This window comes from Macrococcus sp. CoH-51_TC_04 (assembly GCF_058188655.1).
Genome location: NZ_JBVGOY010000003.1, coordinates 57672 through 114824 on the forward strand (window position 1 = coordinate 57672; position 57153 = coordinate 114824).

Consider the following 57153-nt stretch of genomic DNA (forward strand, 5'->3'; position numbering starts at 1 on the left):
CTATTATATGATGAAAAAAGTACCGAATCAATAAAGACCCAGTACCTGTAAATATTAATTGTCTACGTTATTCTTCTTCATCCAATCGATTTAAGACGAGCGTATATGCATCGTTCCCCCATTGAAGTGAACGTTTCACACGTGAAATAGTAGCGGTAGATGCACCTGATTCCTTTTCAATAGAAGCATACGTATGTCCTTGCTTAATCATTTTCGCAACAAGCAGACGTTGGGATAACGACTGTAATTCATTCACTGTACATAAATCATCAAAGAACAAATAACATTCTTCGCGTGTCTTAAGTGTCAGTATAGCATCAAATAAGTCATCCAGTTGCTTCCCTCTAAGTTTGTCAATTTGCAAAATACTCAGCTCCCTTCAAACTCTTTCATAGTATAATTTTATATCAGCAATATATAGAAGTACAGATAAAACATTTAGCTTTCCGAAACTGATCATTGATTTTGATTCCTTTTATACGATTATCCAATCTTTAATATAATCAAGTTCCTTTTACATTGCCGTACATCCTATTGTATTTCAATATACCTTTATTAAACCACGAAACTTTAATTCTTTAAAGTAAAAAACCGCCTACAATCGTAAGCGGTTTAATAAAGTGTGATTTATTCTAATCCAGCGCGGCGGAACAATGTATCGATTTGATTTAAATGGTGATTCTCGTTGAAACACTCATCAAGTTCTTCTTTCGATAATAAGTCAGTAATCTTGCTATCTTGCTCAACTAGCTCACGGAATGGCGTCTTCGTTGCCCATGATTCCATCGCTTTCGGTTGAACAGTATCGTACGCTTCTTCACGAACCATACCTTTATCGATTAACGTAAGCATGACGCGTTGTGAATAGATTAAGCCGAATGTCTTCTCCATATTTGCTTTCATGTTATCTTCGTAAACTGTTAAGTTATCGATGATGTTCGTGAAACGATTTAACATGTAGTCTAACGCAATCGTTACGTCCGGTAACATAATACGTTCAGCAGATGAATGTGAAATATCACGTTCATGCCATAATGGTACATTTTCGTAAGCTGTTGTTAAGTAGCCACGAATAACACGTGCGATACCTGTAACATTCTCTGAACCGATTGGATTACGCTTATGCGGCATTGCAGAAGATCCTTTTTGACCTTTAGCAAATGCTTCTTCAACTTCACGTGTTTCAGTCTTTTGGAGACCACGTACTTCTACTGCAAACTTCTCAATTGATGTAGCAATTAAGCTTAATGTAGCAATGTAGTAAGCATGACGGTCACGTTGCAGCGTTTGTGTTGAAATTTCAGCATATCCTAATCCTAATTTCTCACAAACATAGCTTTCAATTTCAGGTGGAATGTTTGCAAACGTACCTACTGCGCCACTCATCTTACCAACTTCGATCTCTTTACGCACTTCTTTAAAACGCTTTAAGTTACGCTGCATTTCCATGTACCATAACGCCATCTTTAAACCGAATGTTGTCGGTTCAGCATGTACACCGTGCGTTCTACCCATCATGAGTGTTGTTTTATGCTTTAATGCTTTTTGTTTTAATACTTCGATGAACCTTTCAAGATCTTTCTCGATAATGTCATTCGCTTGTTTAATCACATAGCTTAACGCTGTATCCACTACATCTGTACTCGTTAAACCGTAGTGCACCCATTTCTTCTCTTCTCCTAATGTTTCAGATACTTGACGTGTAAAAGCAACAACGTCATGACGTGTTTCCATCTCAATTTCTTTTGCGCGTTCAACATCAACACGAGCATTCTGACGGATTAACTTCACATCTTCTTTAGGGATATATCCTAATTCTGCCCAAGCTTCACTTGCAAGTATCTCAACTTCTAACCAAGCCTCAAATCTGTTTTGTTCCGTCCAGATGTTTGACATCTCTTCTCTTGAATAACGTTCAATCATGAATAGATTCCTCCGTAAATGTTTTATCTTAATCAGTATAACAAACTTTTAAAATTCCGTACATTTTTTATTTATTCATTTATAAAGTTCGTGTATTTTATGCTACACCTTCTATTTTAACAGATATTTCGATGAGATAAAATTCTCATTAAAAAAACGGCCCTGAACGGACCGATTTTCATTATTGAATCTTTTTACCAGTAAAAATAATCTGTTCTTTATACACTTCTATTTCACCTTTTTCATTTTCACGAAAAATTGGCTTTTGAAATCTTTTTACTGGTGCATAACCTGATTGCTTCATGCGTTCTAAACATTGTGTAATTGTTTCATCGTCTTTAACTTCAAACTTCATCTGTATCATACGCCTTTAACTTTTTACTGCGCACACCTTTAACCCAGAATCCACCATGAATATTCTTAGGCTCATATGCAATGATAAATGCTTTCGGATCAAGCTGCTTCACTGTGTCCATTAATTTAAGTTCAAAACGACGTGGGGTTAAAATTTGCATTACAAGACGATCACCATCACGGCCATGTGCTGCATAGTGCGTTACACCGTAACCTAGGTCACGCAAAGTTTTCGGAATTTCCTTATCATATTCCGCAGTCGTCACATTGATAACGATATAGCCTAATGCAATCATTTCTTCAATCTTCATCCCTACAATAATCCCTGCACCAAATCCTAATGCATAAGCGATGATGTTTTCTATCTTATCTAGACCATTCATTACCATACCTAATCCTACGATATAGACAAGTACTTCTAATACTGAAACAAAGGCTGCGAGATATCTATAACCTTTAAGTGTCAGAATCATACGCATCGTTAAGAACGATACATAAAAAATATTGATAACAAATATTAATAGCACGGTAATCCATGGGTTATCTATTGCCGGCACTGTAATCCCCCCTATAAAAAATCATTCTTAAATTCTACTACTGAAGATAAGGGTTTGCAATGGTAATTTATTTTATGAGTTCCTCGATTGAATAACGTGTGATCGGAAGCATACGCTTATGCTGAGTTTTTATATAATGACTTTCTATCTTTTCTCGAGACTCAGCATCTACTGTCTTACCTTCAAGGTAGTCATCGATTGCTTCATAAGTCACACCGAGTGCGACTTCGTCAGGCAATTGTGGTTTATCTTCTTCCAGGTCAGCTGTCGGAACTTTTTCATATAGATGAACCGGACAACCTAGATACTTCAGGATAGATTTACCTTGACGCTTATTTAAGCCGGCAAGGGGGAATATGTCGGCTCCGCCATCTCCAAATTTCGTGTAGAACCCTGTAATACTTTCTGCCGCATGATCTGTTCCGATAACTATGCCTTCCGTTGCAGCGGCGATCGAGTACTGTGCCTTCATACGTTCACGTGCTTTTTCATTACCTTTTTGGAAATCTGTTAACGTAATTTCTGCTCTTTTCAATGTTTCAATACTAGCATCTACAGCTTTTTTAATATTAATCGTAATTACTTTGTCAGGTTGAATAAAAGCTATTGCATCTTCGCAATCCTGTTCGTCTTTTTGAACACCGTATGGTAATCGCACTGCAATAAATTCGATATCGCGCTCTGACTTGAGTTCATCCACCGCCATCTGGCAAAGCTTACCGCAAAGTGTTGAATCCTGTCCTCCTGAAATTCCAAGCACTAGTGATTTTATAAAAGGATAGCGCTGAACATATGTCTTGATAAAGTTAATGATTTCACGCGTTTCTTCTCCGGCATCAATGGATGGCTTTGTCTTTAATATTTCAATAATTTGTTGTTGGAGCATCTATTTCACTTCTTTCACCTTATTGGAAACTTCATAAATTTCCTGATTTTTATTTTCCCAGCATAATAAGCTCAGATCTACTGGATACTCTTCGGGATTCAAATAACGAATCGCCTCTTCCCACAGAAGATTCAAATTATCCTGTAAGTACTTACGTGACACTTCCAGTGATGGCACTTCATATACAAGTTTTCCACCTACAAAGATGTCCTGATGCAAGTCTCTCGCAGTAAAATCATTGATCCACTTTTGCTTATACGTATGAATCGGATGGAACATCTTTAATGGTTTCTCTTTAGAGGGATCTTCAAAGTCCAGTGTAATATAATCTCCTTCAGACTTATTTGTCTGATTGTTGATAATACGATATACCTTCTTCTTACCAGGAGTCGTCACCTTTTCTGCATTATTTGAAATTTTGATACGATCTTCTAGTTGCCCTGCTTTATTCTCTATTGCAACAAGTTTGTATACTGCACCAAGTGCCGGCTGATCGAATGCTGTAATGAGTTTCGTACCGATACCCCACGCTGTAATCTTAGCCCCTTGCTGTTTGAGTGCAATAATCGTTTCTTCGTCTAGATCATTAGATGCAAATATTTTAGCATCAGGAAAACCTGCTTCATCGAGCATGCGACGTGCTTCCTTTGAAAGATATGCTAAGTCACCTGAGTCAAGGCGAATTCCGACGAAATTAATCTTATCGCCTAACTCTTTAGCAACACGAATAGCATTCGGCATACCTGATTTCAGTGTATGGAAAGTATCCACCAGGAACACACAGTTTTTATGACGTTCTGCATATTTCTTAAACGCCACATACTCATCATCATAGGCTTGAACCATCGCATGTGCGTGTGTTCCGGCAACCGGAATATCGAACAATTTGCCCGCACGCACATTACTTGTTGAGTCAAACCCCGCGATATACGCTGCACGTGTTCCCCAGATTGCTGCATCTAATTCCTGAGCACGGCGTGTTCCGAACTCCATGACGATTTCATCGCCAACAACCTGTTTAATACGGCTTGCCTTCGTTGCAATCAATACTTGGAAGTTGACGATGTTCAATATCGCTGTCTCAAGTAGCTGCGCCTGAATTAAAGGTGCTTCTATTCGTAATAACGGCTCATTGTTGAAACATACTTCCCCTTCCTGCATCGAACGGATATTACCTGTAAACTTCAAATCCTTCAAATAAGACAAATAGTCCTCTTTGTAGCCGAGAGTCTTCAAATATGCGATATCTGTTTCTGAGAACTTGAAACCTTTCACATACTCTATCACGCGTTCAAGACCTGCAAACACTGCATATCCATTATCAAACGGCATGCTACGAAAATAGACATCAAATACTGCAGTCTGCTCATGAATACCATCATTCCAGTATGTTTCTCCCATATTAATCTGGTATAGATCTGTGTGTAACATCAAGCTATCATCTTGGTAGTTGTACATCCTCTTCTCCCCTATTCAATAAGCTCATATTAATTTCATATTACCATAGTGAATTCATTTAGGCATCGCTTTAACATTCTGTTACAATTAATGCAAGGAGGCATCATATGTTCAAGAAAAATTTCATCATTTTATCTATCATCGTATCAATTTCCGGCATGACTCAAGGGATGCTGTTGCCACTCATCGCGATTATCTTCGAGCACGATAATGTATCGACATTCGTCAACGGACTTCATGCCTCATCCATATACATCGGCGTCTTTTTAGCCTCATTATTCTTAGAAGGATTACTCAGAAAGTTCGGTTATAAGAACCTTATTATTATAGGAGGAGCCATCATATTCTTGTCGCTCGGACTCTTTCCGATACTTAAGAATATGACGATCTGGTTCATATTAAGATTGCTTGTCGGGGTGGGGGATAATATGCTGCACTTCTCAACGCAATCATGGCTTACAGAATCAACACCGAGACATAAACTCGGACGTATCATTTCAATTTATGGTCTTAGTTTTTCAGCAGGTTTTATGGTCGGACCGTTATTATCTAAACTGTATGACATACATGAAGCACTGCCTTTTGTAGCAAGCAGTTTACTCACGTTATGTGCCTGCAGTTTAATACTATTACTGAAAAACCAGTATCCTGAAGTTCAGACCTCGAACATTTCACTAAAGAACACAACTGCAAACTTCGGCAAGGTGATGAAGACGAGCTGGGTCGCATTCTTATTTCCTATGATGTATGGTGTGCTGGAAGCATGTTTAAACAGCAATTTCCCGGTGTTCGCCATGAAAAATGGCGTCGATGTAAACTTAATCATCTTAATCATTCCTGCGTATAGTTTAGGTGCAATTCTGTTTCAAATACCCTTAGGTATGATTTCAGATAAAGTAAATCGTAATGTGCTGTTATCCATCGTGACATTTATCGGTGCGTGTATCTTTATATTATGTCAATTCTTTACAAGTAATGGTTATGTATTACTCGCTCTTTTCTTTATCGCCGGAATTTTTATCGGGTCACTTTATTCACTAGGCGTGACATTGATGACAGAAATCACACCGAAAGTACTCTTGCCAGCAGGAAATTTAATGTGCGGGCTCATATTCAGTGTCGGTAGTATTACAGGACCGATTATCGGCGGGATGACGATTCAGTTCTCGCACAACACACAATTTTTCAGCTTTATTGCTGTCATACTCCTACTCATCAGTATGGCTACAATTTATGATTACAGAAAACGACTGACAATTAGAAATGAGGGATGACATGGTCATCAATGAAGCAAAAGCTTTCATTACACAATTCTATAAAGAACAGTGCTTCAGCGAACAATTAATGAAAGCACGTATTAAAGAAGTAGAAAGAGAAATAGAAGAAACAGGTACATATACACATACATTTGAAGAACTGGAATACGGCGCACGCGTTGCATGGCGTAACAGCAATCGCTGTATCGGCAGACTATTCTGGGATAAGTTGAAAGTTATAGATAACAGACATATTGAAAGTGAAGCAGCATTTATCGAAGCAATCGAACATCATATTGATAGCGCAACGAACGATGGAATGATCATACCGACAATTACAATATTTGCTGATGCAAATAAACAGCGAATAAACCTCTATAACGACCAGCTCATCCGTTATAGTGATGACCCGATTGTGCGTGAGACGAAAGCACTCATCGAACATACAGGGTATACAAATTTCGGTAAGTTCTTACCTCTTCTGTATTCGATTGATGGCACATTTAAGACATATGAAATCAACCCGGACATCATTAAAGAAGTTACTATCACACACCCGGAACACGAAGCATTCAATCAATTAAATCTCGCATGGTATGCGGTACCGATTATTTCAAGTATGGACTTAAAAATTGGCGGAATCACATACCCGCTAGTTCCATTTAATGGTTGGTATATGGAAAGCGAAATCGCAAGCAGGAACTTCCTCGATGACTACCGTTATGACAAGATGAAAGAAATCGCAGAAGCATTCGGATTCGATACGACGACAACAACAAGTTACTGGAGAGACAGAACCGTTGTAGAGATGAACTATGCGGTATATCACTCATTCAAACAGCACGGTGTCTCAATTGTGGATCACTATACCGCAAGTAGACAATTCGCACGCTTCGAACAAAATGAAGCGGACGAAGGCAGAAGTGTAACGGGGGACTGGACTTGGCTCATACCACCGATCTCTCCATCAATCGTGCACAACTTCCATAAAGGTTATAAGAATATATACAACACCCCGAATTTCTATTACAAGAAAAAGGTTGGCAAATGCCCTTTCAGTACGTAGAGAACAATAAAAGATAGCGAGAAACAATCGTTTCTCACTATCTTTTTACTTTTTTCCTCGTGTCTAAACGCTCGTGTCACGACCTACTTCTCCCCTACATTCTCTGATGCGACTTCAATCACATCAAAGAAGTCATCCACTTCTTCTTTTTTAATATTTTTCAAGTTTTTATTCTGTGCACAGACAACGTGGGTTGCGTGTCCTATTTTCACAGAGCATGCGTCGTTTTCAAAGTCATTGTCGACGATATAGATATCTTTATTTTTAGTTCCTTCATAGCTTTGGAAGAGTATTGCATGTTTTTCTTTAATGCCTTTAAATGTGTTTCGTCTAATAACTGTAAGCTCTCCCGCTGCTCCTTTATGCACATGACCGGTTAAGTCTGTCGTATACTTACCACTTTTTGTTGAACGGTATCGAATACCGCCTGCACAGTCGATAAATTCATTGTCGTGAATATGCAGTACTTTTGATTTTAGGAATGTCAGTGCATAGTCGCCCATGCCTTCGAATATATTATTTCGCACTGTTATGTTTTCATAGTAAACTTCGTGATGACTCGCATGTGAGCCGATCGCACGGTTCCATGGTTTCATTAAGGGATCTCCAGAGTTTCCGAAATAGCAATTTTCGATAATAACATTTTTCGTCGGCGTTGCATCGTATGCACCAAACTTTGGAAACGAATCTTTCAGCTGCAGGTCAATCTGAATCGCTTCACTGAATGCACGCGCTCCACTGTCATCGCGAAATCCGAGAAACTTACATCCTGTTACTTTAAATCCATCTAAGCCGCACGCATCGATGGCATGTCCTTGTACAACGTTTTTGAATGTAACGTCTTTAATCGTTATTTCTCGCGCATGCCCAAGCGACATAATCGTGTTGTTAAAGTTCAGCACGTGGCCGTTCTGGTTGAATGTGCCTCCTTCAATTGTAATGAAACTGTTGCCATCATATCCTTTAAACTGATCGCCTTTATTCCCATTCTTAAGCAGTGCAAACGGACTCATCCTGATAATTTCTGCATCTTTATGCAGATGTAAGTGCGTATGTTTGTAAATAACAAGTTCCTTTGATATGTAATACTTACCTTCTGGAACATATATTTTTACGGGATGTTGCTTTGCTATATTAAGTGCGCGCTGAAATCCTATCGTATCAAAGATAATATTTTTACCTTTTGCGCCATAATTTAACACGTTTACTTTTTTCAATAATTCCACCTACATCTCTTTTATATTATAATGTTGAGTATACCCGTTTTACGTAAATTATGTTAAGGAGTGATTGTTTTGAAGGATGCTTTAATTATTGTAGATTATTCGTATGACTTCGTTGCGCTTAATGGTAAATTGACTTGTGGTGAGCCCGCAATCACTTTAGAATCATCACTTGCTTCTAAGTGGGAACACTATGTGAATGCCGGAAAACCGGTATATGTGCTGATGGATTTACATTTTGAAAATGATATACATCACCCCGAATCGAAACTCTTCCCGCCACATAACATTGAAGGTACGGATGGCAGAAAGCTATATGGAAAGCTTGATGCGTTATATCAAAGAGATGAAGAGAAGGACAATGTCTACTGGTTAGACAAACGTCGTTATAGCGCATTCAGTGGTACACCATTACATCAGCTGCTTACAGAACGTCATATTAACAATATTGAGCTCGCTGGCGTATGTACAGATATTTGTGTATTACATACTGCAATGGACGGTTATAACTTAGGTTATGAAATGTACGTTGACGAACGTGCAGTTGCGTCGTTTAACCCCATCGGTCATACGTATGCGCTGGAACATTTCAAAAATGTACTGGGCATGACTGTAGATAGCGAATAACAATCGTGATAAACTAATAACAAACATGATTAAAGGAGAAGAACTATGACAATTTTAACATTCGGACATCAAAATCCAGATACAGATACTATTACTTCAGCTTTAGTAATGGCTGATTTGCAAAAAGCTTTAGGTAAAGATATCGAAGCTGTACGTTTAGGTGATATTAACGGTGAAACTGAATATGCATTAAACAAATTCGGCGTAGAAGCACCAAGATTAATCGAGAGTCTAGACAAAGAAGAAGTTATTTTAGTTGACCATAACGAATTCCAGCAATCAGCACCGGGAATTGAAGAAGCAACAATCTTAATGGTAGTAGACCACCACCGTATTGCGAACTTTGAAACTGCTGGTCCACTTCACTACCGTGCTGAGCCCGTAGGATGCACTGCAACGATCTTACGTAAGATGTATAAAGAAAGCGATGTAGAAATCAAACCTGAAATCGCTGGTTTAATGCTTTCTGCAATCATCTCAGATACTTTATTATTCAAGTCTCCAACTTGTACAGATGAAGATGTAAAAGCAGCTGAAGCGTTAGCAGAGATCGCGAATATCGACCTCCAGTCATACGGCCTTGAAATGTTAAAAGCAGGTGCATCTACGAAAGACAAAACTGCTGAGGAATTATTAAACATCGATGCGAAGTCATTTGCGATGGGAAATCACGAAGTACGCGTAGCACAAGTTAACACTGTTGATATCGACGAAGTACTCGCACGTCAGGATGAATTAGAACAAGCAATCAACGCTGAAACTGCACAAGAAGGCTATGCATTATTCGTTCTTGTAGTCACTGATATCTTAAACTCAAACTCTAAGGTTTTAGCACTAGGACAACAACAGCCTGCAGTAGAGAAAGCGTTTAACGTAGCACTTGATCAAAACACAGCATTATTAGAAGGCGTTGTGTCTCGTAAGAAACAAGTTGTACCACAATTAACTGCAGCACTTACTGAATAAGGAGTGATAATGATGGAAATATTACAAGGAAATAATAAGTTCTATGTTGGTAATGAAGCATCACCTGACGCTGAAATTACGTTCCAGCCCTCAGGCGATGCGATTGTAATTGATCACACATATACAGACCCTAAGTTGCGTGGACAAGGTATCGCGAAACAGCTTGTTGAACGTGCAGTAGATTACGCGCGCGAGCATAACTTGAAGATTGTACCACTCTGCCCTTATGCACGTGTTGTAATGGAAAGAGACCCTGAGATGCAGTCACTCATTAAATAACACAAAAGCGCGATTCGTAAATACGAATCGCGCTTTCGATTTGAAAGAATGAAAAAATGGTATGCATTTATTATAAACTGAATTATCTGAATAATCAATATTATTTTTGTATCTTTATTAAAATAATAAATCCATCTGTGCTTTTAGTTCATCAATTAACTGCATCGTCATACGTGATGTCTTATTGTTCATATCATCCTGCTGCGCAGTGACACATTTAATAAAATGCTCAATCTCATATTGCATCGGCTGACCATCACAGCTAAATGTCTCTATGACTTCGCCACTGCGCTTCATTTTTACGATTTGAGAGGGTGCGGAGATTTTATCTATAGTAATAATACCTTCTTCTCCTATGATTTCTGAAGGCTGGTGGCTGTCGATAATTTTTGAGAAGCTTAATAACGCTGTCATATCATGATAGTTACAAATTACGGTTCCTTGACAATCTGCACCAGTCGATAAAATTTTCCCAGTTGACTGCACGCTTTTAGGATAGCCAAATAAATCAACGAGCGGGCTGATTGTGTACACACCAAGGTCCATCAATGCACCATTTCCAAGTTCGGGTTTAAAAGCATTTTCGATGATTCCTTCCTTGTACTTATCATATCGTGATGAATATTGGTTATAATGAAAGTTAACACGTCTAATCGTGCCAATCTCTTCAATCCATGATTTTAGTTTTAAATAGGCAGGAGAATAGATACTTTTCATGGCTTCCATAAAGTATACGCCATTATTCTCTTGTGCCTGCACCATTAGATTGAAGTTCTTTAAAGAAGTTGTTATTGGCTTTTCGCATAGCACATGCTTTTTATGATTCATTGCTTGAATCGCCTGTTGATGATGGAGTATATTGGGGGTAGCGATATATACGGCATCGAGTGCTTCATCTTCTAGAAATGCATCAAAGTTATCAGTAAAGTTCGGAATATGGTGGCGCTCGCTAAACATCTCTGCTTTATCCAGTGTTCTAGAATACACGCTATGGAGTTCGAATTCATCCGTTACTTTGCCCGCTTCGATAAAACGATCCGTTATCCAGTTCGTTCCGATAATTCCAAATTTCATAGTAACACCTCGTAATTAAGTTTTTTTATAGTATACCCTATTTCTAAATAGATGGAGGCTAAATTTATGTTAAATTCAGAAATTCAAAATGTACGCGATTTCTTTCAAACACAATCGACAAAAGATATAAAATTCAGAAAGAAATATTTGAAAGCTTTGAAGAAATCTATAAAGAAACATGAACCTGATATTCTAGACGCACTGAAAAGTGACCTTGGAAAGAATATGGTGGAGGCATATGCAACAGAAGTTGGATTCGTTATGAAAGAGTTATCATATATTATTAAAGAACTTAAAAACTGGGCAAAGACAAAGTCTGTTACAACCCCGATGATGCAGTTTCCAGCAAAGAGCTTTATCAAATATGAACCATACGGCACCGTGCTTATTATCGGTCCATTTAACTATCCATTTCAGCTCGTGATGTCACCGCTTATCGGTGCACTTGCTGCGGGGAACTGTGCAGTCGTGAAACCTTCAGAAATGACACCGCAGACAAGCATGGTCGTTCAGGAAATATTAGAAGAAGTATTCCCTGAAGATTACGTAAAAGTTGTCCAAGGCGAGAAAGAAGTAACGTCACAGTTACTCGATGAGCGCTTCGACTATATTTTCTTTACAGGCAGCACCAAAGTCGGACAAATCGTCTATGAGAAAGCGAGTAAACATTTAACACCAGTAACACTAGAACTTGGTGGCAAGAGCCCCGTCATTATCGATGATACTGCTAATCTTAAAGTGGCTGCTGAACGCATCGCATTCGGTAAGTTTATGAATGCGGGTCAGACGTGCGTCGCTCCAGACTACGTTATAATAGATAACACAGTGAAGATGAAGTTCGTGAAGGCATTACAGACAACAATCCAGGAGTTTTATGGTGCTCAAATAGAACAGAGTGAAGACTTCGGTCGCATCGTTAATGATAATCACTTCAACCGCTTAGTCAATATAATAGAAGACAGTCGTCAACAAGTCATTTATGGCGGAGAGAGCAATGCTGATGAACTGTTTGTTGCGCCTACCATTATTCTTGATCCTGAGCTCAGCAACAACGTGATGCAGCAGGAAATCTTCGGTCCAATATTACCGATTATCGGCTATGATACGTTCAATGAAGTGTATGATATCGTTGAGCAGTATGAGAAGCCGCTTGCACTTTATCTCTTCACTGAAGACAGTGATCAAATAACAGCAGTATTTAATCGTCTGTCATTTGGCGGAGGATGCGTTAATGACACAATCTTGCATCTTGCAAATCCAAACCTTCCTTTTGGTGGTGTTGGGCACTCAGGTATCGGAAGCTATCACGGGAAATATTCATTTGAATTATTCAGCCATGAAAAGAGCTATATTACAAAGAGTACAAAGCTTGAATCTGGTTTACTCTTCCCACCCTACAAAGGAAAATTCAAATATGTAAAACAATTGTTTAAATAAAAAGCAGTCGGGACATCAATTCCCGACTGCTTTTAATATAGTTCCGGACGTCTTGAGTTCATCACTGGTATAGACGACTTCACTTCTTTACTATAATCCAGGTCAACAGATACCTTTAACGTTGCCTCTGCTGTTTCAAGTGTTTCTACTAACGTGCCAAGTGGATTGATTACTTTCGACTGTCCACCAAACTTTTCTTCCCTACAGTAACCGACATTATTACACGCGATAACATAGACCTGATTCTCAATCGCACGTGCATAGAGCAGCTTATTGAAAGCATCAATGCGTGAAGCTGGCCACTCCGCAACGACAAAGAGCACTTCTATACCTTCTAAAGCAAGCTTCCTTGAAATCTCAGGGAAACGCAGGTCATAACAGATGATAACACCCATCTTTATCTCGTCTAATGTGAAAGTTTGAATATGATTCCCCGCTGTTAAATATTTCGGTTCATCCAGCATCGGTACGAGATGCACTTTATCATATTGGTGCACAATTTCGCCATCGTGATCAATAACAACACTCCTATTGAAGATACGGCCGTGAGACTTTACAGCTATTGAACCCCCGACAATATGCACATGATGCACCTTCGCCATCTCTTGTAACACACGAATCTCGCGAGTTCCATCTTCATCCGCAAGCTCATTTAATTCATCCAGCACATAAGAAGTATTCCACATCTCAGGAAGAACGACAATCTCTATAATTTCATCCAGTGCGCTGATCCATTTTCTTATCTTTGCAATGTTTTCATCAGGATTTCCAGGAATAATCTCCATTTGATAGATTGCACACTTCATTTTAAAACTCCTCTCGTTTTTTATGTACTTACATGTATAAAAAATAATTAATACTAATTTTTACAGTTTTAAATTTACCTTTTACACCACATTTACACTTAGCAATTATAATATAAATATCACAATACAAGGAGCAGACAATGATATTACAACATCGCAAAATGGATAACAAACTTGTCTACAAATTACAGATTGCTCGTCGAACTCAAGTTAGCAACAATAAACTTAAAGAATTAGAATATAGCCTTAGAGGTTATTTTGGTGAAGTGGCGTTTGATAAATTATCGGATAAATCCTTGAATAAGGGCATCACATTAAGGAACTTGAATTACATTGTCAACAATAAAACATTTCAGATAGACAGCTTAATTTTAATGAATGGTGATTTATATATATTTGAAGTTAAAGATTTTACATCAGATTTATACTATGTTGATGGACAATATTATTATGCAGATCAATCACCTTGTGAGCGAATCAATAACCAGATGGAACGAACACCTAAATTATTTACTCTCCTTTTAAAAAATTCTCAACTGCATTATAACTTCCACTATTATCACGCTTTCATCAATCCCACACATAAAGTATATGGCTATCACGCAACAGATAAGATTTTAGAACAAGCTAGAATATGTAAATTTATTAGCGAGAACAGTCAAATGCCTGTTGGTGCATACGATATAGAGTGTTGTGAAAAACTACTAAGTTTACAAGATACTTCAGATCCCTTTAATTTCAGAACTCCTCACAACTTTCACAATTTTAAAAAAGGAGTCTTGTGCGAATGTATGAAATCATTTTACACAAAACATTCTAACAGAAAATATAAATGCTCATCGTGTAATAAAATCATTGATTGTGATCACTTATTGGATAGTGCGATTCAAGAGATTAAATTAATATTTCCTGACGAACGTATCACGACACATATATTAAAAGCGTGGACTAAAGGTTTAGTGAGTCGTGAGAAGATTCGCTTATTCTTAAACAAGCGATATAGACGTCATCAGCTAGGAAGCATCATTTATTATGAGTGAAATTGGCGCCATGCCAATTTCATCTGCTTTTTCCCTCGCGAATTTGGCGCCATGCCAATTTCATCTGCTTTTTCCCTCGCGAATTTGGCGCCATGCCAATTTCATCTGCTTTTTCTCTCGCGAATTTGGCGCCGTGCCAATTTCATCTGCTTTTTCTCTCGCGAATTTGGCGCCGTGCCAATTTCATCTGCTTTTTCTCTCACGAATTTGGCGCCGTGCCAATTTCATCTGCTTTTTCCCTCACGAAGTTGGCGCCATGCCAATTTCATCTGCTTTTTCCCTCACGAAGTTGGCGCCATGCCAATTTCATCTGCAAAAAATACCGGACATTCTCATCCGGTATCATCTTCCTTATAAAAATTGCACGCATACTGCTTCTGGTGCACGTGCACTATCATCCAATAATGTTAAGCGTCCTGTCTGCTCGTCACGCTCGAACAAACTTAACACACCGTCTCTTTCATGTGCACATACTAAATATTTATCGCTGTTATCAATATTGAAGTCACGTGGCCAATCGCCTTGTGTAGATATAATTTCAACCAGTTCTAGCGCTTCACCTTCACCTTGTACTTTATACACTGCAATAGACTGATGTCCGCGGTTTGATGCGTAAACAAATTGCTGATCGTGGCTCATTCTTATTGCTGCACCTTGTGAGTGGCCTGTAAAGTCTTCAGGTAACGCCGAATATTTCTCTTTCATTTCAAACTTGCCGTCATTATAAGACAACACCACAACTTCATTGCTTAACTCAGTGAATAAGTACGCATACTTCCCGTTCTCATGGAAGATTAAATGTCTTGGCCCCATGCCCGGTTCTACATCTAATACGCCGACTTGCTTAAATCCTTCATCACCGAACGTAAATGTAATCACTTCGTCTGTTCCTAAATCTACAGCAACTGCATATCCATCCGGTGTTTCCTGAATATAGTGCGTATGTGCATTATCTTGACGTTCTTCGTTCGGTCCACTACCTTGCTGCTGATGTGTATCGATAAGTTGTACTACTGCTCCATTGTCATCTAATGCATAAAGTCTCACTATTCCTGATCCATACACCGCTTCTAATAGATACTTCCCATCACGGCTGATCCATAAGTGACAACCACTGTCTGTAGATTCCAGTAAATCATTGATTACTGTAAGTTCTTCACCGATCTGATAGCTTTGAATCCCTGCACCTTGCTCGTCTTTTTTAATGCCATATAACTTATCACCATGCTTTTGGATGTAAGTCGATGCCCCTACTTCATAGCCTGTTTCTACTGATGTAATCTTTTTCAGGTCAGTATCTATTTCAAAGGTATAAATCCCTTTGCCATCATTTTTTGTATAAGAACCTAATAACCCTTTAATTTTAGTCATGTTAACGCCTCCTCATAGTCATATTAACAAATCCTATATAACATTGCTCATGAGAACACACAAAAAACTTTCAAAAATCTAAAAATTTTTGTTGCGTTAAGTTTAGTAATACATTACAATTTGTTTGGTATTAATAAATGACAGTCTTACATAACTATTTGTTAAGTAAAACTAATATTTAAATCTTTCCCAATTTTAAGGAGTGTCCAATGATTCATACACATTCCCAAAAGGTTTTACACAGTATCGACAAAGGCAAACATAACGTTACGCCTTTATTTACTGCCTTAAAAGAATATGAAGCACAAAACGTCACAAGCTTTGATGTACCTGGTCATAAGCGTGGCATCGATTCTGATTATGCACTCAACTATTATGGCACGCGCACATTACGTCATGACGTGAATTCTATGCCGACTTTAGATAACTTTGATCATCCGACAAGCGTGATACATGATGCGCAAGCCTTAATGGCTGATCTGTTTCTAGCAGATGAAGCACACTTTTTATTAAATGGTACAACGTCTGGCATTCAGGCGATGATTCTGTCAGCACTCAAACCCAAAGATAAATTGCTACTTCCTAGAAACGTTCATAAATCTGTGCTGAATGCGATGGCACTTGCTGATGTCACACCTGTATATATGGTGCCTGAGTTCGATACAGAATACGGGATTGCACACAACATCAGTGTTGATACAGTACGCAAAACGATTGCTGCGCATCCTGATGCAAAGGCACTATTCATTATGAATCCGACTTATTTCGGTGCAGTAAGCGACTTGAAGGAGATTGTCTTTATTGCGCATAGCGCTGGGATACCTGTTCTTGTGGATGAGGCACATGGCGCACATTACCGCTTCTCAGAACACTTACCACTGTCCAGTATGGAAGCTGGTGCAGATATGGCAGCAACGAGCTTACATAAGACAGGCGGTTCGTTCACTCAGACGAGCGCATTATTATTTAACAGCCAGCTGATTGATAAGCATAAAGTAAAGAGCATCATCAATATGCTGACGTCAACATCGGCGTCATTCCTGCTCATGTCATCACTTGATATTGCACGTCAGCATTTAGCGCTGCACGGTGCAGAGAAGATCAACAATGTATTGTCACTTGTTCAGTCATTCAGAGAAAGAATCAATAAAATTCCCGGATTCTACATGTTAGAACCAGAGAAATTTAGCAACAAATATCAGCAGCAGTTAGACGAAACTAAACTCACAATCTATATTGATCATCGTCTTGATTTATCAGGTTTTGAAGTGTATCACACGCTGCGTAGCGTTTACGATATTCAGATGGAACTTGCAGAACCTAATATCGTGATGGGGATTGTTTCATTTATGGATAATGAAGCTGAACTCAATAAGCTCTATGATGCACTCGCACACATCAGCATTAAACACTTTAATCCTGACAAACCTTTCGTTCCACCGATTCTGAAGCAGATGTCGATTCCGATGCAGAAGATGGGTTTAAGAGATGTCTTCTATTCAGAGACTAGAGTTGTCCAGATTGAAGATGCCCTTAATGAAATATGTGCAGAAAGTTTAATGATCTATCCACCAGGTATTCCAATCCTGATGGCCGGTGAAATGATTACCCAGGAAGTCATCGACTACTGGAAATTTATTAACGATCAGCCCATCATCAAGATTGGCGCAGAAAACAAAAATGAAGTATTTATAATTGATCATAAGGGAGATACTTAATAATGAAGTTAACAACACTTGGAAGACACGTTTTAATCGAATACTATAACTGTGACAAAGATATTTTAAAAGACCATGATAAGGTAGAAGCAATCATGAATGAAGCTGCCCGCGTAAGTGGTGCGACAATCGTTGAGAGCTGTTTCCATACATTCAATCCGTACGGTGTAAGTGGTGCTGTTATCATCTCAGAGTCACATTTAACAATTCATACATGGCCTGAATATGGCTATGCATCAGTTGATGTATTCACTTGCGGAGATACAGTTGACCCTTGGCGTGCTGAAGATTATCTCCAAAAAGCATTGAAAGCTGAACTTTCAGATTCATATGAAATCGGTCGTGGTATGGCTGATAAGATCCACAAATATTCTAATGGTGAAATCGTCGTAGAATCATTCAAACCTGTTGAAGTAGCAGCTAAATAAGGAGGAATTGTACATGTTAGACTTATGGTATACAGAGAATCACACGGATAACGTAAAATTCTCTATTAAAACAACGGAACATATCTTAACCGAAAAAACACCATTCCAGCAAATTGATTTCTTCAAGTCTGAAGAATTTGGTACGTTCTTTACTTTAGATGGTTTAATGATGGTTAACGAAAAAGATGAATTCGTGTATCACGATATGATTACGCATGTTGCTATGGCAACAAACCCTAATATTAAGAAAGTACTCGTTATCGGTGGTGGTGATGGGGGTACTGTACGTGAGTTAACACGCTATGCATCAATCGAACAAATTGATATGGTAGAAATTGATGAGCGCGTTGTACGTTTATCTCAAGAATATCTTCCGATTACAGCAGGAAAGCTCTCAGATCCACGTGTTACTTTATTATTCGAAGACGGTTTGGCATACGTGAAGAACAAAGAAGATGGTTACTATGACCTTATCTTAGTAGACTCTACTGACCCAATCGGTCCTGGTGAAGGGTTATTCTCACATGATTTCTATAACAACTGTTTCCGTGTGTTAACAGATGACGGTATATTAATCAATCAGCATGAATCTCCTTATTATCCAAGCTACGCACATGAAATGAAGCGTGCACACTCTAAGATCAAAGGATTATTCCCGATTACGCGTGTGTATCAGTTCCATATGCCGACTTATCCATCAGGACACTGGTTATTTGGATTTGCTTCTAAGAAATTCGACCCATTAAAGGATGCTGACTTAGATGCATGGAACAAACTTGGCTTAAAAACTAAATACTATAACACAGATATTCATACAGGTGCATTCGCCCTTCCAACATTCGTTAAGGAGATGCTCGATGATGCAACCGAATAAACATGTGTATATGAGCTGCGAATCTTCATTTGAAGAAGCCACGACAGTGATATACGGTGCGCCATTTGACGGTACGGTTTCAAATCGTCCTGGTACACGCTTTGCAGCTGATGCTATTCGTTCTGAATCATATGGCCTTGAAACGTATAGCCCATTCTTAAACAAAGACTTAGAAGACGTCCGCATTATGGATTCAGGCGACGTCGATATTACAATCGGTAATAAGGTGAAAGTACTAGAAGAACTTGAAGAGACTGCGCGTACAATCTTAAATGCAGGCAAACTGCCGTTTATGATCGGTGGCGAACATTTAGTGACGCTCGGCCCTATGCGTGCCGTCCTAGAAAAGTATCCGGATGCGATGCTTGTGCAGCTTGATGCACATACAGACTTACGTGATGACTATATGGGAGAACCATTGTCTCACGCAACAGTCGTACGCCGCATACATGACCTTATTGGTGATAACAGAATCTATCAATACGGTATTCGTTCAGGTACGAAAGAAGAGTTTGACTGGAGCGATACACATACAATTCTTGAGAAGTTTTCAATTGATACATTAAAGAATTTACCCGGTATTATCGGTAATACGCCCGTATATGTCACAATTGACCTGGATTGCCTAGATCCATCTATCTTCCCTGGTACAGGAACACCTGAACCCGGCGGATTAACTTATAGAGAACTTGAACCCGCATTTAGAGTATTCGAACAACTGAACGTTGTTGCAGCAGATATTGTAGAATTGTCACCACCATACGACCATAGTGGCGTTTCTAATGCAGTTGCAGCGAAAGTTGCACGTGAACTGATGCTTGCGATTACGAAGTAAAATATTTTATAATCTGAAGGTTTCACAACTTCAGATTATTTTTTTGTTGAAAAACAGAACGTATGTTCGTATAATGAAAGAAAAGCTTGAAAGTAGGGATAAAAATGATTCATCCGATCTATGGTGAAACAGATTACCGTAAAATCGATCCTGCACAATTGAACAGAAATATTCCAAGAGGACGTGGCATGATTAAGTGGGCACCCTTTGCGACGATGCCCGAACAATTTCTAGATGTTAAGCGCCAGATTGATGCACAAACGAAGATTGAACGTCCAGAACTATCAGAAGACCGCTTACAGGAAATTAATGAGATACTACATAGCGCACTCAGTAAGCAGCAGCCAGTTTACATTGATTATTACATCGACGGCACAATTCAGCATACAATGATGTATATCGAGAAGGTTGATCAGTGGGCTGCCATTATTATCGGCACGACGGTAAACGAAGGGCACACGTATTTTGTGTCATTTTTAGATATTGTAAATCTTAAGATTATTACAGAAACCATTTAACGATTAATATCCAGAATTTGCATAATAATATTGATAAAGTAACGGATTTATTACAATTTATTAAAGTTCAAACAAGCATTGTGAACTGAAGCTAAATGAATGATAAGATTCGGTAATTCATCACAGCAAACGCGTAGCACATGGCATAATATAAGCAAATCAACTAAAGGAGTCTATAATGCGAACAATTATAATACTATTATTGTTGCTGATCATTCCATTGCCACTATATGCTAACGAGTTACCCCCTACAATCTTGTACTTTGAAAATGAACATGCCCAGCCGCTGAAATATCACTTTACAGTAAATGATGACCTCTACTACGAAACAGACGACGATGGTTACTATATTTTCAATAATACTGTCAATGAAATTGAAGTGGATGGGCAGATTATCCCTATTAAAGTAGGTCATAAGCATATCATTCATGTAGATGAACCGGTAGTAGATGGCATCCTTGAAGAAGTCCCTCGTCCACATGATGATGAGACCGAACAACCGTCAAATAACGACACAACCGTTAGAGTATTCACACCTGCATTTACTCCATCTGAAGCTGTCCATGTATATCTTAACGAAGGACATAAACGTATCGCGACAAGTGAAGCAAAAGACGGGACCGCTCATTTCGATAACTTAAAGCGTGACACGGTATATACGGCGACTACTGACGAAGCAGTAGAACCCATTCGTATCAAGCAAGGAGAAACACGTCGTATTACAGTGCAGACAGACGACCCGCCTCCGAAAGTAAGAGCAGCACGTGTAATGCCACAAAACGCACCTGAGAAACAGAAGCTCAATATTAAGCTGAACGACGAGGCAGATGAGGAACAATCAAACAAAGAGCAGCAGGTGCAAAAGAAATATACGTATACGAAACGCTCAGTCACCTCACAAGAAAACAACAATAAAGCGTATAAGGGCGTAATGCCACAGATTCCGGTGTCACCTGTAAAAGATGACGAAAGTTCTTCCTATAATGTTGCAGAACAATATGAATCACCTATTCAAAAAGAAAGCGGTACGAAAGAAATAACGACTCAAGAAACAACCTCTATGCACCCTGAAGACCATATTGACTCCGAATATAAAGTAAAACAGACCGTAGATAAAACACTGCCCGATACAGGAGATGCATATACTAATCCACTATTATTATCTGTATTATTTACCGCGTATGGCGGCTGTATTCTTTATATCAGCCGATTAATTTGAATCACAGCGTCTATACGGCACGACTATGACCATTTACCTGCAGCATGCCACTTTCTACAACAAAGTCATGACCAAAAGGTGTTATGCCACGCATCCCTTCAAATATAAACATACCACCACTACTAATCATGCTTTGGGAAGCAAGTGTCGACATGACGTATGTGCGGTGCGCCTTTATATCCGTCAGACGATGTAATCTGCGCATCACCTGTTCAAAGCCTTCTGTTGCACCTAGCGCTACAAAGGCATCAGGGTTATGTCTATTTATCCTTCTTATGTATTTATTAAATGACTTAGCGCGTTCATTCCAGTCCACAACAGCGAGTACTTGTCCTCCATCACCAAATGGTCCGCCGTATGCTTCCCATAATGTTTTAAACTGATATGCTGTACGGATATGAGAGTCATGCCTGCTACACCCGATTACAATATCGCGGATAGCAGGTTTATTCTGTTTCATCAAAGCAATCAATGTAAGCATCTCGGATTCTAATCTCGGATTAATGTCTAAAACATGCTGAACTGTATTCAAATAAGCACCTCGTCTATTAATTTATTCAAAAAGAAAAGAACTCAAAAAATTGAGTTCTACGCGTGTTCTGATTCAATTTGTGAAACGATTTCTTTCGTACGACGTTCGATATCTTCAAAATCTTTCTTAAAGCTGATGAAAAATAATGCAGCGCCTGCTGTCAAAATAACGCTTAATACTAAGGCAAAGATAAATACTGCTTTAAATAATCCTTTGATCAATTCCATCCATATCCACTCCTAAGTTTACTTTTGTCCTTAGTTTATCATAAATAATTTCATCATAAAAATATTTGACATTAACTATTTCAAATTAAAACGATTATATATATAATAAAACAAATACATTTAAAGGATGAACAGGATGGCTCATGTACATTTACTTGCTGCCTGGCAGCATAACGACATCGATAAAATAAAACAGCTTATATCTAAACGTGTGCACGTTTTCTTAACTAAAGAAAATGGTGTAACAATTGAAATGAATTATGAGACACTGATCGCCTTAATGCAACAAGCAATTGAAGTCGCTAAAAAAAACGACTGGGACTGGCAGTTTGACGTAATGCATAAAACGGAACGTGGATCTGAGAATATTGTTGTGATAAAAATTTCTATGAGTAGCGGTAACTTCGAATCATCAGAAAAAGCCAGGTTATGTATATTAACATTTGATGATGATGGTGAAGCAAGAAGGCTTATTCATGCATATATTGAAGATAATGTAACAAACAATTAGGAAAGCTGGGAAATCATGCAACAAGTTAAAAGTATGATCACGGAGTTTAGAGGTAACCATTATGACTTCGGGCGGCATCAGGCTGAATGGCTGAAGACGACACTCATGATGGAAAACAGAGCGAGAGAGTGGCGTCTTCGTCGTCCCCGATTTGATATTAATATCGAGGAATCAATGGATGCATTCATGAAGTATGCACCCGGTATATGGGAGGAACTCATCGGATTACAGGATGGACTCCACATGGATATGACACAGGTGCTGCTTAATTTCGGCCACTATAGAGTGTATGCGAAGCCAAGTGGATGCAGCGTGTTTACAACAGAAGATTATATGGTAAGGAACTATGATTATCATCCTGCAACATATGATGGTAGATTTACGTTCTATCAGCCGAGTGATATCGGCTATGCAACGATGGCACCTGTTTCACGTATTACAGGTCGTATGGATGGAATGAATGAGCATGGTCTTGTAATGGGCTATAACTTTATGCATCGTAAGGCACCTGGAGATGGCTTCGTCTGCTATATGATCGGACGTATGATTTTAGAATATTGTAAAGATATTGAAGAAGCAGTCGCCTTCTTGAAAGAAATTCCACATCGTTCCAGCTTCAGCTACATATTGCTGGATAAATCAGGTATCACTAAGATTGTCGAAGCAACACCGAGAGAAAAAACGGTGCGTAATCATCATTACTGCACAAATCATTTCGAAGTACTCACCCACGAGAATAGACGAGTGCTTGATGATTCACATATGCGTATGAAGCACTTGAAGCAGCTCACTTCTCACATTGATGCGCACACTGCCTTTCGCTTAATGAATGATCCCAGCCAAGGTGTCTTCAGCAACCTCTATTCTAGCTGGAGTGGTACGATTCATACGAGCTGTTATCACCCGAAAGATATGGCATGCGACATCACGCTTGGCAGTAACGGAACCCCCGTGACCCTTAACTTGCAAGATTGGCTAGATGGCAAACCGTTACCTCACTACGAGATAACTGGACAAATCGATACGCATTTAACATTCGCAAGTGAATAATAGGTCGTGACACGAGTGCTTAGACACGAATAAAATCATGAAAAGACACTAGGAAACGGGGTTTGTTTCCGGGTGTCTTTTTGATTTTTAGAAGTGTCTGCTCGTGGAACGCCGTCAACAGGTCGTGACACGAGCGCTCAGACACAAATAAAATCATGAAAAGACACTAGGAAATGGTTTTTGTTTCCGGGTGTCTTTTTGATTTTATTGAAAGGCTGTAAGCACCTTAAATGGTCTATTCTCAAATAGATCAAATTGCTGCTGGCGTAAGTCCATCGCCTTCAGCAGACGCTGCTTCTGAAATGGAAGTGTGACATACTGATCGATATTGGCTGCTGTCACAGGATAAAACGCGACGTCTACCGTCTCTTCTGGTGCGTCTTTTAGTACGCCTCCTGTCACTCGCCCTTGAAATGTAAAATTGATTACACCTGTTGTTTTGTTATGTGATGTGTAAAGCAACGCTGTAATCTCTACATCGAGTCCCGTTTCTTCTTTGACTTCCCGTATTGCACCTTGGATTACATCTTCACCCTTATCCAGACGTCCCCCTGGTAATTCTAATGTATCACTACGATGTAAGCTTCTTACAAGGAGTACTTCATTCTTATCATTTGTTACATAAACATTGGTTGATACGAGATGTAAATCTTGTTTGTAATCTCCTGTAGGATGGATGATCATTTCCTTCTTAGAGATGATCCACTTATCGTTTGCAAGCTTTTCTGGAAGACTGTTTTTGTAGTGCACTGTTTTCTTGCGCATTTCAAAGAATTCACGGTAGTGCTGCTCATCAATATAACCCCATATTTCGGTGATTACAGTATAATCATCATTCACCCATCTACCGATCAGTTTGACACCGAGTTCTAGATAATTGTTAAGTACGTGGTTATGAAAATAAGCATTCGTAGATTCATAACCATCAGGAATAATTCTAATTTCAGTCTTTACTTCAAACATCGCTACACTTCCTAACCTGCTTCTTCGTTTACCATTATCATACATTAATCCATATAAAATTTCATTTCACAAGTGAAATTTTTACGGCATCAAATATATATTTAACAGTTCAAATATTCGAATTCTATATTTATTCAGTATAAAATACACATATAAGGAGTGATTCAAATGAACACAAAATTAAATACAAATATAAAAATAAAAGATCTGACACTTAAAAATCGTATCGTTATGCCTCCGATGTGCCAATATTCTGTTGAAAAGAAAGATGGCACACCGACAGATTGGCACCATATACATTATGCTTCTCGTGCTGTTGGAGGCACAGGACTGATTATTGTGGAAATGACAAATGTTGAACCCGACGGCAGAATTACCGATCACTGTCTTGGATTATGGGATGATGCTCAAATTCCAGCTTATCAACGTATCGTCCAGGGAATTCATGATAATGGTGCTAAGGCCGCAATTCAAATCGCACATGCAGGACGTAAAGCGACACATATAGAGACACCTGTCTCAAGCTCAGAAACACCGCTCGATGAACCGACAAAGTTCGGTCCAATACGTTACCCTCGCGCGCTTTCAACGGAAGAAGTAAAGGTTATGGTGGATAAGTATAAAGAAAGTGCGAGACGTGCGGTTGAAGCGGGATTTGATGCGATTGAGGTTCACGGTGCACACGGATACCTCATTCACCAGTTTCACTCACCTTCAATTAACAAGCGAACGGATGAATACGGTAAAGACTTATCTCTATTCGGATGCGAAGTAATACAAGCGGTTAAGTCTGTTATGCCTGAAGGAATGCCGCTCATCTTCAGAATTTCTGCTCGTGAATATATGGATGGCGGTTATGACTTAGAACATGCACTGCACATTTCTGAAGCTTATCAAGCAGCAGGTGTCGATGTTTTCCATATTTCAACAGGTGGAGAGGCACCCGCTGGCAAAGAAAAGCCAGGCAACTATCCAGGATATCAAGTGCCATTCGCACGTGCATTTAAAGAAAGATTCAACATACCTGTCATCGCAGTAGGCATGCTGGATAATGCAGAAACTGCTGAAATGGTGCTGAACAATGATGATATCGATATGGTTGCCATCGGACGTGGCATGCTAAATGATCCTTATTGGGCAATTCATGCGGTGAAATCTTTAAGAGATGATGTCGAAATTCCAAAACAATACGAACGAGGGATTCATTAATGTACGATTATGTACTCTTTGATCTGGATGGTACATTAACCGATCCTTATATCGGAATTACGAACAGCATCATCTATTCTTTACAACAGATGAATATTGAAGCGCCAGATAACAGTGCGCTTATCCCATTCATCGGACCACCTCTACATGAAAGCTATAGAACGGTCTATAACCTGCAAGATGAAGATAACGCTACTGCAATTAAGCATTATAGAACTTATTTCAGCGATAAAGGCATGTACGAAAATGAAGTATATGCAGGAATTGAAATTGTGCTGCAGGCACTTAAAGCACAAGGGAAGCAACTCTTCATCGCGACAAGTAAACCGACTGATTTCGCAATTCCGATATTACAGCACTTCAAACTTGATGGTTACTTTAATGAAATTGTCGGCAGCAATATGGATGGCACACGCACGAATAAAGCAGAAGTGATTGCGACAGTTATGAATACCCATCAGTTAAATCCAGATAAGACGGTGATGATTGGTGACCGTATGTATGATATCAATGGTGCTCATCAAAATAATATCGATAGTATCGGTGTCCTCTATGGTTATGGGAGTGCAGAAGAAATAAAGGCGGCAAAGTCAACACACACAATTGCAACGGTGGATTACTTGCTGGATGTGCTTCTCTAAACTAAATAATGTTATTCCAAAAAGAACCCGAACACTGCATAATGCAATGTTCGGGTTCTTCGTATTAGATAACCCAGTTCCCATCTTTAAAGACAGGAATTGTTGATCCATCTTCATAGACACCATCGATATTCAGATCACTGCTGCCCATCATAAAGTCTACATGTACGAGTGAGTGATTCAATCCTTTATCAAATAACTCATCTTTTGATAAATCTTTTCCGCCTTCTATCGCATTCGGAAATGATCGTCCTAATGCAACATGGCACGATGCATTTTCATCATATAACGTATTATAATACAAAATTCCAGAATTTGAGATTGGAGAATCATCTGGCACAAGCGCAATTTCTCCTAATCGTCTGGCACCTTCATCGTTATTCAATAAGTTCTTCAGCACTTCATAACCTTGTCCAGCTTCGAAGTCTGTCACGACACCGTCTTTAAACGTTAATTTAAAATCATCAATAATTGCACCTTGATATGCAAGAGGTCTAGTATTTCCGATAACCCCGTTAACACGGCGATAATCCGGCGATGTAAATACTTCTTCTGTCGGCATATTCACTTGAATTTCAACACCATCTGCATTTTTCGTGCTCGCACCTAACCATCGATGTCCTTTCGTCAAACCAATTTCAACATCCGTACGTTCAGAATAATAATGAAGCTTATCGAAGTTCAGTTCATTTAACCTTTCTGCACGTGCATTCAAATTATCATTATGTTCTTTCCATGCCTGAACAGGGTCTTCTTTGTCCACACGTACCGCTTTAATCATCGCATCAAGCAGCTTAAGTTTTGCTGCCTCTCCTTTTTCTTTTGGAAATACAAGTTCTCCCCACTTGTCATTCGGGAATGCCACGATACACCATGAGAAATCATAACGCCCTACTGCACGTGCGAAGTCTTTGTTCATCTCACCACTCGCTTTAGCAAGTGCTGCAATCTTATCAGGTGCTGCATCTTTCAATAACTCAGGGGTCTGTGAATAAATACGTAAATGTGCGACCTTCTGCTCGATAAAGTCGTTTACTTCGTCTATCTTATACTGCTTCACCGTTTCGAATACTTCTACAGGTGCATATTCAAAGTCTAGCTGACGTGATGGTCCATCTGTCAGCTTTTGAATAACATTATGCGCCCCACGTTCATATGCCGCTTTCGTTACTGCTCTGACAAAGTCGATCGCATCGATATCTGAATTGATGACCAATGTCTGCCCTGGTTGTACATTCAGACCTACTGTCACAACGGTCTGTGCATATTTCTCTACTGTTTCAATATAATTCATAACCTGTCTCCTCCATTCTATTATTTCCATTATATCGGTTTCCGAATGAAAGATAAACAAAAAAGAAAAGTATCGATCATTAACAAAAATACCGGAACAACTATGAGTTTTTTCACCAACAGCTGTTCCGGTATACTTATATTAAGCATCAAATAATTCGATACGTTTCACCTTATTATCTTTAAAGATAAACTTCATACCTATGTGATTTTCTTTATCCATATAATGATACTGTGTCTGACGGTTATTCAGTATTGATTTCTTATATGTCGTACCGTAAGCCTCAATCACTTGTGCTTTCGAGTCACCGATGCCAATATTACGTTCCGTGTACAATTTATCATTGCGATATAAGATAAGCGCACTTATCTGCTGCTTCTTATTCGATACGCTAATAATCAGACCAGGCAATGCATCTGATCGATAAAATGACTTACCTTCCACTTTCGCATTATCATCTTCTTTAAAACTTTCTAGTAGTACATTACGATGCTGATGTAACATATAGTTTCCGATGCGTTCCTGACTTAGATCATTATCTGGAGTCGTGCAATAATTATAAACGAGCATGCCGGAAACGAAGATAATAAACAGTCCAATAATTGTAAATATATATTTCTTCATGAGCGCCCACTTTCCTCATTTATTTTCTTTATAATAACATAAAATATTAGTTTATTCTTTCGACTTCTAGAGCGTTAGTTTTGTCTGACAATTCTTATATTGTTATAATACAATTATAATAACTAAAGGGGATGAACGTCATGACAACACTTAAAACGCATTACGATAATAGTTTAACACTTGAACAATACTTAGCGCATATGCAGGTCAATAAAGATGAAATGCTTGAGATATATAATGCTTTTCAAGTACCAGATGATGCACGTCTACAAGAAATTAAAGATAAAGATTTAAAGGCAATCGTCATTACAGAAGACTGGTGCGGGGATGCAATGGTCAATATTCCAGTACTCATGCGCATCGCTGAAGCAGCAAGTATTGATCTGCGTTTCTCATTACGAGATGATAATCTTGAGCTCATGGATCAATACTTAACAAATGGCACTGCACGTTCGATTCCAATCTTCGTATTCCTTGACGCTACAGACCATCAATATGCTGTGTGGGGTCCACGAGCACAAGTTGTCCAGGACTATGTCACAGAAGTACGCCAGGACCTACCTAGTAAAGATGCACCAGACTTTGAAGAGAAACAAACAGCAGTGCACCACACAATCCACGAAAAATATAAAAACACACCAGAATTCTGGGAGGAAATCTACAACTCTATCGTAGAACGCCTCATTCATCTATAATCACGACAACAGTTTGAGAAAATAATACTCAAACTGTTTTTTTGTGTAATAAATATTGAATTCGAGGGTATATAGGAATATAGATATATATTAAAAGAGGTGAAGCTATGAATAATTTATATGATGAAGTAAAGAACTCACGAAACGAACTATTAGAACAAGTTAAACAGCTTAGTACATCTGAACTTAACTATAACTTCGGCAGCAAATTCAAGAGCATTAAATATAACTTACTGCAAATCGCATATGCATATCACGAAGGACTGGATCAATATAAGGACCAGATTGGTGATTATGACTTATTTAAAGAGAACGGACCCAAACTGAACATTATCGATATCGAGAACTATTTCGATAATATTGATTATGCAATCGAACAAAACCCAGTGCCTCCAGAAACAGTGATGCCTTATATCTTTAACGACTATGAGTATCGCGGTAAGATTAAGTTTCTGATGACATTCTTTGAAGTGTTGAAATAATGAAAATAATAATCCCCCAAATAAAATTTGGGGGATTATTAAATTTTGTACGTAAAGTGATTTTTGTATAATTTTCAATACTATGAATCGTCTGTCTTGAGCGTTTCAATCTATTTGCGATTTCTTTTGCCGAAAGATTTTGATGATAATATGATTCTATGAATGTGAATTCATCCGTGTTAAGATGGTTAGAGGTCATTCTGTACTCACTCCTTATGTTTTCTTTGGTCGGAAATACACAATGAGTTTAGCACAGAGGACTTTTTTAGTTATCTAGCTTAGTTTACAATCAACGTTTAGAAAAATTAAACTAAAAAAAACACTTTATTTAAAAAAATGAAGTGTTTTTCTACTCGATAAAATACTGTTATCCTACTGTACTCCAGCTTTACTCCACTCATTCCAAACGATATCAGCATCATTCTGACCATAAAGATCATATGCAGACTGTGCAAGTGCATTTTTAGCATCAGAGAAATTAGAATTAGATGTTAGGTATTGTGTGAGTGCACGATAATATATTTGTTCAGATTTTTGATTCCCTAGTTGTCGGATGGTGTTATATGCAATTTTATTTGGAATTCCTGAATTGATATGGACACCACCATTATCTGACTGCGTATTGACATATTGACTCATATTTTCAGGTTGTCCAAAGGCACCTGGATTTGACAGACTTCTCAATGCATCTCCTGATTGTCCTGGAGTATATACGTCTTCTCCCATCAACCAGTCGTTAGGATCTACAAAATAACCAAAGATATCAGAGAAACTTTCATTCAATGCACCTGACTGACCATAATATTCAAGGTTCGCAGTTTGTTGAGTAACACCATGCGTAATCTCATGTGCAACAACATCGTTTGCTCCTGATAAGGCTGTGAAAGTTCTACCATCCCCATCACCGTAAATCATCTTATCGCCAATCCAAGCGGCATTATTTGTATTATCTCGACCACCATAATTATTCACATGGACAATAGAATTAATTGGACTACCATTATTATCATAAGATTCACGATTAAATCTATTTTTGTAGAATTTATAGGTCTGAGCAGCATAATAGTTAGCATCTACTCCCGCACGCTGATTATTGCTATCGAAAACCTTGTCATAGTCTGTAATAAGATTGGCACTACCATTATACTGATTCAGACTATAAGCAGATATTTGTCCTTTATTTGTCACATCCTGTAAAGCATAACCCTTACTGATACTATTGATATTGATACTTTTAGTATCTCCTAGTACGCCACGACCAGTTCCTACAGCAGCAGCTTCTTGAATTAGATTCAGCTTCTCTAATACTTGTCCGTTATCTGCATCGATTTTCACTTTCCAATGTCCAACTTTAGGAGATACAGTAGTAATTTCTATATCATATACTAGTTTATTTTTATCTCCATCAATAACAACATTGGAGCTTTTAATGACTTTATCTCCAAGGTTATCTGCTTTATCTTCATTGATAGAAAGTGATTTAAATGCTTCAGAGATAGCAGTCTTACTGTCGATATTAACATTATTTGTAGGTGCAATAGTCTTAGCGTCTATAGCACCATTGACAAGTACAACCTCACCTTTGTCATTTGTATGTACTTTAATCTCTTGGTCTGTAGCAAATCTTCCTTTTGATTTGGGATGTAAAGTGTAATGTACATAACCTAAATTATCTTTTTCTACATTTGTTACTTCATATTGTTTATAATTCTTCTTCAAATTTTTATAACCCGGAAGATCTTTGAGAATTGTTTTTACTTCTTTCTTTGATTGAATATTTCCATTTACGTCAAGTTGCTTAAAACTTTGATTCTTAGCTTGAGCCTCATGTGTATCAGCGATGCCTAGAGCAGATGAAATTATTGCTGTTGAAAGAACAATAGTACCTAGTTTACTCTTTTTCATTAAAAACACCTCTTCTTTAAATTATAAAATTTATTACTAACTTTATTATATATTCAAACTTGAATATTTCAATATATTTTTTGAATATAAAAAATAATCTATTAATTCTATAATAGAACTAATAGATTATTAGAGAGTTTTTCCAAAGGGTTCCTACCAAAGATGCCACTCAGGAAGGTTATCAAAGTTTAAAATTATTACGCTGCTTGCAAATATAAGTAAAGAACTTGTATTTTTAAAGACTTTTTTCATTTTTATTCTCCTTTCTAATATTTTAAAGTAAAATTCTAAATAATATTGTATATATTCATATAATATATAATATAATGTATATCTATATAATAAGAAAGGGTTAATTTATGAAAATAGGAAAAAGAATTAAAAATCGCCGTCAACAACTTAATATGACTCAACATGAGCTATCAGATGGGATATGCACTCAAAGTCAAATCAGCAAGATAGAGAAAGACGAGATTATACCTTTAGCAAGTCTTCTAGTGAAGATTGCTGAGAAATTGGAAGTTTCTTTAGATGATCTAGTCTATGAAAATAGAACAAAAAGAATAGAAAATGAATTTTTAATAGATAAGGAACGTATAGACTATTTATTGAAAATTAGAGAATATGGTAAAATACAAAATCTTATTAGCGTGATAGATAAAGAAAAATTAAGCTTTAATGACTCTATATATATTATGTATATATCATTAGTAACAGAAAACTATACACGAAATAGTAATTCATTAGAAAAATTAAATATTTTTTACTCTGAACACAGTGACACTATGGAGGATAATCTTAAGATAAGAACTCTAAATAGCTTGGGTATTATGTCAATGGAAAATAATCAACCAGAGAAAGCTAAAGAGTATTTCTTGAAAGGTTATAGAATTGCGATAACAAGTAATGTATATGAGGATTTGTTATTCAAGGTTGCATATAATTACCTAAGGCTTCTCTTTCAGCTTGAAGAATACAAAGAGATGTATGATATTTCATGCACAGCTATAGAATTTGTCTTCGTGAATAATAATACCTATTGTTATCCTCAACTAGTTTTCTATAAATATTTTGCTTTAATGAAACTTAATTTGTTATCACTCGTAGATATGAAAGAGATAGAGACGGCCTTATTTTTCAGCATAAAAAAAGGTGAAAATAAAACTACAGAAAATCTTGAAAAAATTATATGTAATTTGAAAAGATTATAATTTGCACCTTCAATATAATTGAAATGAAAATAATAAACGCTACCAACCATGTCATGGAATTCAATACTATTTGCTCAGTCAAAATAGATAGAGGATATACTGTCCTTACATCAGATATATTTTCAAACATATAATATTTCAAAATATCTTCTAAATTATTAACTGTTATCATTTTTTAGATTTCAATCGGTAATCGTTTAATTAGCCTTATTTATTATACAAATAACGTGTGATTACAAACAAAACACTCCAGAGTTAAGATTTTCAAATCTAACTTCTGGAGTGTTGCTCACATCTTTGTAACACGACGTTCTTATTTCAATTTAATGGTCTTCTATTCAGAAATTCTGTCTGCTTATTCAAGACATATTCAGGAATATTTTTTACGACTTTATTACGTAATTGAATAAACAGCTGCGATTCACTTTGAGCAGCTTTCCCTATCTTACGGGACTTCAGTATGACTTTCTTCGTATGCGGAACACTTAATCGGTCATAATTTGCAAGTGCTTCTTTCAATGGGTATTGTTCTAACTGGTTGACGAGACATACTGCATCTTCAATGGCCTGCGATGCACCTTGTCCCATATTAGGTGTCGCTGCATGTGCTGCATCCCCTAGTAATACGACACGTCCTTTTACAAATGTCTTAAGCGGTTCAATATCATATATATCATGATGTAATGGATCTCCGACTGTGTTGTCTAAAACATTAGTCACTGCATGAGGAAATTCTTTAAAGTATCGCTTTAACTTCTTCAGATTATAGTTTCTGAATTCTGTATCCCGTTCAAGGGCATTAATGCATAAAAACCAGTAGACTTCATTATCTCCCAGAGGAACAATCCCGAATCTGCCACGCGCATCCCAGTATTCTAACGCTGTCTTGTCGTTCAGCCCTGGATTCACGCTCGTTCCTCTAAAGCATGTATATCCTTGATACTTCGCCTCACTACCTGGAAACATCTGTCTGCGCACTTGAGAGTGCAGCCCGTCCGCTGCAATAATGAGATCATACTGGTTGCTAGTACCATCATTCATTTTAATTGTTCCTGCATCAAAGTCTGTAATCTTGACGACCTCTTTAATCAATCTTACATTCCCTTTATAATGATAACGTAGTATATTATGCAGTGAACTGCGCTGTATCGTAATATTATCTTCTCCAGCTTTATTAAAGATCACACGATTTAAATATGTATCGTTCGCATCTCTTAGCTGAGCTTCAATCAAAATATTGCCGTCTCTTTTTATATCTTCAGCAATATCATAACGTTCAAGTGCACGTATCGCGTTTTCACCGATACCAAGACCTACACCTTCTTGTTTTAATACGTGTCTCTTTTCTAGTACTTCTACGCTATGTCCAAGACGTTCTAGTAATATCGCTGCGGTTAAACCACCGATACCCGCACCAATGATTCCTATACGCATGTCATCACTCCATTAAATTCATATTCATAATAATAATAGCTATCATCTATACTCGTACATATAAAGTCTAACGTCTCAAGTAAACGCTGAGATGCTGTATTATCGATTAGTGCCGATGCTTTAATCGTCAGTTTGTCATGATGTTGTGTTAAATGCGCTATAAGACAGCTTATCGCTTCATAAGCATAGCCGTTACGTCTATAGTTACAGCGTATGTGGTAGCCGATTTCTATCTCATGATGCCAGCTCGGTGGTCCACTGAGGGAGATTTCACCAATGAAAGTATCCTCCAGCTTCAATAACCACGTCCCATAACCGATACGTCCTGGCATCATATGCTGTTTGTAAACTTCTTGAATATATTTGCTGTCGTACTTATATTTCGACAGCACCTCTTCTAAATTTTGTGCACATAAAGCATCAATTATCAACCGCTCAGTCTGTAATCGATAACTGATTGTCATAGCACTGTTCATACGCTCACCTGATTCTCATAATATAATTTCATTATACATCATCCATTATATAAATGCTTTTTTGAGCAAAGAGACACGTCGCCAGAAATGGAATCTGACGACGTTTAAGTTACTGCACTTACTTTAAAATGTGCAATCGTGTGAATCAGTAAGAATAAAAAGGCAGTGAAGTATGGAATTAAATAGAGTAATTTAAAGAAAATATACTTCCACAGTAAATCTTCAGTTAATAAGTTGATCAATAACTCCATCACTTCACCCCTTCTTTATATTAGTATAGATAGAATATCATAATTTGGTTGAAAGGTGATAGTTATGTTATCGGCGAGTGGCCGATAATAGGACAATCAGACTCACTTTTGTACGCGAGTGGCCGATAATGGGACATTCGAGTTCTCCTCAAACACTCACTCAATATAAAAAACGTGCGATCACCTAAGATCGCACGTTCTTCTTATTTTCTTTTTAACAATCTCAAACTATTCAGGGTCACTAATATCGTTGCACCCATATCCGCGAATATTGCGATCCATAATGTGAGCCATCCTGGAATCACGAGTAGTATCGCAAGTAGCTTTAAGCCAAGTGCGAACGTGATATTCTGCTTAATAATCTTCAATGTACGTTTGCTCAGTTGAATCACACGGGGTAAATCGTCAAGATTATCTTTCATAAATGCAATGTCCGCTGTTTCTAATGCGGTATCTGTTGCGGCCCCGCCCATCGAGAAACCGACGTCAGCTTGAGCGAGTGCGGGCGCATCGTTAACACCATCTCCAACCATCGCAACACGTCCATGTTGCTGATAATCTTTAATGATATCCAATTTATCTTCAGGCAATAATCCCGCATGTACTTGTGTTAATCCGATTTCTTTGCCGATTGTTTCAGCAACTGACTTATGATCCCCTGTTAACATGACAGTATCAATGTTCATTTGTTCAAGGGTACGAATGACTGATTCTGCTTCTTCTCTCAGTGTATCTTTAATAAAGAACACACTGTAAATTCGATTGACTGTTCCAAAGAGCACCATCGTTGCACCTGTTTCATGCATGTTTTCTATTTCTTTTTGTGCATCATCAGATAAATCAAAGAAAGAACGTTGCCCAATTCGGTATTCAACACCATCGAATACGCCTTTTACACCTTTAGCAGTAACCACTTCATAATCGGTTACAGGAACGAGCGTGCGCACTTCAAGCGAGTCGACGACGGCACGACTGAGTGGATGTCCAGCCTCTTTTTCAAGTGTATAGATAATGTCATCCTTCTGATCTGCTTCAAAATCTCTTCTTGACACAACAGCAGGTGTTCCTTTCGTCAAAGTTCCTGTCTTATCGAAAGCAACGGTGCTAATATGTCCAGCGTTCTCGAGATGCACGCCCCCTTTAATGAGCATCCCTTCTTTTGCTGCGCGTCCAATCGCTGTTACGATTGCTACTGGCGTGGATATTACAAGTGCACAAGGACATCCAACAACAAGCACTGACAACCCTTGATATAAGTAGTGATTAAAATCGCCTCCAAAGAGCGGTGGTACCACAATAACCATTAATGCAATCAGCATAATAATAGGAGTGTAATATTTCGCAAATCTATCGACGAACTTCTGGGTCGGCGCTTTCTCGCTCTGCGCTTCTTCTACAAGATGAATCATCTGTGCAAGTTTCGTCTCATCATTTCGTTTAGTTACGCGGACTGTCAACTGACCGGATTCATTCAGCGTACCTGAATACACAGTGTCTCCCTCCTGCTTATGTACAGGAATACTTTCTCCAGTGATGCTCGCCTGATTAATATTACTTTGTCCATCGGTTACAACACCGTCTACTGGTATTTTCTTACCAGGCAGTACTTTGACGATATCACCAGGCATAATGCTGTCTACATCCACTTCAATAAACTTACCTTCACGTGCTATAAGCGCAACGTCTGGCGAGATATCAATAAGCGAAGCGATACCTGCACGGGATTTCTCCATCGCGTACCCTTCTAACGCTTCACTTATCGCAAAGAGTACAACGACCATCGCGCCTTCTTGTAATTCACCAATTAGCGCTGCACCAATGATAGCAACCGTCATCAGTACATTCATATCAAAGTTCAATTTAAACAGACCTTTTACTCCTTCGATAAATAGATGGTAACCCCCAACCAATATCGCAATGATGAACACAACACGCGTTACTGTATGATCCTCACCAAAGTTCAGACTACATAGCATCCCAATCAAAAATATAATTGCCGATAATATAAACGGTATATTCTCTCTCTTCTTATAGAAAGGAACTTTGTTAACACGTTTAATATGAGCCGGTCTCACTTTGATGTTATCGAATTTACCTGCCGCTTCTAACGCCTCAATGGATGCATCTCCAGTAACTTCAAGCTTGGCCGCACCAAAGTTTAAAGTGACATCCTCTACACCTGGAATTGCCTTCACGTTATCCTGAAATTTCGCTGCACAATTTGTACATGACAAACCTTCTAAGCGATACACTTCTTTATTCTTCATCGTCCTCATCTCCATGTGCTAACGCTGTTCTTATCAACGTCTTAATATGATCATCTTTCAGTTCATAAAATGCATTCTTACCCTTTTTTTCGACGCTTACAATATGTGATTTAAGCAAATATCTGAGATGATGACTCGTCGTAGCGACAGTCGCGCCGATAATATTTGCCAGATCACACACGCATAACTTCTCTTCAAGCAGCAAACTATAGCAGATTGACAAACGATTCTTATCAGCTAATGCCTTATAAATCGAAAGCATTGGCACTAAGTCAACAACCTCCATATTCGCTTTTACACGTGATACTTTATGTTCATCAAATAAGTAAACATCACACATATCATTACTCACACATCCACCTCATTCAAATATATATTTGAATATATTATATAACAAACATAACATTCAAACAATGATTTGAATGTTATGTTTATATCTTTTTACTACGGGAATCTTATTGATGAACAAATAATAAATAAGGGAGTTTTATCCATAATGGAATCAAGTAGTAATTATTTAAAGATTGAGATTAAGCTGGACAACAATGAAACGGTTTATCATTACGAATTCTTCTCAACAGATGAGAAGATTGCGTACAATAACTTCATCACAAAATGTGACCGTAACGAAACAGGTTTCCTTCCAATCAATGACGGGGAACATAATAGTGCAATCAATCTAAATAAAATCGTCAAAATTACTCCGCTTGAAAGAACGAATATTTAAATAGTAAAAAGCACCTGACACGTCAGGTGCTTTTTACTATTTAATATTTATCTTCATCCATAATTTTCTCCAAATAACTATCTACCAGTTTGCCGTGTTTATTAATACGCACTGCACATAGGTGCTCATAGTTCCCCGCACCTGTATCGATGTTGAGTATATTACGTTTCTTATCATACTCCGGCTTACCACTTTCTGTCGGCGTATGTCCTATCACCTGCAGCTTATGCATATGCTTCAACTTTCCACGGTAGCGCAGTACACACCAGCTGCTCTCTGTGCTAAACTTTCTAAAGTTCAGCCAGTTTACGCCGGCATGTGATACATACAGTACCTCATTTTCATAATAAAGCGGTAAACGATGCATCCACTCAATATCCCTGTCGAATTTTTTCAATGGATAATGTGTGAGCGTCCTTCTGTAGTTTTCTTTCATCTCTGACTTTGGTGTATGCTGCATCATATACTGTACCATCTTATATTCATGGTTCCCTTTAATACACACCGTATCCGGATACATATTGCACAGCTTTCTAATATAATAGACTACATCTCTCGAATTGCAGCCTTTGTTAATATAGTCTCCGACAAAGATAAGCTGTTCTTCTCCTTTTTTCCAGTGCTTCATGATTTTCTTCAAGGTAAAGAAACAACCGTGTACATCTCCAACAATAAAATAATTCATCTTTGCCATCCCCATAATAAAAAGATTAGTAGTTACTGATTATAATTCAATCGCCGAAAAATCTAAAGAAAATATTGAAAAAAATAGAAATAAATTATGAAACCCCTTACAATTTTCTTTCCGATTTTGATACAATTGGAATTGAATAAACAAAGAAGGATGTGAATGATTATGAGAAAAAGTATCGTATCTGCAAGCTATCTGCAATTCTTTTCTAAGAAAAATCAAACACCAGGGTATACGAAAGTTCAACTGATTGGTTTAATGCTCGGTCCATTGTTATTCCTCTTATTTAATTTTCTTATCCAGTTAGAAGGTTTAACACCTGCTGCACGCTTTGTCCTTGCCTCAACACTGTGGATTGCAACGTGGTGGATTACTGAACCGATTCCAATTCCAATAACCTCACTTTTACCACTTGTCTTGTTTCCGATGGGTCAGATTATGGACGGTAACAAAGTCGCGGCAAACTATGGTAATGATATTATCTTCTTATTCCTGGGAGGTTTTATTTTAGCGATTGCTATGGAGAAATGGAATCTGCATACGAGGCTCGCGCTGAATATTATCAATAAAATCGGGACAACAACTTCTAAAATCATACTTGGATTTATGATGGCAACGGGCGTAATGAGTATGTTCGTCTCTAACACCGCAGCGGTTATGATCATGATACCGATTGGACTGGCATTGATCAAAGAAGCCGAAGTGCTCAGTCAGAATAATGCATCAGAATCATTACAGAAGTTTGAGAAGACACTTGTGCTCGCAATCGGCTATGCAGGTACGATAGGTGGACTGGGGACATTGATTGGAACACCGCCACTTATTTTGCTTACGGGTCAGATGAAAGCAATATTCGGATATGAAGTCAGCTTCGGACAATGGATGCTCGTTGGTGTCCCTTCAGTTATCATCCTCTTATTACTTACGTGGGCATATTTAAACTATGTAGCGTTTAAGACAGATATGACAGAATTACCAGGAGGTCAAGCGGTCATTGAACGTGAACTGAACAAGTTAGGAAAGATTACACGAGAAGAAATTATCATCTTATGTATCTTCTTGTTTGCAGCATTCTTATGGATTATTAGAGGGTTCGTATTCGTGAATATCCCTGCCCTCAAAATGATTCAGGATGGTTCAATTGCAATGTTCATATCGATATTATTATTCTTAATTCCGACAAAACGCCAGCAAGGCCGCATCGTTGACTGGTCGATTGCAAAGGAAATCCCATGGGGTGTGCTGCTATTGTTTGGTGGAGGATTAGCGCTAGCAAATGCAATTACCACAAGTAAACTCGATGCGTGGCTGAGCAATCAGCTGATTTTGCTAAAAGGATTACCGATTATCCTGATCATCACGATCACTGTCTTATTCGTACTGTTCTTAACCGAAATCACATCAAATACAGCAACTGCAACAATGATTTTGCCATTACTTGCTGCACTTGCAATATCAATAGATGTACATCCACTCGCATTAATGGTCCCAGCTGCGATGGGTGCGAACTGTGCATTTATGTTACCAGTAGGTACACCTCCAAATGCTATCGTGTTTGGAACAGGTAAAGTGACGATTCGAGAGATGGCAACTACCGGTTTCTGGTTAAACCTAATCAGCTGTGTCATTATCGTTATTGCTGTGATGGTATTGCTGCCAATCGTCTTCGGCTTCGATATTACACCATTTCCAGCTTCATTAAAATAAGGAACGGAAGCAATTCCGTTCCTTATTTTTTATTCTTCTATTGAATAGACTTACTTGAGAAACTATCAGGATATTCTGTAATTCTATGAAGTAACGGAAAGAAGATGATCAATAAAACAAGAGAAACGATATATAACGTAAGTAATACATACGAATGCAGATGAAATAGATTAACTGCCATCATTATTATTAAATTTACTACAAAAAGATGCAGATAAATCTTAGCAATCTGTTTCTCAGATATATAATGAGTATGCGCACATTTTGGACACGGCACTTTAACATTGGTAAAGAGCTGCCATGATGCTTTAAACATATCCTCATACCGATAAGGATAATTGCACTTCTTACATCGATTCAAATCAATCTCCCTCTCTACTTACTAGCTGTTGTATTATATCTAATTTTTTACAATAAATAAAGATAGATGTATATTGTAATTTATATCTTTATCATGTACTCTATTGCTATCAAATATTAAAGAAGGTTTCTAAGTGAAAAAGAAAAAAAGTAATCCATATCTCGTGATTATCAGTTCGTTCATCATCTTCTTAGCTATCGGGACATTGCTGCTGGCACTTCCGATAGCACAAAGACAGCCAACATCATTTATTGACTGTCTGTTTATTGCAACCAGTGCATTTACGGTGACAGGACTTGCAACGATAGATATTACAGCAAATTTCAATACATTTGGTCATATTATCATTATGATCCTTGTACAGGCTGGCGGACTCGGGATCATCACATTAGCGATGATCGTCTTTATCATGCTTGGTCGTAAGGTAGGACTGAAAAGCCGTTCATTGGCTACGGAAGCTTTGAACCAGCAAAACTTAGGCGGCATATTACGTCTTGTTCTTACACTGTTACTGATCAGTCTTCTATTCGAGTCAATCGGCGCTGTACTGCTGGCACTTGAATGGGTCCCTTTGCTCGGGATTAGACGTGGATTATTCAATAGTTTCTTTACTGCGGTAAGCGCATTTAACAATGCCGGATTTGCACTTCACAGTGATAATCTCGTGCAATATCAGACAAATCCTTTAACTAACTTTATTATCACTACATTGATCATTCTTGGAGGATTAGGATTTACTGTTATTCTTGATCTCTACCAGAAAAAAAAGTTTAGTCATCTTAGGCTGCATACGAAAATCATGATATTCGGCACAATCATTATTAATGCGTTCGCGACACTGTCCATCTATTTACTTGAAATGAATAACCTTAAGACGCTCGGTGGCCATAATACGTTCGATCAGTTTCAGATGGCTTACTTCCAGGCTATTACGACAAGAACAGCAGGATTTAATACTATAGATATTGGTGCACTACAAACACCGACCATCTTACTGATGATGCTATTCATGTTTATCGGAGGCGGATCGACATCAACTGCCGGCGGGATTAAGTTGACGACAGCTGTCGTTATCTTCTTCGGGACAATCAGTTATATTAAACAACGTGAACAAATCAATTTATTCAAAAGAGCCATCGATACTAAAAATCTTTTTAAAAGCTTCGCAATTGTCGTATTGAGCTCTACCTTTATATTTATCATCACTTTGGCGCTTGTTATCGCAGAGCCTGATCTGCCATTCCTTGCAGTAATGTTCGAAGTCATATCAGCATTCGGCACAGTCGGATTGACGATGGGCATCACAGCGAAACTCTCTGTTATCGGAAAGCTGCTCATTATTCTGATGATGATGATTGGTAAGATCGGTGTATTAACCATCGTGCTGACATTCTCTAAACCACAGAAAGCGCTCTATACGTATCCGAAAGAAGATGTACTGACGGGGTAGATAATATTATAAATTTGCATCAAAAAAGAGAAGAACTTCAAAATTCTTCTCTTTTTTAACATTAAAAATTAATCTTCAATATTTTTCTTAATTCTTATTAAATCTTCTTCTGACACTTTAAACGTTACCTCTCCAGTTTCAAGATCAACTTCTGCCAGTACTTCGGCTGTTCGAGGAAACAACCCCTTCGTTAGTTTTAACTTCAGTGGAATTGAGGCATTATTGGTCATCGTCTTAAATATCTTTTTCATAAGAATGTCCTCTCCTAACAATGATTTTTCTGATTAGTAGTATTGGCGCAATGATAAAAGCACCCACCTGCACTAAAGAACGAATCGGTTTTATCTTGAGTGCAAATGCACTGGCATCAAGAGCGATAAAAGGATAGCTAAAGAACGCAACGATAAAGTAGAGTGTTAAGATTATCAACGGAAATCGCCATACATCGGCAGAATATAGTGTACCCATAACATAAAAGTATAGCGCCAAGAAGGCAATGCTTAAAATAATAGCAAGAATATGATATACAATATTCTCTTTCAATATCAATCATCCCTTTCTCATTTATTTTAACAGATGTATAATTATAGTAAAATATAGGGAAAGGAGAGATATTATGAAAAAATCTCAAAAATCATTTATCATGCTTGTCATCATTCTGGCTATCGTGAATATCATCTTAATCCTTATGGACTATGAGATACGTGGTATCATCAGCTGGGCTTCTATGGCAATCATTCTACTTGTAGCTTTCACCTTAAATATGCGAAGATTTATGCGCAATGAACCTGACCAAGATAAAGTGGCCCGTAAATAATAAACACGGGCCACCTTGCACACCAAACAGCCGCTTTATCTCTCAAAGTGGCTCATAAATAATAAATACGGGCCATCTTGCACACCAAACAACCGCTTTATCTCTCAAAATGGCTCATAAATAATAAACACGGGCCATCTTGCACACCAAACAACCGCTTTATCTCTCAAAGTGGTCCTTAAAAAACCTCACTCAAAATTGAGTGAGGTTCACTTCTTATAAATCGATATCAACGCCCATCATATGCATACCTAGTAGTTGGATAACACCACTTGATGCACTCGGGAATGCAACAATCAGCTTATTTACTTCTCGACCACTCATCTTCTTCTCGATAATCAGTGTGAGCATATTAATAAGATCGTCTGCGGCACTGCCATAGATAACCGCACCTTTTAATCTATTTCTTCCATCAAGGATAACCTTCATTTCCGCATCACGTTCGTGTTTATACTGAAATTCCAGCTGTTCCCCAAATTTAATAGTTTTCACTTTATACCCTGATTTACGTTCCGCTTCCTCGACGGTCATCCCCACATGCGCGATTCTTGGCAACGAATACACCACATTCGGGATTGCAGGATATTTAATCGGTAAGAGTTTCAATGCTTTTAACGGGAACTTCTTCTTATCCGCATCGTTACCTAGTATATTGAGCGCAATATAGTTAGATTCGAATGTTGCCGTCGGTGTTAATTTAGGTGTTTTCTTACTAACGACATCTCCACTTGCATAGATATTTGGCACAGATGTCTGCATGAACTTGTTGACTTTAATACCGTGCTTATCGTAATCCACACCCACTTGCTCTAATCCGATACCTTCCACATTCGGTACACGTCCTGTTGCATCTACAACGTAATCTGTATACAGTTCAAAGCCTTTGTCGTCAGTGAACTTCAAACCATCCTCTGTCTGTTCAAGCTTATTGACATCAATATTCAGATGGAATGTCACACCTTCATCTTCAAGCTTATTGACCAGTTTCTGTACATATGGCTGATGATACTGCTTCAGCACAGTATCAGAATGACCAATCACCGATACTTCACTGCCCATCTTCGCAGCAATTGAAGCGAACTCGATGCTGATATAACCACCGCCCAGGAAGGTGATGCGTTCAGGGAACGTATCCAGCTCCATAAAGTCGGTACTGTTGTGCATGAGTTCCTTACCTTCAATATCTAGTACATGACTGCGCTGTCCCGTTGCAAGCACGATGAATTTCGCGTGGTATTCTGTTCCATCAACGCTCACCGTGTGTGCATCTTTCAGCAGCCCTTCACCTTTGATAATATCAATGCCCTGATCTTTGAAGATTTGTTCCAATCCTTCATGCATCGGATTAATCGTCTCGCGTTTATAATCCATTAACTTCGACCAGTTCACTTGAGGGAGCGTATCTACAATATCACCATAATGCTTGAGAGACTCAATCGCTTCAAATGGCCCTTCTAATAAGATTTTAGGATTACACCCATAGTTCGTACACGTACCAGCAATCTTATCTTTTTCAATTATCGCTACACGCTTCTTCATCTGGTTCAAGATAAGTGCGCCGTGCCATGCTGCATGACCACTTCCGATATAAATCACATCATAATGTTTATTGTTCATATATTCCCCACCTCAACTTTATATTATTGTTCTTAATCATACTACCATAATAACACCTACGATTAAGTTAAAACAAAGGGTATGATTTATTATGTTAAAATAGTACTAATATTTTTCTACAACATCTCCATCATTGTTACTAATCTTATTTCTATAATTTTCTTCAAAAATATTACATTAAAAATATTGGCACATACACTTTATCCAGGTACTTCACACGCCCTTTTAATATATTAAAACACACCCAACTGCATCGAGTTGGGTGCATCTTCTACACGCGTTTCGGGTCTTTGCCATACTTATTATCGCCTTCATTACCTTTAATGAAATTGATGATAAATAAGAACAATCCTCCAAGAACTGTGAATAGCGTAATTAATATAATTGGTAATGATATTGTATCTAAGTTTACCGGAAACGTGCCTGTCATTTGTTCTGTGATAAAACTTAAGATTGCTGATAATACTGTGATGACGATTGCAATTTTACCGCTCATATTAATATCATGTAATCGGCGGCTTGCCTGTGCCATCGTTGGTATAGTAGTGATATATGGAAATATCGTACCTGCTACAAATCCGTAATGATCCATCACATGATAACGTCCGCCAGTCATTATCTCAAGCAACAAGACTACGATTGTAAGAATCAATCCAATAATGATGTTCGCAAGTATATTCAGCCAGACTTCTCTGCGGCGTGCGCGTCCTGTGAATGTGAATCCTTTCGTCCAGAATGCTATAAATGCATCTTTAATCGACATATTATTTTCCATAATCTTCACCTCTTACTTCTACACCAATGTACATATGGCCATCTTTCAACTGTTTCTTATATTGCTTCAGTTTGTCTACATCATGCTGGAAGTGAAGTTTATAAGTTATCCCTTCCACCGCTTCTTCTGTGTGAGTATCAACCACTGTATCTGCTATAAATGTAAAGCGTTCATACTGACCTGCATAATATTGTTGCTCTTTCAGACGTACAGATATGACGGTATATTCATTAAATGCATCTACTTTATTCTGATAGATATGGAAGTTCATATTCTTAGATTTAATTACGCCGACTGACTTACCGAATACTTCCTGCGTAGCAGCACTTACTGCTGCCTCTTCTGTATCGAATGCTTTCATCGGTTCATTCATACCAACCTTATTGTTCGCTTTATTGAGCCATATACCCTTTTCGTTCATCTGAATAACGCCATCTTTCAGCTCTGTTGCTACAGTAACCCCTTCTGATTCATCGTCATTTGTCATGATGCGATCTTCAAGTTTTGTCGCTTTACTGAATGCACCTGACTGAAAATGATGCACTCCAGCCTTACTCTTGATATCCCATGTTTTTTGTTCGAACTTTCCATTTACACTGACCAGATTAAATTCATTCTCTGGAAATGTCAGTTCCGTCGTGTCCTTTGAGATGTTTTCGATAAATCCGGTATATAAGTATTGTGAACGTTTGTAATCTCCGTCCATCATCTTCCATGAATAATAATGACCGTTCGGCAGTTTGAAAGTGCGATCTGCGTGATTTGCTTTGACGCTAAATTTCTCACCCATTGCATCACTCATTGCACTTGACGCCTCTTCATAATCTAAATATTGTCCACTATATAACCCTGATTCCACTTCTAGATCTGTGAGGTCGTTACCTAACACATAATCTTTCGTATCCCTTATCGCGCCAATTGCTAAGAACACAATAAATAAACCGAGCAATATTTTCTTCATCATCCATCCCACACTTCATTTGTATTTTCTTCCATTATTTACATGATACTTCTAAATAGGATTAAGTGTCAATTTAATCTTTATTATCAAAAAAACCGACGAATGATTCGTCGGTTCTTGCTTAAGACATGACTTGTGCATATTGTGCCTGCTGTAATCGATAATATTTACCTTGCTGTGCGATGAGGTCGTCGTGACTGCCACTTTCAACGATGCGCCCGTTCTCTATAAAAAGAATTCGGTCCACATCTCTTATCGTTGACAGACGGTGGGCAATCGTCAGTGTTGTACGCCCTTCTGATAAGCGTTTAAATGCTGCCTGTATACGATTCTCTGTTTCAACGTCAAGCGCACTTGTCGCCTCATCCAGTATAATAATCGGCGGGTTCTTCAAGAACATACGCGCAATAGAAACACGCTGCTTCTGTCCCCCTGATAACTTCGTACCGCGTTCTCCTACAATCGTGTTGATACCCTCTGGCAGCGTATCAACAAACGCTTTCAGCTGCGCTTGTTCTACTGCCCACATAATCTCCTCATCTGTCGCTTCCAAATTCCCATACGCGATATTCTCTTTTAATGTGCCGCTAAAGAGAAATACATCTTGCTGCACGATACCAATCTGTTTACGCAGAGATGCTAACGTATAGTCCTTTATATTCTGTCCATTCATAGTAATCTTGCCGTGCGATGGATCATAGAACCTCGGCAGCAATGAACAGATTGTCGTCTTGCCGCCACCACTCGGTCCGACAAGTGCGATATGTTCCCCGCGCTGAATTGAAAACGATAGATCGTCAAGAATCGTCTGTTCGCCGTACTTGAACGTCACATGGTCATAGACAATCTCTTCCGGTACTTGTTCGAAGCTTACGGCATGAGCGCTATCCTTAACAGCAGGTTCTGTCGCCATAATTTCCTTGAAGTTGCTAAATCCAGCAATACCTTTCGGGAAGAGTTCGATGATCAGGTTAATCGACTGTAGCGGCTTGAATAATATATCCGTAATCATAATAAATGCAACGAACTCTCCATAGCTCATCATGTTCTGTAATACGAAGTAACAGCCTAATATCAATACAATGATCAATGTAAACTTCTGTGAGATATAACCAATCGATGTGTTCCACGACATGTAGTTATACGCCTTTAATTTCGTACGTCTAAAGTCTTCATTCGTCTCTTTAAAACGTTCGTTCTCATAACGTTCATTCGTGAATGCCTGTACTAGACGAATGCCACCGATTGTCTCACTGATGACATCGTTGAACGCAGATACATTGCCAAACAATCTGCGGAACTGCGTCGTCATCTTACGGTTAAAGTATAACGTTAAAGCGAAGATGAGCGGTACGATACAAAACGTGATTAACGCAAGCTTTACATCAATCGTGAGCATAATAATCAGCGCACCAATGACCGTCATCACGGCAACGAACACCTCTTCAGGACCGTGATGCGCAAGTTCACCGATATCCATCAGATCATTCGTCAGCCGACCCATGAGCTTTCCTGTCTTATTACGGTCAAAGAATCCGAAGTTCAGACGCTGCATATGCTGATACAGTTCATTCCGGATATCACGTTCAATATTTGTCCCGAGCTTATGCCCCCAGTAAGTCACGATAAATTTAAGGATCGTGACAAACCCGAACACTAAAAACAAGCCGACCGCACCAAGCACGATATTCGGCCAGTCTTTCGACGGTAACAGCTTATCAATAAACAAACTCGTCATTAATGGAAAGATGAGCTCCAGTACGCCGACAAATACCGCTGAACCAAAATCCAGCATAAACAAACCCTTATACGGCTTGTAGTATTCAAAGAATGATTTCATATGAGTTACCTCTACCCTTTAATATAATATGTATATTTTAACATAGGACAGACAGGTATTTGATATAGATGTCCTTTTAAGTTTTATTTGCAAAGATTAGGGTATAATAATACACAAATATAGGAAGGGATGCAGAACATGGATGAATTAATAGTCAGAAAAAGTATCGTAAAACAAGCTTTTGTAACCTTTATGTCCCTCGGCCTTACTGCACTAGGCGCTTTTTTTCTATACATAGGAATCGAATATAATACATTGTTCGCCATTTTATTTGGTATTTTCATTTTATTAATATTCGGTTTCTTTACTTTCCATCATATTAAATTACTTATTGATGGCCATGACCTCGTGATACTGAACAACAAAGGTTTCTATGATTATTCCAGTGCAATCTCAACGAAAGATCAGCTCATTAAATGGACAGATGTCAGAGACATTGCATTGACAACTATGGGCGGGAAATTATTCGTGTCGATTGAAGTTGAAAATTTTCATGAATTGCTTAAAAGCCAAAACGCGATGTCAAAAAAAGCGATGCGTCTGAATAATAAGATTGGATACAAAGATATCAATATTACGACGCAAAATGCAAAAGGTATGGACGCAAATGACCTGGCGATTATAATGCAGGACTATCATGCAAAGTATGGTAATGCGATTAACTACGAAGCTGGCGAACTTAAACACCTAAAAGACTTATAATATATACATATTAATGTTCGAAAGGATACGCTATGACAAATACATCACGAAATAAACTTATTATTATATGCTTCAGCTTAATCGTTCTGATTACTCTATTCATTATCATCACGAATAAAAAGACGCATGTTGTAACCCACAAAGCAAATAATCCTGAACACTTCACTACGAGTGATGGTACGCAGATTAACTATCTTATCTACCCTGCAAAACACGCAAAAGGAACGTTGCTCTGGCTACATGGTGACGGGGCAGCAGAATTTTATGAACCTGATACAAAGTATTATCTGGAAGGACCACACGGTATAAAACAGGCAGCTGCAGCACATCAATTAACGCTCATTGTACCGAAGACGCCAAGTAAGGATAAGACTTGGTGGACAAACGGGGAGCAGAATAATGAATATCTCGTCGAGCTTATTCGCACATTACCAGATCACGACAACTTATGGATCGGGTCATTCTCGGGAGGTTCTGAAGAAGTGGCATACTGGTTGCTTCATGATTTGAAGAAAGCAGGTGTGCAACGCGGTGGTGCCGTATTATTTGGTGGTGGAGGCTCACCGAAGTCTGAAGGTATTACAGATACATTACCCAAAAGTGACGTCATCCAGGAATCATTCCCATTAACATGGATTGCAGGAGAACATGATGACGGTACTGACAAATACGCAAAAGGCTTTAATACATTAAAGAAAAGTAAGGAAAGTGAGGCTTTCTATCGAAGTCAGGGATGGGATACAAAACGTATCGTGCTGGAAGGTTATGGTCATTTAATTTCTAACGATGATGAAGGGTTATACGGTAAATATTTAGACGATGTTTTAAATGGTAAGCGTGATGAGATTAAGTCATTACCCAAGAAATAAAAGGCTTAATACAAATAAACTGCACCCTGAACGTTTGCCTTAAAATCTAACTTTCGGGTGCAGTTTATTCACTTCAACATGGATTTCTCTTTTATTTCTTTTATCTCCTGTCTATCAACAATATGCCTCATGTTCGTACCTACTGCTGCACCGAAAATAGCAACCGTAAAACCGAACAACCCTGATGTATCCATATCATTCATCTTGTAATACATATGCAATAACAAAGAGATAATCAACTTCACTGCAAGCACTGTATATTCGTACTTCTTCTGTGCTACACGTTGCTCTAACCCTGCCAGTCGATCTGTATGAAGTAACTGCCTGAGTCTCGTTTCGTGAGGAATGATAAAGAATGGTCCAATTAAAACTACTATAAGAAAAGTAAATATAAACGGTTCCTGCTGCACGCCACTATCAATCAATAACCATAATAACATCACTACAATGGTTCCATAGATAAGATAATTTAGCCATAGTTTCTTCGTCATATCATGACATCCTTTCTATATGTTTTAATATAACTTCACTGTTCCAACTTTTCGATATCCTCAAAATCATAGTCTTCATACAATTTGTCGCGGTCGGTCGGTTTATTTTTATTGTTCGCAAACCACGGTATTAAAATGATGAGTAATATGCCGACGGTACTCGTACTATGCATAATAACGTTAGAATAATAACTATACGCATAGATTATAGGTAAACCTATGAATCCAAGTAATAAATACACAGCGGGTGACTTCCTTAGAAATCTGAATCGTTTTATCTCTGTAGATAAAGATGATAAATACAGTAAGGAGAATAATCCTATGAAAAAACTAAATCGCTTGAACTGATCCAGGCCTTCACGACGTGCTGCTTCTTCCATCGAATAATCGTCATAGGGGTAGCTAAAATCTTGGAATATGTAGATAAAAAATAAGACAATCATAACAAGCGAAAGAATAAAGGGGATAGTCATCAGCTTCTTATACAGATGAAACGGCAGTTCCCCTTTAAAGTTAAATAAATTCTTTATAAAATATTGAAACGTTCTCTTGAAATCCGTTTTATCCATGTAGCACCTCTCTTATCATATTAATACAATTACTGTAAAATATATAGTATATATAAAATCATGTATAATAAATAATAAAAAGCGAGGTAATAACATGCTGTCATTTAAAGATACACATAATACCGCGGACATATTAGAAGAAAACGCTCGTTATATTCACTACCATACGCCGAGTCAGTTGATTAAGTATTACGCAAACTACTTCGAATATAAAGAGATGCCGACGCTAGAACTATTTAAAGAAGATCTATCGTATCAGCGTGATTTTCATATGAAACATCATCAACAGCATCTATTATTCATCTTTCCTGACAACGAAGTGATTCCGGAATCAATTGTCGCTTATGCGAAATCACATGGTTGTAACCTAGAGATGATGGAATTGTATGAACTAAAGCATCCGAAGCAGTTAAGACGTAACGATGAGGTCGTTTGCGAGGTGGTTACACAGGACGGACCAATATTCGATGACTTCCTAAAGGTCTGTGCTACAGGAGAAATCGAGTACGGAGAAGACTTTGTAAAGCTGAAAGACGAGACACATAGACGTGATTTGTTAAAGCATAACATACTACAGATTGTCGCATACATAGACAACATGCCTGTCGGTAAGATAGAAGCGATTATAGAAGACGAGACAGTAGAAATCGATGACTTCTACGTGATTGAAACGTATCGTAAACGTGGTATCGGGAGTCGTCTGCAAGAAGCGGTGTATGACTTGGCACATGGCAAGCAAGTATTCCTTATTGCAGATGGAAACGATACCGCACGCGATATGTATCAGCGACAAGGTTATGAAAAGATAGCTGAACGCTATGAACTGTTGCTGGCGCCGCATTCAAGTGATTAAAATTGATTCAGTAAAACTTGAAATCATATACTACGTAAAAAGACGCAGTCCCCTGCGTCTTTTTATTTCTCAATTTGTATCAGCCTTCTGAACGTACTATATACTAATACTCCCGTCACTAGAACCATGACACCTTCAAAGAATAATAAGAACCAAGATGCATGGTATTTAATCATAAAACTAAATAATACAATAGCGTAAACAAATATCAATAATCTATATACAAACACTCGGACACTTCGAGAAGATTTATCTATTAAATCAGGATAAAATGCTAATGCCAGCATCGGCACTGATAAGCTATAGAAGCCACCTAATGAATCAGCGATATTGTCACTCATTATCTCTGTATAAATGTTATAGATAGTTGATAGAACGAACATCATAAAAAAGAAAATTAATAAACCTGAACGCAAATTCATGGAGCTCCACCTTTCTGCTATAGACCAAATATTAATGTACCGAAAAATATCACTAACCCGATACTGGAAGCAACAAGAATATTTAATAAAAGAATAAATGCTCTTAGCTATCCTTTTTCTATCATGAAACCGAAGAATGTGCCAACTATCCCAATAATAGGTGTGAGGAATATGAGTGTATTCTGATTATCGTTATTATAGAAGAACACGTGTTTCACTTCATCCTAAAAGATCATGGTTAAGTTAAAATAAGCTTAAAGCGTTAAAGTCGTACTCATACCAACACCTCACTGTGTCAGTGAGGTTTTTTATTTTCTCAATTATTTTTTATAGATTGACTTTATTCGTAAAATCAAAAATAGTAGTCTCTGAAGACTGTGATTTCCATTCTACTCCGCTGTATCTTCTTCAACACTCGTTTCACTATCATATGTTTCCTCTGATGGCTCTTCTGGTTCTTCTTCACTTGATTCTTCTTCAATCGTCTCGTCTTCGATTGTTTCTTCTTCAATCGATTCTTCAATTGATTCTTCCGTCACAGGTTCATCCGTGTCCTCTTCTTCACTCTCAGTATCATATTCTTCTTCCGTGTCATAATCTTCTTCCGTGTCAGTCCATTCTTCTGTATCACTTTCTGAACTGTCGACATCTTCCTCCTCATAGTCTTCAAAGTCGTAGTCGTCGAAATTGTAGTCACTCGGATCTGTTTCTTCTACTTCGTAATAACCATAAATGTCATCTATCCCGTACAGCGCTTCATAGGCATCAAGGTATGCAATGAATCCCATAAGTCTAAGGTATGCTAAGTATGCTTCTAATTCTTCTTTAGAGATTTTGCTTTTTTCTTCAATGTTCTTACTGATCTCATCAAGCTTCTTCTGGTCTAAATCTTCCGGTAAAGTCGCTGTTTCAGACTTTTCTGGTTGTTTCGTCTTTCCGTTTCGATAGAACACGTACTTCTTACCATCTTTAATATCTTTCAATCGTTTACCTTCATATACTTTCATAAATTCATCTAAACTTGGATTATCCCATTTCTTCCCTTCAAAGTCTGTATAGCTGACGACTACCGGTTTAAAGGTATCGATCCCAAGGTTCGCTTTAATCTCAAACCCGTGTGCTTTCCCGAACTCACCTTTCGCAGGAATATTTACAGCATCTCCGTTCACACCACGTAAGTAGCTCTTTCCGAAATCAATACTTCCTTTAATCTTAATTGGTAATCCGTTCTTGTCCCACGCTACAAAACCATACTGTATATCACGAATATCCTTATTCGTATTATTTTTAACAAGCGCTTGTAACATATCAGGGTATAGAGCTTTCAAGTCATCATGCTGCACCACATACTTTGCATCAAACGCATAAACATCCTGCTTCTTGAGCGCTTCTTCTAATTTACTAGCAGCTGATTTTTCTTCCTTCTTTGTTTCACTTGTTTTAGATTTCTGTTCATTTACTTTCTCACTCTTAAATACTTCTCGCTCGCCTTTTACATATGGAATTGAAATTATCCCAAGGATTCCTAACAATGCGATAGCGATGACTACTGTCATAATTCTCTTAAAACTAAACATTATCCATTCCCCTTTTATTTTATTTAATTAATATTATAAAATAATGGTCATTTGTATGGAATATTAATTCAAGGAAAATATTTCAATTATTAAAATAAACACCCCTAAAGCTGAATTTTAAGGTTCAACTTTAGGGGGGCACTATATTTTCTTATGGATTTATTTCCTCATTTTATTAACTTCATCAACTATTTCCATGTGCTATTTAAAGTGTGTATATATTTTTTCTAAATTTAATATATCATCACTCTCCTTTAATGTATTTGTCCAATATCCAATTCAGTGCGTTCAGTTTCTGTATACTTTCGCAATTCGCTGTCTTATTAAATTGATTTAACGCTAACAAATATTCAGGATATTCACTCTCAATAGATTCTAGTTGACCTAGCTCAATAAAAAATATCAAAGTTCCACTTCAATTTTAAACATTGCGGATATCTGTTAATAATATATGATTTTCCGTTTCAATATATTTTAAAAAAATTTAACTTTTTTTATTTCAATTGCGATTTTTATATGAAATTCATAATTTATTCAGATTTGGATTATATATTGTTATCATAAAGGAGGAGATATTAATGGAAAATAATATTGGAGTAGGGTTTATTATCATTGCAATGCTTTGTTTAGGTGCAGCAATAGTTATCGCGTTCGTTTATATCTTTAATTTTATCATTGCATTACTCAATGAAGTTAAACCTAAAGATAGGACTAAAAATAATAAAAAGTATCTACCAGTTCTTTTATTGTTCTTAGGATATATCGTGTTTTATGGAATCGGATTTGTATTGATTAATAAATAGAGAGGGATAGTGAAATGAAAGGGTTTAATGTGCTAATCATAGAAGATGATACAATAATACTTCATAGTTTAAAGAGGCTTTTAGAATCAAAAGGTTTAAATATATTCATTAATCAAACCGGAGAAAATGTTATTCAACAACTGGTTGATATGCATTTAATCATAATGGATATTATGCTCCCTTATGATAATGGGCTTTCAATTACGCAAGACATTCGGAAGTTCTCTAATATCCCTATTATCTTCATGTCTGCCAGAAATGATATTGACACAAAACTGCAAGGTTTGAGTAACGGTGAAGATTACATCACTAAACCCTTTCATCCACTAGAACTTATAGCTAGAGTTCAAAATTTATTAGATAAACATTATATTGACGATGTTACTACATTCCATAATTTTAAAATAGATACTGTTAATCACATTATATATGACGCATCAGATGAGGTTATTAAATTAACCAAAACTGAACATAAGCTTTTCTTTTATTTATTCAGTAATTTGAACACTGTACTAACGAAAGAGCAGTTATTTGACTATATTTGGTTTGATGAAGATAAATTCGATAATCTATTAAATACATATGTTAAGAGACTACGTTCGAAGCTACAGGATCATGATGCTAAAATAATTAAAACAATTTACGGAATTGGCTATAGGATGGTGTCACATGAAGAATAAAAGTCTTATTCGCAAATATTACTTCGTTATGTCTGTATGTATTGTGCTTATTCCTATCAGCTTTATCTTACTTAACTATATGTTCCTGTTTATACACACCACATTGTTTTCAATGCTAAATGTAGATAAAAAGTTTAGCAGTTCATTTTTATATGTAAACTTTTATTTATTTTATTTTTTATTACTTTTCATTTTTGTTATTATTGGTGCTAAATTCTTCAAAAATACAATCAAAAGAATCACTCAACTAGATAATACACTTGAAGAAATTATTTACAAAGATATTTATCCAAATAAAATTGAAGTATCAAAGAATAGCCAGGATGAAATCAACTTACTCGCTCAAACTATCAATAAATTAATTGATCGCTTAAGACATAAAGAAATGCTGCTTGATACAAATTTAAAAACAAAAAACGAACATATCCAGCAACTATCGCACGATATTAATACACCTTTGACAGCTATTACACTTGAACTTTATGAACTTGCAGACGACTATCACATCCCTGATGAAAAAATAGAGCATATATACTCTAGGATCAATTACACAAGTCAGCTTGTTAAAAAGGTGAGCGAGGCTGCAGAAGTAGATTTACAGAACCAATATTTATTTCTGGATGATATAAATATTAGCCAGCTTTTAAATAAATCTTTAGATAAATGGCAATACTTACTTGAGAAAAAACAAATCACAATAATAACAAATATTGTTCAGAATATTATCTGGAATGGAGACCAGCTTTTATATGAGCGGTTATTTGATAATATCCTTTCAAATATTACTCATCATTCTAAAACAGGTGAAATTTCAATTAAATTGAATAATTCTCAGCTCATTATCAAAGATTATGGTATTGGATTTACTGTTAACAGTAATCCTCCTCAAAAATCAGGTAGCGGTATTATCAATAGTATCTGTGAACGGATGAATTTAGGGTTAATTATTACGTCTTCTAAACAAGGTACAAAGTATGTGATTAATTTAAAAAACAAGTCAGAAGTATCATACTCCTGACTTGTTTTAATTAATTTTCAAACATGAGCTGCATCTTAAATACTTGTTCATCCACTTCAATATGTGCAGTGCCGTCCTGCAGTTCCATCAATTTCTTCACGATATATAGTCCTAGTCCGTTATGCGTCCCTTGTCTGCTCGAATCTCCCATTACAGAACGTTCGAATAGTCTAGCTGGGTTGGTTACTTTCTCTTTCATATCATTTTCAATCGTTACAATCAGCTTGTCTCCAGAGTGCTCATAGTATATATGGATATAGCGTTCTGCAAATCTGAGGGCATTGATAATAACGTTGTTAATAATACGTATGGTTGCTTGTTTATCAATATAGATTTCGTGCGTTGTTTCTGTAATTTGTATGTCGAGGTCTTTATGTTCGATTTCTCTGAAGTAGAGCAGCAGGACATCGTTGATAATACTGTTAACCGCTATATATTCACGCTCTAATTGAATACTTTCAGATTCTATTAACGACACATCATAGAATGTATTGATATGTTCTATCAGATCATCTATTTTACGTTCCATTATCGTT

64 protein-coding genes and 1 pseudogene (1 of these 65 cut by a window edge) are annotated in these 57153 nt (G+C 37.7%); 30 read left to right on the forward strand and 35 right to left on the reverse strand.

All coding sequences use genetic code 11. The annotated features are described in order from the left end of the window. Positions 1-67: 67 nt before the first annotated feature. From ACZ2V4_RS04255 to ACZ2V4_RS04280, 6 genes are all read right to left on the reverse strand, one after another. Entirely contained in the window at positions 68-364 is a 297-nt protein-coding gene (locus tag ACZ2V4_RS04255; RefSeq protein WP_219493034.1) for a YerC/YecD family TrpR-related protein, read from the reverse strand. Positions 365-627: 263 nt separating this feature from the next. Further along, positions 628-1923, reverse strand: a complete 1296-nt coding sequence (purB, locus tag ACZ2V4_RS04260) for an adenylosuccinate lyase (protein WP_096075898.1) — start codon at positions 1921-1923, stop codon at positions 628-630. Between the two features lie 181 nt (positions 1924-2104). After that, positions 2105-2278 carry an NETI motif-containing protein gene (locus ACZ2V4_RS04265; RefSeq protein WP_490514531.1) on the reverse strand — a complete coding sequence of 58 codons (174 nt, stop codon included), beginning with the start codon at positions 2276-2278 and terminating at the stop codon, positions 2105-2107. Continuing rightward, on the reverse strand, positions 2268-2834 hold the full coding sequence (locus tag ACZ2V4_RS04270; RefSeq protein ID WP_096075896.1) for a DUF2179 domain-containing protein: 567 nt from the start codon (positions 2832-2834) through the stop codon (positions 2268-2270). Before ACZ2V4_RS04270 ends, ACZ2V4_RS04265 begins: the two co-directional genes overlap by 11 nt. Positions 2835-2901: 67 nt before the next feature. Then, complete coding sequence (gene nadE / locus ACZ2V4_RS04275; RefSeq protein WP_219493036.1) at positions 2902-3720, reverse strand: NAD(+) synthase; 819 nt, start codon at positions 3718-3720, stop codon at positions 2902-2904. Beyond that, entirely contained in the window at positions 3721-5178 is a 1458-nt protein-coding gene (locus tag ACZ2V4_RS04280) for a nicotinate phosphoribosyltransferase (RefSeq protein WP_490514532.1), read from the reverse strand. Positions 5179-5285: 107 nt separating this feature from the next. On the opposite strand from ACZ2V4_RS04280, the gene ACZ2V4_RS04285 reads away from it, so the two are divergent. Further along, entirely contained in the window at positions 5286-6452 is a 1167-nt protein-coding gene (locus ACZ2V4_RS04285) for an MFS transporter (protein WP_120786004.1), read from the forward strand. A gap of 1 nt (position 6453) precedes the next feature. Beyond that, positions 6454-7500 carry a nitric oxide synthase oxygenase gene (locus tag ACZ2V4_RS04290; RefSeq protein ID WP_120786003.1) on the forward strand — a complete coding sequence of 349 codons (1047 nt, stop codon included), beginning with the start codon at positions 6454-6456 and terminating at the stop codon, positions 7498-7500. A gap of 83 nt (positions 7501-7583) precedes the next feature. On the opposite strand, the gene ACZ2V4_RS04295 is transcribed toward ACZ2V4_RS04290, so the two are convergent. Then, on the reverse strand, positions 7584-8726 hold the full coding sequence (locus ACZ2V4_RS04295; protein ID WP_420493932.1) for a glycosyl hydrolase family 28-related protein: 1143 nt from the start codon (positions 8724-8726) through the stop codon (positions 7584-7586). 69 nt (positions 8727-8795) lie between these two features. Here ACZ2V4_RS04295 and ACZ2V4_RS04300 point away from each other — a divergent pair, with 69 nt between their 5' ends. The 3 genes from ACZ2V4_RS04300 to ACZ2V4_RS04310 are packed head-to-tail and all read left to right on the forward strand — an operon-like array spanning position 8796 to position 10595. Further along, a complete protein-coding gene (locus tag ACZ2V4_RS04300) occupies positions 8796-9350 on the forward strand; it encodes a cysteine hydrolase family protein (protein ID WP_283722458.1) in 555 nt (184 codons plus the stop codon). A gap of 45 nt (positions 9351-9395) precedes the next feature. Continuing rightward, positions 9396-10316 carry a manganese-dependent inorganic pyrophosphatase gene (locus ACZ2V4_RS04305; protein WP_219493049.1) on the forward strand — a complete coding sequence of 307 codons (921 nt, stop codon included), beginning with the start codon at positions 9396-9398 and terminating at the stop codon, positions 10314-10316. A 12-nt stretch (positions 10317-10328) separates the two neighbouring features. After that, complete coding sequence (locus ACZ2V4_RS04310) at positions 10329-10595, forward strand: GNAT family N-acetyltransferase (protein ID WP_308316822.1); 267 nt, start codon at positions 10329-10331, stop codon at positions 10593-10595. Positions 10596-10712: 117 nt separating this feature from the next. Here the strand turns inward: ACZ2V4_RS04310 and ACZ2V4_RS04315 are convergent, their stop codons facing one another. Then, entirely contained in the window at positions 10713-11669 is a 957-nt protein-coding gene (locus tag ACZ2V4_RS04315; protein ID WP_219493050.1) for a Gfo/Idh/MocA family protein, read from the reverse strand. Positions 11670-11735: 66 nt separating this feature from the next. Here ACZ2V4_RS04315 and ACZ2V4_RS04320 point away from each other — a divergent pair, with 66 nt between their 5' ends. Further along, positions 11736-13106: an aldehyde dehydrogenase gene (locus ACZ2V4_RS04320; RefSeq protein ID WP_490514533.1), complete on the forward strand. Its 1371-nt coding sequence runs from the start codon at positions 11736-11738 to the stop codon at positions 13104-13106. A gap of 32 nt (positions 13107-13138) precedes the next feature. Here the strand turns inward: ACZ2V4_RS04320 and ACZ2V4_RS04325 are convergent, their stop codons facing one another. Beyond that, positions 13139-13912, reverse strand: a complete 774-nt coding sequence (locus ACZ2V4_RS04325) for a carbon-nitrogen family hydrolase (RefSeq protein ID WP_490514534.1) — start codon at positions 13910-13912, stop codon at positions 13139-13141. 140 nt (positions 13913-14052) lie between these two features. Between ACZ2V4_RS04325 and ACZ2V4_RS04330 the strand changes: the two genes are divergently transcribed. Continuing rightward, a complete protein-coding gene (locus tag ACZ2V4_RS04330) occupies positions 14053-14952 on the forward strand; it encodes a nuclease-related domain-containing protein (protein WP_219493053.1) in 900 nt (299 codons plus the stop codon). A gap of 351 nt (positions 14953-15303) precedes the next feature. Here ACZ2V4_RS04330 and pglS read toward each other — a convergent pair whose 3' ends face one another. Beyond that, positions 15304-16323 carry a 6-phosphogluconolactonase gene (gene pglS / locus ACZ2V4_RS04335; protein ID WP_219493054.1) on the reverse strand — a complete coding sequence of 340 codons (1020 nt, stop codon included), beginning with the start codon at positions 16321-16323 and terminating at the stop codon, positions 15304-15306. 209 nt (positions 16324-16532) lie between these two features. Here pglS and ACZ2V4_RS04340 point away from each other — a divergent pair, with 209 nt between their 5' ends. The 6 genes from ACZ2V4_RS04340 to ACZ2V4_RS04365 all read left to right on the forward strand — a co-directional run bounded on the left by ACZ2V4_RS04340 (position 16533) and on the right by ACZ2V4_RS04365 (position 21915). Next, complete coding sequence (locus ACZ2V4_RS04340) at positions 16533-18041, forward strand: aminotransferase class I/II-fold pyridoxal phosphate-dependent enzyme (protein ID WP_490514535.1); 1509 nt, start codon at positions 16533-16535, stop codon at positions 18039-18041. 2 nt (positions 18042-18043) lie between these two features. After that, entirely contained in the window at positions 18044-18469 is a 426-nt protein-coding gene (gene speD / locus ACZ2V4_RS04345; protein ID WP_015912161.1) for an adenosylmethionine decarboxylase, read from the forward strand. A gap of 13 nt (positions 18470-18482) precedes the next feature. Further along, the gene (gene speE / locus ACZ2V4_RS04350) at positions 18483-19343 is read left to right on the forward strand and encodes a polyamine aminopropyltransferase (RefSeq protein ID WP_099483471.1); all 861 of its coding nucleotides are present in this window, start codon (positions 18483-18485) and stop codon (positions 19341-19343) included. Beyond that, on the forward strand, positions 19327-20178 hold the full coding sequence (gene speB, locus ACZ2V4_RS04355) for an agmatinase (protein WP_219493057.1): 852 nt from the start codon (positions 19327-19329) through the stop codon (positions 20176-20178). The genes speE and speB overlap by 17 nt, the downstream gene beginning before the upstream one ends. Positions 20179-20282: 104 nt before the next feature. Then, on the forward strand, positions 20283-20696 hold the full coding sequence (locus tag ACZ2V4_RS04360) for a YolD-like family protein (RefSeq protein ID WP_490514536.1): 414 nt from the start codon (positions 20283-20285) through the stop codon (positions 20694-20696). A gap of 178 nt (positions 20697-20874) precedes the next feature. Beyond that, positions 20875-21915 carry a hypothetical protein gene (locus ACZ2V4_RS04365; RefSeq protein WP_490514537.1) on the forward strand — a complete coding sequence of 347 codons (1041 nt, stop codon included), beginning with the start codon at positions 20875-20877 and terminating at the stop codon, positions 21913-21915. A 10-nt stretch (positions 21916-21925) separates the two neighbouring features. Here ACZ2V4_RS04365 and ACZ2V4_RS04370 read toward each other — a convergent pair whose 3' ends face one another. Both ACZ2V4_RS04370 and ACZ2V4_RS04375 read right to left on the reverse strand, forming a co-directional pair. Next, positions 21926-22447 (reverse strand): type 1 periplasmic-binding domain-containing protein, encoded by a 522-nt coding sequence (locus ACZ2V4_RS04370; protein WP_219493063.1) that lies wholly within the window; start codon positions 22445-22447, stop codon positions 21926-21928. Between the two features lie 56 nt (positions 22448-22503). Next, positions 22504-22674 (reverse strand): hypothetical protein, encoded by a 171-nt coding sequence (locus ACZ2V4_RS04375; RefSeq protein WP_099483475.1) that lies wholly within the window; start codon positions 22672-22674, stop codon positions 22504-22506. A gap of 136 nt (positions 22675-22810) precedes the next feature. On the opposite strand from ACZ2V4_RS04375, the gene ACZ2V4_RS04380 reads away from it, so the two are divergent. Both ACZ2V4_RS04380 and ACZ2V4_RS04385 read left to right on the forward strand, forming a co-directional pair. Next, positions 22811-23185 carry a hypothetical protein gene (locus ACZ2V4_RS04380; RefSeq protein ID WP_490514538.1) on the forward strand — a complete coding sequence of 125 codons (375 nt, stop codon included), beginning with the start codon at positions 22811-22813 and terminating at the stop codon, positions 23183-23185. A 15-nt stretch (positions 23186-23200) separates the two neighbouring features. Next, the gene (locus ACZ2V4_RS04385; protein ID WP_219493067.1) at positions 23201-24235 is read left to right on the forward strand and encodes a C45 family autoproteolytic acyltransferase/hydrolase; all 1035 of its coding nucleotides are present in this window, start codon (positions 23201-23203) and stop codon (positions 24233-24235) included. 204 nt (positions 24236-24439) lie between these two features. Here ACZ2V4_RS04385 and ACZ2V4_RS04390 read toward each other — a convergent pair whose 3' ends face one another. Continuing rightward, positions 24440-25198, reverse strand: coding sequence for an NUDIX hydrolase (locus ACZ2V4_RS04390; protein WP_211517740.1), 759 nt, complete (start codon positions 25196-25198; stop codon positions 24440-24442). Between the two features lie 168 nt (positions 25199-25366). Between ACZ2V4_RS04390 and ACZ2V4_RS04395 the strand changes: the two genes are divergently transcribed. Beyond that, positions 25367-26407: an NADH:flavin oxidoreductase/NADH oxidase gene (locus ACZ2V4_RS04395; RefSeq protein WP_219493069.1), complete on the forward strand. Its 1041-nt coding sequence runs from the start codon at positions 25367-25369 to the stop codon at positions 26405-26407. After that, positions 26407-27048 carry an HAD family hydrolase gene (locus ACZ2V4_RS04400; protein ID WP_490514539.1) on the forward strand — a complete coding sequence of 214 codons (642 nt, stop codon included), beginning with the start codon at positions 26407-26409 and terminating at the stop codon, positions 27046-27048. The genes ACZ2V4_RS04395 and ACZ2V4_RS04400 overlap by 1 nt, the downstream gene beginning before the upstream one ends. Positions 27049-27112: 64 nt before the next feature. Here the strand turns inward: ACZ2V4_RS04400 and ACZ2V4_RS04405 are convergent, their stop codons facing one another. Further along, entirely contained in the window at positions 27113-28342 is a 1230-nt protein-coding gene (locus ACZ2V4_RS04405; protein WP_101037599.1) for an aminopeptidase, read from the reverse strand. A gap of 141 nt (positions 28343-28483) precedes the next feature. Beyond that, positions 28484-28966, reverse strand: coding sequence for a hypothetical protein (locus ACZ2V4_RS04410; RefSeq protein WP_101037597.1), 483 nt, complete (start codon positions 28964-28966; stop codon positions 28484-28486). Positions 28967-29106: 140 nt separating this feature from the next. On the opposite strand from ACZ2V4_RS04410, the gene ACZ2V4_RS04415 reads away from it, so the two are divergent. Beyond that, entirely contained in the window at positions 29107-29661 is a 555-nt protein-coding gene (locus ACZ2V4_RS04415; RefSeq protein ID WP_419895100.1) for a thioredoxin family protein, read from the forward strand. 107 nt (positions 29662-29768) lie between these two features. Beyond that, positions 29769-30143, forward strand: a complete 375-nt coding sequence (locus ACZ2V4_RS04420) for a hypothetical protein (protein ID WP_101037593.1) — start codon at positions 29769-29771, stop codon at positions 30141-30143. 61 nt (positions 30144-30204) lie between these two features. Here the strand turns inward: ACZ2V4_RS04420 and ACZ2V4_RS04425 are convergent. Both ACZ2V4_RS04425 and ACZ2V4_RS04430 read right to left on the reverse strand, forming a co-directional pair. Continuing rightward, positions 30205-30342 (reverse strand): annotated as a pseudogene (locus tag ACZ2V4_RS04425) (sigma factor-like helix-turn-helix DNA-binding protein); the annotation flags it as partial. A gap of 173 nt (positions 30343-30515) precedes the next feature. Next, a complete protein-coding gene (locus tag ACZ2V4_RS04430; protein ID WP_219493074.1) occupies positions 30516-32048 on the reverse strand; it encodes a M4 family metallopeptidase in 1533 nt (510 codons plus the stop codon). Positions 32049-32407: 359 nt separating this feature from the next. Here ACZ2V4_RS04430 and ACZ2V4_RS04435 point away from each other — a divergent pair, with 359 nt between their 5' ends. Next, on the forward strand, positions 32408-33259 hold the full coding sequence (locus tag ACZ2V4_RS04435) for a helix-turn-helix domain-containing protein (RefSeq protein ID WP_219493075.1): 852 nt from the start codon (positions 32408-32410) through the stop codon (positions 33257-33259). A 318-nt stretch (positions 33260-33577) separates the two neighbouring features. On the opposite strand, the gene ACZ2V4_RS04440 is transcribed toward ACZ2V4_RS04435, so the two are convergent. From ACZ2V4_RS04440 to ACZ2V4_RS04460, 5 genes are all read right to left on the reverse strand, one after another. Continuing rightward, on the reverse strand, positions 33578-34693 hold the full coding sequence (locus ACZ2V4_RS04440) for an FAD-dependent monooxygenase (RefSeq protein ID WP_283722443.1): 1116 nt from the start codon (positions 34691-34693) through the stop codon (positions 33578-33580). Further along, positions 34684-35169, reverse strand: a complete 486-nt coding sequence (locus tag ACZ2V4_RS04445) for a GNAT family N-acetyltransferase (protein ID WP_420493943.1) — start codon at positions 35167-35169, stop codon at positions 34684-34686. The genes ACZ2V4_RS04440 and ACZ2V4_RS04445 overlap by 10 nt, the downstream gene beginning before the upstream one ends. Positions 35170-35273: 104 nt before the next feature. Continuing rightward, a complete protein-coding gene (locus tag ACZ2V4_RS04450; protein ID WP_490514540.1) occupies positions 35274-35420 on the reverse strand; it encodes a hypothetical protein in 147 nt (48 codons plus the stop codon). 203 nt (positions 35421-35623) lie between these two features. Then, positions 35624-37687, reverse strand: coding sequence for a heavy metal translocating P-type ATPase (locus ACZ2V4_RS04455; RefSeq protein WP_490514541.1), 2064 nt, complete (start codon positions 37685-37687; stop codon positions 35624-35626). Continuing rightward, on the reverse strand, positions 37677-38027 hold the full coding sequence (locus ACZ2V4_RS04460; protein ID WP_419895603.1) for an ArsR/SmtB family transcription factor: 351 nt from the start codon (positions 38025-38027) through the stop codon (positions 37677-37679). The genes ACZ2V4_RS04455 and ACZ2V4_RS04460 overlap by 11 nt, the downstream gene beginning before the upstream one ends. A gap of 156 nt (positions 38028-38183) precedes the next feature. Between ACZ2V4_RS04460 and ACZ2V4_RS04465 the strand changes: the two genes are divergently transcribed. Further along, entirely contained in the window at positions 38184-38414 is a 231-nt protein-coding gene (locus ACZ2V4_RS04465; protein WP_101153292.1) for a hypothetical protein, read from the forward strand. Positions 38415-38454: 40 nt separating this feature from the next. Here the strand turns inward: ACZ2V4_RS04465 and ACZ2V4_RS04470 are convergent, their stop codons facing one another. Further along, a complete protein-coding gene (locus ACZ2V4_RS04470; RefSeq protein ID WP_219493079.1) occupies positions 38455-39099 on the reverse strand; it encodes a metallophosphoesterase family protein in 645 nt (214 codons plus the stop codon). 165 nt (positions 39100-39264) lie between these two features. Between ACZ2V4_RS04470 and ACZ2V4_RS04475 the strand changes: the two genes are divergently transcribed. Beyond that, on the forward strand, positions 39265-40812 hold the full coding sequence (locus ACZ2V4_RS04475) for an SLC13 family permease (protein WP_490514542.1): 1548 nt from the start codon (positions 39265-39267) through the stop codon (positions 40810-40812). 37 nt (positions 40813-40849) lie between these two features. On the opposite strand, the gene ACZ2V4_RS04480 is transcribed toward ACZ2V4_RS04475, so the two are convergent. After that, on the reverse strand, positions 40850-41173 hold the full coding sequence (locus ACZ2V4_RS04480; RefSeq protein WP_219493081.1) for a TIGR04104 family putative zinc finger protein: 324 nt from the start codon (positions 41171-41173) through the stop codon (positions 40850-40852). A 133-nt stretch (positions 41174-41306) separates the two neighbouring features. Between ACZ2V4_RS04480 and ACZ2V4_RS04485 the strand changes: the two genes are divergently transcribed. Then, complete coding sequence (locus ACZ2V4_RS04485; RefSeq protein WP_219493082.1) at positions 41307-42623, forward strand: TrkH family potassium uptake protein; 1317 nt, start codon at positions 41307-41309, stop codon at positions 42621-42623. 68 nt (positions 42624-42691) lie between these two features. Here ACZ2V4_RS04485 and ACZ2V4_RS04490 read toward each other — a convergent pair whose 3' ends face one another. Next, positions 42692-42874, reverse strand: a complete 183-nt coding sequence (locus ACZ2V4_RS04490; protein ID WP_050742452.1) for a hypothetical protein — start codon at positions 42872-42874, stop codon at positions 42692-42694. After that, positions 42858-43166: a hypothetical protein gene (locus ACZ2V4_RS04495; protein WP_041636178.1), complete on the reverse strand. Its 309-nt coding sequence runs from the start codon at positions 43164-43166 to the stop codon at positions 42858-42860. The genes ACZ2V4_RS04490 and ACZ2V4_RS04495 overlap by 17 nt, the downstream gene beginning before the upstream one ends. A gap of 73 nt (positions 43167-43239) precedes the next feature. On the opposite strand from ACZ2V4_RS04495, the gene ACZ2V4_RS04500 reads away from it, so the two are divergent. After that, positions 43240-43440: a hypothetical protein gene (locus tag ACZ2V4_RS04500; protein ID WP_133445756.1), complete on the forward strand. Its 201-nt coding sequence runs from the start codon at positions 43240-43242 to the stop codon at positions 43438-43440. 216 nt (positions 43441-43656) lie between these two features. On the opposite strand, the gene ACZ2V4_RS04505 is transcribed toward ACZ2V4_RS04500, so the two are convergent. The 4 genes from ACZ2V4_RS04505 to ACZ2V4_RS04520 all read right to left on the reverse strand — a co-directional run bounded on the left by ACZ2V4_RS04505 (position 43657) and on the right by ACZ2V4_RS04520 (position 48633). Beyond that, the gene (locus tag ACZ2V4_RS04505) at positions 43657-45057 is read right to left on the reverse strand and encodes a dihydrolipoyl dehydrogenase family protein (RefSeq protein ID WP_490514543.1); all 1401 of its coding nucleotides are present in this window, start codon (positions 45055-45057) and stop codon (positions 43657-43659) included. A 271-nt stretch (positions 45058-45328) separates the two neighbouring features. Next, a complete protein-coding gene (locus tag ACZ2V4_RS04510; RefSeq protein WP_420493949.1) occupies positions 45329-45832 on the reverse strand; it encodes a DUF805 domain-containing protein in 504 nt (167 codons plus the stop codon). Continuing rightward, complete coding sequence (locus ACZ2V4_RS04515; protein ID WP_283722435.1) at positions 45822-46796, reverse strand: hypothetical protein; 975 nt, start codon at positions 46794-46796, stop codon at positions 45822-45824. The genes ACZ2V4_RS04510 and ACZ2V4_RS04515 overlap by 11 nt, the downstream gene beginning before the upstream one ends. 118 nt (positions 46797-46914) lie before the next feature. Continuing rightward, entirely contained in the window at positions 46915-48633 is a 1719-nt protein-coding gene (locus tag ACZ2V4_RS04520; protein ID WP_219493088.1) for an ABC transporter ATP-binding protein, read from the reverse strand. Between the two features lie 138 nt (positions 48634-48771). On the opposite strand from ACZ2V4_RS04520, the gene ACZ2V4_RS04525 reads away from it, so the two are divergent. Together ACZ2V4_RS04525 and ACZ2V4_RS04530 are read left to right on the forward strand one after the other, a co-directional pair. Next, complete coding sequence (locus ACZ2V4_RS04525) at positions 48772-49335, forward strand: STM3941 family protein (RefSeq protein WP_219493089.1); 564 nt, start codon at positions 48772-48774, stop codon at positions 49333-49335. Positions 49336-49367: 32 nt separating this feature from the next. Further along, on the forward strand, positions 49368-50204 hold the full coding sequence (locus ACZ2V4_RS04530) for a hypothetical protein (protein ID WP_490514544.1): 837 nt from the start codon (positions 49368-49370) through the stop codon (positions 50202-50204). Between the two features lie 68 nt (positions 50205-50272). On the opposite strand, the gene ACZ2V4_RS04535 is transcribed toward ACZ2V4_RS04530, so the two are convergent. Both ACZ2V4_RS04535 and ACZ2V4_RS04540 read right to left on the reverse strand, forming a co-directional pair. Further along, complete coding sequence (locus ACZ2V4_RS04535; RefSeq protein ID WP_490514545.1) at positions 50273-50695, reverse strand: hypothetical protein; 423 nt, start codon at positions 50693-50695, stop codon at positions 50273-50275. Positions 50696-50730: 35 nt separating this feature from the next. Continuing rightward, positions 50731-51264 (reverse strand): hypothetical protein, encoded by a 534-nt coding sequence (locus ACZ2V4_RS04540; RefSeq protein ID WP_101143840.1) that lies wholly within the window; start codon positions 51262-51264, stop codon positions 50731-50733. A gap of 94 nt (positions 51265-51358) precedes the next feature. On the opposite strand from ACZ2V4_RS04540, the gene ACZ2V4_RS04545 reads away from it, so the two are divergent. Further along, positions 51359-52117 (forward strand): GNAT family N-acetyltransferase, encoded by a 759-nt coding sequence (locus ACZ2V4_RS04545; protein ID WP_490514546.1) that lies wholly within the window; start codon positions 51359-51361, stop codon positions 52115-52117. A 62-nt stretch (positions 52118-52179) separates the two neighbouring features. Here the strand turns inward: ACZ2V4_RS04545 and ACZ2V4_RS04550 are convergent, their stop codons facing one another. Together ACZ2V4_RS04550 and ACZ2V4_RS04555 are read right to left on the reverse strand one after the other, a co-directional pair. Further along, entirely contained in the window at positions 52180-52539 is a 360-nt protein-coding gene (locus tag ACZ2V4_RS04550; RefSeq protein WP_490514547.1) for a hypothetical protein, read from the reverse strand. Positions 52540-52928: 389 nt separating this feature from the next. After that, on the reverse strand, positions 52929-54116 hold the full coding sequence (locus ACZ2V4_RS04555) for a DUF5780 domain-containing protein (protein WP_490514548.1): 1188 nt from the start codon (positions 54114-54116) through the stop codon (positions 52929-52931). A 578-nt stretch (positions 54117-54694) separates the two neighbouring features. On the opposite strand from ACZ2V4_RS04555, the gene ACZ2V4_RS04560 reads away from it, so the two are divergent. The 3 genes from ACZ2V4_RS04560 to ACZ2V4_RS04570 are packed head-to-tail and all read left to right on the forward strand — an operon-like array spanning position 54695 to position 56617. After that, complete coding sequence (locus ACZ2V4_RS04560) at positions 54695-54919, forward strand: hypothetical protein (protein ID WP_101152050.1); 225 nt, start codon at positions 54695-54697, stop codon at positions 54917-54919. A gap of 14 nt (positions 54920-54933) precedes the next feature. Continuing rightward, positions 54934-55599: a response regulator transcription factor gene (locus ACZ2V4_RS04565; RefSeq protein WP_490514549.1), complete on the forward strand. Its 666-nt coding sequence runs from the start codon at positions 54934-54936 to the stop codon at positions 55597-55599. Further along, the gene (locus tag ACZ2V4_RS04570; protein WP_490514550.1) at positions 55589-56617 is read left to right on the forward strand and encodes a sensor histidine kinase; all 1029 of its coding nucleotides are present in this window, start codon (positions 55589-55591) and stop codon (positions 56615-56617) included. Before ACZ2V4_RS04565 ends, ACZ2V4_RS04570 begins: the two co-directional genes overlap by 11 nt. A 10-nt stretch (positions 56618-56627) precedes the next feature. On the opposite strand, the gene ACZ2V4_RS04575 is transcribed toward ACZ2V4_RS04570, so the two are convergent. Then, positions 56628-57153, reverse strand: partial view of a sensor histidine kinase gene (locus tag ACZ2V4_RS04575; protein ID WP_490514551.1) — the 3' portion only. 365 nt of this gene lie beyond the right edge of the window; the window shows 526 of its 891 coding nt (coding positions 366-891); its start codon lies off the right edge, out of view; its stop codon occupies positions 56628-56630.

Coding starts and splice junctions, on each gene's coding strand:
- ACZ2V4_RS04520 (WP_219493088.1), bottom strand. CDS start 48,633: ATGAAATCATTCTTTGAATACTACAAGCCGTATAAGGGTTTGTTTATG.
- ACZ2V4_RS04515 (WP_283722435.1), bottom strand. CDS start 46,796: ATGATGAAGAAAATATTGCTCGGTTTATTTATTGTGTTCTTAGCAATT.
- ACZ2V4_RS04410 (WP_101037597.1), bottom strand. CDS start 28,966: ATGAAGAAATATATATTTACAATTATTGGACTGTTTATTATCTTCGTT.
- speD (WP_015912161.1), top strand. CDS start 18,044: ATGAAGTTAACAACACTTGGAAGACACGTTTTAATCGAATACTATAAC.
- ACZ2V4_RS04400 (WP_490514539.1), top strand. CDS start 26,407: ATGTACGATTATGTACTCTTTGATCTGGATGGTACATTAACCGATCCT.
- ACZ2V4_RS04325 (WP_490514534.1), bottom strand. CDS start 13,912: ATGAAGTGTGCAATCTATCAAATGGAGATTATTCCTGGAAATCCTGAT.
- purB (WP_096075898.1), bottom strand. CDS start 1,923: ATGATTGAACGTTATTCAAGAGAAGAGATGTCAAACATCTGGACGGAA.
- ACZ2V4_RS04545 (WP_490514546.1), top strand. CDS start 51,359: ATGCTGTCATTTAAAGATACACATAATACCGCGGACATATTAGAAGAA.
- ACZ2V4_RS04530 (WP_490514544.1), top strand. CDS start 49,368: ATGACAAATACATCACGAAATAAACTTATTATTATATGCTTCAGCTTA.
- ACZ2V4_RS04455 (WP_490514541.1), bottom strand. CDS start 37,687: ATGAAGAATAAAGAAGTGTATCGCTTAGAAGGTTTGTCATGTACAAAT.
- speB (WP_219493057.1), top strand. CDS start 19,327: ATGATGCAACCGAATAAACATGTGTATATGAGCTGCGAATCTTCATTT.
- ACZ2V4_RS04555 (WP_490514548.1), bottom strand. CDS start 54,116: ATGTTTAGTTTTAAGAGAATTATGACAGTAGTCATCGCTATCGCATTG.
- nadE (WP_219493036.1), bottom strand. CDS start 3,720: ATGCTCCAACAACAAATTATTGAAATATTAAAGACAAAGCCATCCATT.
- ACZ2V4_RS04405 (WP_101037599.1), bottom strand. CDS start 28,342: ATGAATTATATTGAAACAGTAGAGAAATATGCACAGACCGTTGTGACA.
- ACZ2V4_RS04440 (WP_283722443.1), bottom strand. CDS start 34,693: ATGCGTATAGGAATCATTGGTGCGGGTATCGGTGGTTTAACCGCAGCG.
- pglS (WP_219493054.1), bottom strand. CDS start 16,323: ATGACTAAAATTAAAGGGTTATTAGGTTCTTATACAAAAAATGATGGC.
- ACZ2V4_RS04375 (WP_099483475.1), bottom strand. CDS start 22,674: ATGGAATTGATCAAAGGATTATTTAAAGCAGTATTTATCTTTGCCTTA.
- ACZ2V4_RS04490 (WP_050742452.1), bottom strand. CDS start 42,874: ATGAAAAAGATATTTAAGACGATGACCAATAATGCCTCAATTCCACTG.
- ACZ2V4_RS04535 (WP_490514545.1), bottom strand. CDS start 50,695: ATGACGAAGAAACTATGGCTAAATTATCTTATCTATGGAACCATTGTA.
- ACZ2V4_RS04365 (WP_490514537.1), top strand. CDS start 20,875: ATGCGAACAATTATAATACTATTATTGTTGCTGATCATTCCATTGCCA.
- ACZ2V4_RS04320 (WP_490514533.1), top strand. CDS start 11,736: ATGTTAAATTCAGAAATTCAAAATGTACGCGATTTCTTTCAAACACAA.
- ACZ2V4_RS04470 (WP_219493079.1), bottom strand. CDS start 39,099: ATGAATTATTTTATTGTTGGAGATGTACACGGTTGTTTCTTTACCTTG.
- ACZ2V4_RS04550 (WP_490514547.1), bottom strand. CDS start 52,539: ATGAATTTGCGTTCAGGTTTATTAATTTTCTTTTTTATGATGTTCGTT.
- ACZ2V4_RS04430 (WP_219493074.1), bottom strand. CDS start 32,048: ATGAAAAAGAGTAAACTAGGTACTATTGTTCTTTCAACAGCAATAATT.
- ACZ2V4_RS04415 (WP_419895100.1), top strand. CDS start 29,107: ATGACAACACTTAAAACGCATTACGATAATAGTTTAACACTTGAACAA.
- ACZ2V4_RS04505 (WP_490514543.1), bottom strand. CDS start 45,057: ATGAACAATAAACATTATGATGTGATTTATATCGGAAGTGGTCATGCA.
- ACZ2V4_RS04385 (WP_219493067.1), top strand. CDS start 23,201: ATGCAACAAGTTAAAAGTATGATCACGGAGTTTAGAGGTAACCATTAT.
- ACZ2V4_RS04330 (WP_219493053.1), top strand. CDS start 14,053: ATGATATTACAACATCGCAAAATGGATAACAAACTTGTCTACAAATTA.
- ACZ2V4_RS04500 (WP_133445756.1), top strand. CDS start 43,240: ATGAAAAAATCTCAAAAATCATTTATCATGCTTGTCATCATTCTGGCT.
- ACZ2V4_RS04420 (WP_101037593.1), top strand. CDS start 29,769: ATGAATAATTTATATGATGAAGTAAAGAACTCACGAAACGAACTATTA.
- ACZ2V4_RS04285 (WP_120786004.1), top strand. CDS start 5,286: ATGTTCAAGAAAAATTTCATCATTTTATCTATCATCGTATCAATTTCC.
- ACZ2V4_RS04390 (WP_211517740.1), bottom strand. CDS start 25,198: ATGTTTGAAGTAAAGACTGAAATTAGAATTATTCCTGATGGTTATGAA.
- ACZ2V4_RS04510 (WP_420493949.1), bottom strand. CDS start 45,832: ATGGAAAATAATATGTCGATTAAAGATGCATTTATAGCATTCTGGACG.
- ACZ2V4_RS04290 (WP_120786003.1), top strand. CDS start 6,454: ATGGTCATCAATGAAGCAAAAGCTTTCATTACACAATTCTATAAAGAA.
- ACZ2V4_RS04475 (WP_490514542.1), top strand. CDS start 39,265: ATGATTATGAGAAAAAGTATCGTATCTGCAAGCTATCTGCAATTCTTT.
- ACZ2V4_RS04525 (WP_219493089.1), top strand. CDS start 48,772: ATGGATGAATTAATAGTCAGAAAAAGTATCGTAAAACAAGCTTTTGTA.
- ACZ2V4_RS04395 (WP_219493069.1), top strand. CDS start 25,367: ATGAACACAAAATTAAATACAAATATAAAAATAAAAGATCTGACACTT.
- ACZ2V4_RS04450 (WP_490514540.1), bottom strand. CDS start 35,420: ATGGAGTTATTGATCAACTTATTAACTGAAGATTTACTGTGGAAGTAT.
- ACZ2V4_RS04540 (WP_101143840.1), bottom strand. CDS start 51,264: ATGGATAAAACGGATTTCAAGAGAACGTTTCAATATTTTATAAAGAAT.
- ACZ2V4_RS04315 (WP_219493050.1), bottom strand. CDS start 11,669: ATGAAATTTGGAATTATCGGAACGAACTGGATAACGGATCGTTTTATC.
- ACZ2V4_RS04460 (WP_419895603.1), bottom strand. CDS start 38,027: ATGTGTGATGTTTACTTATTTGATGAACATAAAGTATCACGTGTAAAA.
- ACZ2V4_RS04265 (WP_490514531.1), bottom strand. CDS start 2,278: ATGAAGTTTGAAGTTAAAGACGATGAAACAATTACACAATGTTTAGAA.
- speE (WP_099483471.1), top strand. CDS start 18,483: ATGTTAGACTTATGGTATACAGAGAATCACACGGATAACGTAAAATTC.
- ACZ2V4_RS04360 (WP_490514536.1), top strand. CDS start 20,283: ATGATTCATCCGATCTATGGTGAAACAGATTACCGTAAAATCGATCCT.
- ACZ2V4_RS04310 (WP_308316822.1), top strand. CDS start 10,329: ATGGAAATATTACAAGGAAATAATAAGTTCTATGTTGGTAATGAAGCA.
- ACZ2V4_RS04560 (WP_101152050.1), top strand. CDS start 54,695: ATGGAAAATAATATTGGAGTAGGGTTTATTATCATTGCAATGCTTTGT.
- ACZ2V4_RS04435 (WP_219493075.1), top strand. CDS start 32,408: ATGAAAATAGGAAAAAGAATTAAAAATCGCCGTCAACAACTTAATATG.
- ACZ2V4_RS04570 (WP_490514550.1), top strand. CDS start 55,589: ATGAAGAATAAAAGTCTTATTCGCAAATATTACTTCGTTATGTCTGTA.
- ACZ2V4_RS04465 (WP_101153292.1), top strand. CDS start 38,184: ATGGAATCAAGTAGTAATTATTTAAAGATTGAGATTAAGCTGGACAAC.
- ACZ2V4_RS04305 (WP_219493049.1), top strand. CDS start 9,396: ATGACAATTTTAACATTCGGACATCAAAATCCAGATACAGATACTATT.
- ACZ2V4_RS04340 (WP_490514535.1), top strand. CDS start 16,533: ATGATTCATACACATTCCCAAAAGGTTTTACACAGTATCGACAAAGGC.
- ACZ2V4_RS04380 (WP_490514538.1), top strand. CDS start 22,811: ATGGCTCATGTACATTTACTTGCTGCCTGGCAGCATAACGACATCGAT.
- ACZ2V4_RS04445 (WP_420493943.1), bottom strand. CDS start 35,169: ATGAACAGTGCTATGACAATCAGTTATCGATTACAGACTGAGCGGTTG.
- ACZ2V4_RS04280 (WP_490514532.1), bottom strand. CDS start 5,178: ATGTACAACTACCAAGATGATAGCTTGATGTTACACACAGATCTATAC.
- ACZ2V4_RS04565 (WP_490514549.1), top strand. CDS start 54,934: ATGAAAGGGTTTAATGTGCTAATCATAGAAGATGATACAATAATACTT.